The sequence below is a fragment of the Streptomyces neyagawaensis genome, assembly GCF_023516595.1.
GTDB lineage: Bacteria > Actinomycetota > Actinomycetes > Streptomycetales > Streptomycetaceae > Streptomyces > Streptomyces neyagawaensis.
Genome location: NZ_JAMGBG010000025.1, coordinates 172,735 through 229,480 on the forward strand (window position 1 = coordinate 172,735; position 56,746 = coordinate 229,480).

Genomic DNA, 56,746 nt, shown 5'->3' on the forward strand with positions numbered 1-56,746 from the left:
ACGCGGCGCCCGGCACCGAACCAGTCCGCACGGGTCTGCTGAGCTGAGAAGGCACCCACCATGGATCTCCTGAACTACGCCTTCATGCAGCGGGCCCTGCTCGCCGCCGTCCTCGTCGGCATCACCGCCCCCGCGATCGGCGTCTACCTCGTCCAGCGCCGCCAGGCCCTCATGGGCGACGGCATCGGCCATGTCGCGATGACCGGCGTCGGCCTCGGCTTCCTGCTGTCCTGGTCGCCGGTGTGGATGGCGACCCTGGTGTCCGTGCTGGGCGCGGTGCTGATGGAGCTGATCCGCTGGTACGGCAGGACACGCGGCGACATCGCCCTCGCCATGCTCTTCTACGGCGGCATGGCGGGCGGTGTGATGCTCATCAACCTCGCGCCCGGCGGCACCAACGCCAACCTGATGTCGTTCCTGTTCGGCTCGCTGTCGACCGTGTCGCAGGAGGACATCACCGCGATCTGCGTCCTGGCCGCCTTCGTGATCGTGATGACGCTGGCGCTGCGCCGGCAGCTGTTCGCGGTGAGCCAGGACGAGGAGTTCGCGCGGGTCACCGGTCTGCCGGTGCGGGCCCTGAACCTGCTCACGGCGGTCACGGCGGCGGTGACCGTGACGGTCGCCATGCGCGTCGTCGGCCTGCTGCTGGTCTCCGCGCTGATGGTGGTGCCGGTCGCGGCCGCGCAGCAGCTCACCCGCAGCTTCGCGGCGACGTTCGCGCTCGCCGTGGCCCTCGGGGTGACCGTGACGATCGGCGGCACCATCACCTCGTACTACCAGGACGTGCCGCCCGGCGCGACGATCGTGCTGCTCGCCATCGCCGCGTTCATGCTGCTCACGGCGCTGGCGACGCCGCTGGCCCGGCGACGCGCGAAGGCGGCGGTGACGGCCGCGGCCGACCCCGCGGAGTGTGTGATCCCGGGGGCCGCCGAGGCCGCCGGGGCGGGGGTCGCCAGGGACACGGTTCCGGCCAGCCGGGGCTCCGCCGAGGGGTCCGCCGGGTGACCGGCGTCTGACCGGGGTGCCGCCGGGCTGGCACAATGGCCCGGCAAGACCGCGACGTGAGGAGGCAACGGTGACGACCGCTGGACCTGTACGAGGTCGTTCCACCCGGCAGCGGGCCGCCGTGGCCGCGGCACTCGACGAGGTCGACGAGTTCCGCAGCGCGCAGGAACTCCACGACATGCTGAAGCACCGTGGCGACTCGGTGGGGCTCACCACCGTGTACCGCACGCTGCAGTCCCTCGCGGACGCGGGCGAGGTCGACGTCCTGCGGACGTCCGACGGGGAGTCCGTGTACCGGCGGTGCTCCACCGGGGAGCACCATCACCACCTGGTGTGCCGCATGTGCGGCAAGGCCGTCGAGGTCGAGGGGCCCGCGGTGGAGAAGTGGGCGGACGCGATCGCCGCGGAGCACGGGTTCGTGAACGTGGCCCACACGGTGGAGATCTTCGGCACGTGCGCGGAGTGCGCTCGCGCGTCCGCGGGGGCCGAGTAGGCGCTGTTCGCGACTGCCGGTGCCGAATGAGCGCCGTTCGCGTCCGTGGGTGCCCGGTGAGCGCCGTTCGCGGCCGCGGGTTCGTGGGGGCTGGGCGCGCCCACGCGGCGGAGCCGCATGTGTCACAGCCCCGCGCCCCTGGGTGGGCGAGCCGAGCCTCTTGTCGCGAAGTGCTCGGCGCGGCCCCTACGTGGGCGAGCCGAGCCTCTGGTCCAGAAGTGCTCGGAGAGCCTCCACGTCGCTCGTGACCCTCTTCGGGAGCAGGATGGGCGCCGGGGCGTACTCGTGCCCGTCCAGGAGGACGAACGTGCCGCGGGTCTCCGCGTAGCGGGTGATCTCGCTCCAGCGGGACATACGGGGCACGCCCCGGTCCGTGGTGGTCGTCACGCCCCAGCGGTCCAGCACCGTGCGGTGCACGCCCCTGGCCGCCGCCCGGCGGTGCAGACGACGGGCCTGGGCCCGGGGCAGCACGACCAGGCCGACGAGGGCGGCGGCGAGGCCCACGAGGGCCTGGGCGCCCGGGGTGCCGCCGAGCGCCAGGGAGACCGTCGTGACGAGGGCGCCCGCGCCCGCGGCGAAGAACAGCAGGCCCCGCCCCCAGCGGCCGGCGGCCGAGGCGCGCGTGGCGACGCGCAGCGCCTCACGGAAGTCCCCGACCGTCGCGCGGTACACCAGCTCGACGTGCTCCCCACCGGCCTCGGCCACGGGTCAGTCCTCCTGTCGGCCTTCCATCGCCAGCAGTTCCTCGTTCGGGATGGCGCCGCCGAAGCGGCGGTCGCGGGAGGCGAACTCCACGCAGGCGCGCCACAGGTCACGGCGGTCGAAGTCCGGCCAGAGGACGTCCTGGAAGACCATCTCCGCGTACGCGCTCTGCCAGAGCAGGTAGTTGGAGGTGCGCTGCTCGCCGCTGGGCCGCAGGAACAGGTCGACGTCCGGCATGTCGGGGTAGTACAGGTACTTCGCGAAGGTCTTCTCGGTGACCTTGGAGGGGTCGAGGCGCCCCGCGCGGATGTCCTCGGCGAGGGCCTGCGCGGCGTCGGCGATCTCGGCGCGGCCGCCGTAGTTCATGCAGAAGTACAGGGTCAGCAGGTCGTTGTCCTTGGTCTGCTCCTGGGCTACCTGGAGTTCCTTGGCGACGGACTTCCACAGCTTGGGCATCCGGCCCACCCAGCGGACCCGGATGCCCAGTTCGTCGAGCTGGTCGCGGGTCTTGCGGATGAAGTCGCGGTTGAAGTTCATCAGGAAGCGGACCTCGTCGGGCGAGCGCTTCCAGTTCTCGGTGGAGAAGGCGTAGAGGGAGATGTTGCGCACGCCGATCTCGATCGAGCCCTGGAGGACGTCCAGGACGCGCTCGGCGCCGACCTTGTGGCCCTCGGTGCGCGGCAACCCCCGCTCCTTGGCCCAGCGGCCGTTGCCGTCCATGACGATCGCCACGTGCCGGGGGACGAGTTCGCCGGGGAGCTTGGGCGCGCGGGCACCGGACGGGTGCGGCTCGGGCGTCTTGTACTCGCGGCGCTGACGCCCCAGGAACCCGCGTACCACCATGTCTTTCTCGTCTCCTCAGAGGTGCTTGCGGCGCTGTGGCCGCTCAGGACTTTTCCACGTACCGAAGGGAGCGCAGGCCGCGCTCCAGATGCCAGTGCAGATAGGCGGACACCAGTCCGCTCCCCTCCCTGACGTACCGCGGCTCACAGGCGTCCGCGGTCGCCCAGTCCCCCGTCAGCAGCGCGCCGAGGAGTTCCAGGGCCTGCGCAGAGGGTACGACGCTGCCGGGCACCCGGCAGTCCACGCAGACGGAGCCCCCGGCCCCCACCGAGAAGAACCGATTGGGTCCGGGCAGACCGCACTTGGCGCAGTCGCTGAAGGTGGGGGCGTAGCCGTTGACGGCGAGGGAGCGCAGCAGGAAGGCGTCGAGGACGAGATGCGGGGCGTGTTCGCCGCGGGCGAGGGTGCGCAGACCGCCGACGAGCAGCAGATACTGCTGCACGGCGGGCTCGCCCTCGTGGTCGGTGAACCGCTCGGCCGTCTCCAGCATGGCCGTCCCGGCGGTGTAGCGCGCGTAGTCGGTGACGATGCCGCCGCCGTAGGGGGCGATGGTCTCGCTCTGCGTGCACAGGGGCAGCCCGCGGCCGATCAGCTCGCTGCCCCGTGCGAAGAACTGCACGTCCACATGGGAGAACGGCTCCAGCCGCGCCCCGAACTTCGACTTGGTGCGCCGTACTCCCCGGGCCACGGCCCGTACGCGTCCGTGACCGCGGGTGAGCAGCGTGATGATCCGGTCCGCCTCGCCCAGCTTCTGGGTGCGCAGCACGATGCCGTCGTCGCGGAACAGACTCATGGGCCCATTCTCGCCTACGACGGCGCCACGGCGGACCGCTCAGGGGCCGTACTTCAAGGGACCTCCCCCCGGCTGCGGGCGTTCTCGTGGGCGGTCGCGGCACGCAGCCGCTCCACCGTCGTCGCGGCCCGTACGGCCCGGGGCGGGCAGTCCCACTCCCGTCCGCCGCCCACGGGACGCAGCTGGACGTAGGGCCCCTCGTGGCCCATGACATGGCCGACCTGCCCGGTGCGGGTGTCCACCGCGTAGGTGCCGATCGGCGGCTTCTTGCCGTTGCCGTTCACCGCGGGGCCGCCGCCGGGTGCCGGGGCGCCGCCGCCGGGTGCCGGGACGCGGGCCGTGCTCCCGCGGTTCTCGCGGGTCCCCGCCGCAATTCCTCCACCGTGTCCTCCGCCTCACTCGACGCACCGCGCCGGGTCTCGTCCCCCGAGCCCTTCGCCCATTGCCTTCACGGTGCTACCCCCGCCGCATCGAGTTTCACTCTTCGCGTCAACGCGGTGACCTACTGTGTCTAAACTCGGCAGGAGTCTGTGCTCCATGCCCGCGGGAGCCGTCGGCGGGGCATGATCGGCGCCGGGCGTGGCACCTCGTCCTCATGCAGACCTCGCGAGTCCGGTGCGACGAGCCCGTCACCACCGTGTTCACCTGGCAGGTGCGGCCGGGCAAGGAGGACGTCTTCGAGGAGTGGACCAAGGGCGTCACGCGCAGCGCCTCCCGGTTCCCCGGCAACGAGGGCGTCGCCTGGCTGCGGCCCGAGAACGGGCACCGGTTCCACGCGGTGCTGCGCTTCTGCGACCCGGAACGGCTGGCCGCCTGGCTGACATCCGACGAGCGGGCACGCTGGCACGCGCGCATCGACGGCGTGGCCACGGAGGTGAGCAGTGAACGGCAGTCCACCACCGGCATGGAGACCTGGTTCGATCTGCCGGGCACGAACGGGCCGGCCCCGCCACGCTGGAAGATGGCGCTGACGACGTTCCTGGGCGCCTATCCGTTCACGCTGCTCATCCAGTGGCTGGTGGCCCCGCACACCGCCGACTGGCCGCTGCCGCTGCGCGCGGCGGTCTTCCCCCTGGTGCTGCTGCCGACGCTGACGTTCGCGGTCATGCCGTTCCTCAGCAGACTGATGCGGAGATGGCTGTATCCGTCGCCCTCGTCCACGCGATGACGCACACTGGCCCGCGTGACCGCCGCCGATCCGCTGACCGCCGCCGATCCGCTGACCGCCGCCGAGCCTCCTCTGCGCCCCCTGCCCGAGCGGGCCGCCGCCCTGCTGCGCGACCTCGGGGCCTCGCCCCGGCTCGCCGCGCACCTCCGGCTCGTGCACGACGTGGCGGTCGAGCTGGCCGACTGGGTGGAGCGGCGGTACCCGGGGCTGCCGTTCGACCGGGCGGCCGTGCTGTTCGGGGCCGCCACGCACGACATCGGGAAGACGGCGCACGTCGAGGAGTTGTCCGGCCCCGGCTCCGCGCACGAGGAGGCCGGACGCCGGCTGCTGCTGGAGCGCGGGGTCGAACCGGAACTGGCCCGGTTCGCGGGGACCCACGCCGCGTGGGCGGCGGACCCGGACGTGGGCTTCGAGGACCTGCTGGTCGCCCTGGCCGACAAGGTGTGGAAGAACAAACGGGTGTCCGGGCTGGAGGACCTGGTGGTCGGCCGGCTGTCCGGGGCGAGCGGCCGTGCCGTGTGGGAGGAGTTCCTGGCCCTCGACGACCTGCTCTCGGCCCTGGGCGCCGACGCGGAGCGGAGGCTGGCCTTCCAGGCGGCGTATCCCGTACGCCCGTAATCCCCGCCTCCGCCACATCACTCGCACAGCTCGCCCACGAGGGCATGTCGAATCTCCGTGTCGTCCACCTAAGATTCCCTGTGGTTACCCCGTTTTACGACAACTCTCTGGCGCATCATGCGTCCTGGGAAACCACTCGGCGTACATGAGCGTCGAACGTTGCGTGAGCAGCCGCTGTCCCGGCGGTCCGACGGCACGGAAGATGGGGACCCGTGGAGCTGGAATTCCGACTGCTCGGCCCGGTCGAGGCATGGCATGCGGGGAGACCTCTGCGGCTGGGCGGCCCCAAGCCGCGCGCGCTGCTGGCCGTGCTGCTGCTGCGGGCCGGGCAGGTGGTGCCCGCGGACGTGCTGGTGGACGCGGTGTGGGGCGAGGATCCCCCGGACACCGCGCGGGCGTTGGTGCAGACGTATGTGTCGGCGCTGCGGCGGGCGCTGCCGCGGGACGCGGCGGACGCGATCGAGACGCGGCCGCCCGGGTATCTGATGCGGCTCGGGATCGGGCGGGTCGACCTGGCGGAGTTCGAGGCGCTGACGGCGGAGGGCCGGCAGGCCGCCGCCGCGGGTGATCACGAGGGTGCGGCGCTGCTGCTGCGGGCGGCGGAGGCACTGTGGCGGGGTCCGGCGCTCGGCGGGGTCGGGGACGCGTTGCGGGGTGAGGCCGGGCGGCTGGAGGAGGCCCGGCAGGCGGCGCTGGAGGAACGTATCGCCGCGGAGCTGGAGGCCGGGGGCCACGAGGCGGAGCTGGTCACCGAGCTGACCGCGCTGGTCGGGGCGCATCCGACGTGGGAACGGCTGCGCGGGCAGCTGATGCTGGGCCTGTACCGGCTGGGCCGGCAGGCGGACGCGCTCGCCGTCCACGCGGAGGGGCGGGCCGTGCTCGCCGAGGAGCTAGGCCTGGACCCCGGCCCGGAACTGACCGGGCTGTACGAGGCGATCCTGCGGGCCGATCCGGAACTGCTGTCCCCCGGCACCACCGCCGCCGCCTCGCGGGGCGCCGCCGTGCCCCGGACGGTGTCCCTGCTGCCGCCCGCCATCGGGGACTTCACCGGGCGGGAGGAGGAACTGGCGGCGGTCGTCGCGGGGTTGTCCGGGGAGCGGGAGGCGATGCCCGTCGTGGTGGTGTCGGGGGCCGCCGGGGTCGGGAAGTCGGCGCTCGCCGTGCAGGCCGCGCACCGGGTGGCGGGCGCGTACCCCGACGGGCAGCTCTACGCCGAGCTCCACGGTTTCAGCGAGCCCGTGCCGCCCGCCGAGGTGCTGGGCCGGCTGCTGCGGGCCCTCGGCGCCGATCCGCCGGAGGACACCGCGGAGCGCTGCGATCTGTTCCGCTCCCTGGTCGCGGGGCGGCGGATCCTGCTGGTGCTGGACGACGCGGGCGGCGAGGCCCAGGTCCGGCCCCTGCTGCCGGGCAGCGCGACCTGCGGGGTGCTGGTCACCTCGCGGGCCCGGCTCGGCGGCCTCATCGGGGCGCGGCGCACCGACCTCGGCGTCCTGGACGACGTACGCGGCTTGGAGCTGCTGACCCGGGTCACCGGCCCGGAGCGCACCCCGGGCGAGCCCCGCGAGGAGGCCGCCGCCCGGCGCATCGTCGAGCTGTGCGGCGGGCTGCCGCTGGCGCTGCGGATCGCGGGCGCCCGGCTGGCGACGCGGCGGCACTGGACGCCCAGCGTGCTCGCCGAGCGGCTCGCCGACGAGCACCGCAGGCTCGACGAGCTCTCGGTCGGCGACCTGGCGGTACGGGCCAGCCTCGGCCTCAGCTACGAGGCGCTGGACGAGTGCGCGCGCCGGGTGTTGCGGCGCATCGCCACGCTGGGCTCGGCCGATGTCGCCGTGTGGGCGGTGGCCGCGCTCGCCGACACCCCGGAGGACGAGGCGGAGGAGATCCTGGAGCGGCTCCTCGACGCCCAGTTGATCGACTGCCCCGGCACCGACCACGTCGGGCAGCCCCGCTACCGCCTCCACGACCTGGTCCGTGTCTACGCCGCCGAACGCGCCGAGGCGGAGGATCCGCCCGGTGACCGCACGGCGGCGGTGGGCCGGGCGCTGTCCGCGGGGCTGTGGCTGATGGACCGGGTGACGAAGGCGGCGCCCTCGGGTGCGGTGATCCTCCGGCAGAGCATCGCCCTCAAGGGGCGCGGGACCGCCCCGCGCGCGACCCCGTCACGGGAGCGCGCGCACCCCGGGGGCGGCGAGCAGGCCGAGGCGCCACCCCCCGTGGGCGCCCGCACCACCCGCCTCGCCCTGGAGGACCCCTTCTCCTGGTTCGACGCGGAGGCGGACGCCCTGACCTCGGCGGTCGAGCGGGCGGCGGCGATGGGCCTGCACACCCTCGCCTGTGAGGCGGCGGCGGCCCTGTGCTCCTCCTCGTTCGCCATCAAGAACCGCTTCGACGCGTGGTGGCGCAGCCATGACGCCGCGCTCGCCGCGGCCCGCCGCGCCGAGGACCGCTCGGGCGAGGCCCTGCTGATCATCGGACTGGGGCAGCTGCGGTACGAGCAGGACCGGATCGCGGAGGCCCAGGAGTACTTCCGCACCGCCGAGCGGATCTGCACCGAACTCGGCGATGTCCGGGGCCGGTCCGCCGCGCTCGCCGGACTGGGCAGCGCCTGCCGTGAGGTCGGCGAACTCCGCGAGGCGGAACGCGCGTTGACCGACGCCGCCGACGGCTTCCGGCGGGTCGGCGACGACACCGGGGTCGGGGTCGCCTGCCGGTACGGCGGCTCCGTACGGCTCGAACTCGGCGACCAGGAAGGGGCGTTCCCGCTGCTCGACGAGTCGCTGCGGGCCTACCGGCGGCTCGGCAGCCGGCGCGGGGAGGCGCTGGCGCTGCGCACCCTCAGCCTGGTGCACCGCTCGCTCGGCGCGTACGAGGAGGCGGCGCGGGTGGCCGAGCAGGCGCTGGAGATCCTGCGCGCCCTCGGCGACCCGCACATGGCGGCGTACGCCCTGCGGGCCCGTGCCAAGGCCCGGCTGCGGCTGGGGCACACCCGGGAGGCGGAGGCGCAGCTGCGGGAGATCCTGGAGGTCTGCCGGGTCCACGAGGACCGGTTCGGTGAGGCGCTGACTCTGCGCACCCTCGGCGAGTGCGCGTTCGCCGAGGGCCGGGCGGCGGACGCGGACGGTCTACTGGCCGCCTCGGCGGCCCTCTGGGGGGTCCTCGCCCTGCCCCTGCCCCGTGCCCGCGCGCTGCGGAACCTGTCCGCGGTGCGGGCCGCCCTCGGTGACCCGGAGGGCGCCGCCGCGCTGCGCGCGGAGGCCATGGCGGTCTTCGAGGCGTGCGAGGCCCGGGAGCGGTACGAACCGTGGCCGGGGGCGCCGGCCTGAGGAGGCGCCGCCCTGAAGAGGCGTCGGCCCGAGGAGGCGTCGGCGCGGCCCCGTCAGGGCCGGTCACGGCGGTGGCCGTGGGGGCGGGCGGCTGCTTCTGTGCGGCTCGAATTCGCTTGCGGCCGACTTGCAGAGAACTTCCAGCGGAGCCCGGCATTCTCGAGGTTCTCGGGGGAACAACGGATCGGCCGGGCGACCACCGCCCGGCCGGTCGGCCCACCGGAACGCACAGGGGACGGACCGGCGGGATCATGAACACAGTGGGATCAGAACGGCAGAACGGACGGATTGTACCACCGTCGCCGGGCCACAGACCACCACTCAAGGGGGGAAGCCCCCGGGGAGGGACATCAGGGGATCAGGTCCCTCCCCGGGGCGCAGCCTCATCCCCCGCGACACACCTCCGGTACGAGGCCCAGGAAGCACTCGGGACTCGTGGATCCTGTGGAAGACGACGCATGCCTTCGATCATCCTGATGAGCGACCCCGAGGTCGCCCGCGTCCCGGTCCGGGACTGCGGTGAACCCCTCGTCGATCTGAGGGAACTGCCCTTCGTGGTGGTCGACCCGCGCCAGGCCGACCCGGCGGGCGCGTTCGCGCACCTGCGCGAGGGCGTGGCCTGGCGGCTGGCCAGGGCCGCCCGGCTGCTGCCGGACGGGCTGCGGCTGCTGGTGACCGAGGGGTACCGGCCGCTGTCCCTGCAGATCGAGTACTTCGAGGCGTACGCGGCCGAGTTGCGGCTCGCCAACCCGGACTGGCCGGAGGAGTACCTGCGTGAGCAGACCAGCCGTTCCCTCTCCCCGCCGGAGATCGGGCCGCATGTCGCCGGGGCGGCCGTCGATCTGACCCTGTGCACCGCCACCGGCGAGGAGCTCGACATGGGGACGGCGGTCGACGCCAGCCCCGAGGAGAGTGACGACGCCTGTTACACCGACGCGCCGCACATCTCCGAGGCGGCCCGCGGCAACCGCCGTATCCTCTCGGCGGCGCTCACCACGGCCGGACTGGTCAACTACCCCACCGAGTGGTGGCACTGGTCGTACGGCGACCGCTACTGGGCGCTGATGACCGGGGCGCCCGGCGCGCTCTACGGGCCGGCCGAGTTCGGCGGCCCGTAGCCGGGAGGGTCCGGGGACCTGGGGGCCCGGGACCCTTCCCCGCCCCCGCCGTCCCTACCCGTCCCATCCCCGAGGGCTGCACCCCGAACCCCTGTTGTCGCCTCGGCGGCAAACCCCGTAGCGGGGGCTCATGGGCAGCACCCTGTGGATGGGACGGGCAGGGACGGCGGGGGCTTCGTCGTGATCAGGTACACGATGAACGTCGCCGACCCGCCGTGCCTCGTGTGCGTCAGGGTGCGAAGCGGCGTACGTAGCGCCGCTGCCACGGGGTCTCCACGGCGTGCCGGTCGTAGTGCCGGCGCACATACGCGACGGCCTCCTCGGGCGGTACGCCGTCCAGGACCGCAAGGCAGGCCAGCGCGGTGCCGGTCCGGCCCCGGCCGCCGCCGCAGGCGACCTCGACCCGCTCCCCGGCCGCACGCTCCCGGACGTCCCGGAACACCTTCGCGGCCTCCGCCCGGTCCGCGGGCAGCCGGAAGTCGGGCCACCGCAACCAGCGGGCCTCCCAGGGGACTTCGGGCGGCTCCTTGCCGAGCAGATACACCGCGTACGTCGGCGCGGGACCGTCGGGCAGCGGATGCCGCAGCCCCCGCCCGCGCACGAGCCGCCCGGACGGCAGCCGCAGCACGCCGGGGGCGTCCGGGCTCCAGGGTTCGATGGAGTCGGTCATCCGGTCAGCGTCTCGAATCAGTCGCGGGCAGCCGGGGTCAGGCGCCAGTATCCGTACGGGTTGTGGAAGAAGTCGTCGTCCTCGAACCGTTCGCACTCCACACGGTTCATGATCCAGCGCGGGGCGTCCTGGGTGATGCGGAAGCCCTCGCCGTTCTGGATGCCGTGCCCCGGCTGGTCCGTCAGCAGGTAGTACGACGCGATCTGCATGGTGGCCATCCAGTCGAGCAGCAGCTTCGGCTCGGGCACCTCGGTGGTTCCGGGGTCCAGCTCCACGTCGGCCTCGCCCAGGAGGTGCATGCCGCAGCTGTAGTAGACCTCCCCGTCGTAGATCATCGGCGCGACCCAGGCCGGGACGAGGGCGAGGGCCAGGTCGTCCACGGTCTCGGCGGCCGCCGCCTGGCTCGCCAGGGCCAGCCACCGCTCGCGACCGCAGGCCACCCCGCTGGACTCGTTCTTCACCGCGGTGGCCCCGTTGGCCAGCAGGGCCGCGGTGACGGCCAGCGCCCGGCGGGACACGTCGAGGCCGGTGGCCTGGGAGATCGGTGGCGACAGGACGTAGACGACCGAGTCGTGTGCGTCCACCGCGGCCCAGTCGCTCTCGCGGAACTCGTCGTCGCCGGTGGCCTGGCGGGAGTCGAGCGCGGCGTCGAAACACTCCCGCATCCGGGGGTCCGGCTCCCGCTGGAACTCGTCGAGTTCGAAGTCCCCGCCGCCGGCCTCCTCGACCACGCGGCCGAGGACGTCGGGATCCAGGCCCACGCCGACCGCGCACAGCACGTGCCTCGGCATCACACCGGACGCCGGGACCACGAAACGCGTGCCCTCGATGACGTGTCCTTGCCACAGCTTGCTCATCTGCCCAGCATCCCAGATGTGCGTACGACGTTGTGATCTCTTTGGCACCAACAGACGTGGTGGCCAGGCCCGTTCACGCGGTTCGAGCGGTGCCCTAGGACCGCGCGTCGTGGCGCGCGGCGCGCTCCGCGGAAGCCGTCGCCGCACGGGCCTCGATGCCGCGGAAGTGCTCGGACATCGCCCGCTGGGCGCCCTCGACGTCGCGGGCGCGCAGGGCGGCGACGATGTCGCGGTGGCGGCGGACGGTCAGCTCCGGGGTGGGGTCGTCGGTCCAGCCGCGGGCCCCGGCCACCCGTAGGAAGACCGTCCAGAAGGCGCCGAGCAGCTGGGGGACGAGGGCGTTGCCGAGGGAGGCGTAGAGCAGTTCGTGGAAGTCGCGGTCGAGTTCGGCGACGGGCTCGCCCGCCCGGCCGGCCGCCTCCATCCGGTCGACGACGGCCGCGAGGGCGTCCAGCTCCGCCTCGGTGAGCGTGCCCGCGACCCGGCGGACGAGCCCCTCCTCCAGCACCTCGCGGATCTGGAGGACCTCCGCGAGCGCGGCGGTGTCGCCGTCGGGCCCGGCGAGCGCACGGAAGGTCAGGCCGTCGACGAGGGGCGTCAGGGACGCCTCGCCGACATAAGTGCCGTAGCCGTGCCGGATGTCGACTATGTCGAGGGCCTGGAGCGCCTTGAGTGCCTCGCGCACGGAGTTGCGGCTGACCCCGAGGTCCTCCATCAGCTCCGTCTCGGTGGGCAGCGGCGCCCCCGCCCGCAGTTTGCGGTCGAGGATCAGCTGCGTCACCGCCCGCTGGACCTGGCCGCTCACCCGCCGCTCGGGCCGGCGCCGGCCGCCGCTCTGCTCTGACATGCGCCGCATCGTACGCTCGCCGGGCATCCGACGACCCACCTCCGGACGGGAACCACGGAAAGGGACCGGGGGAACACCGGGTGAACACCGGGTGGCCGCCCCGGCGAGTTCTCTCCCAACGGGGCCTCAACCCTCCTTATTTCCTACCGGTGTTGCCCCGTCATTGGTCGAACCTCTGGCGGCTACGCCATTCGTGTGCGAGCCCTTGACCGCCCCCACGGGCGCTCCTAAGGTCACGCTGCCCCCTGTAGGACGTAGGACGTCGTACCTCGTCATCGAGCCCCCCACCGCTTCGCCCCCCGCTGCCTCTTTGGAGGAACCGTGCGCGATGTGACCCATGACGCCCCGGCACCGGCCCGACGGTCGTTCCTGAAGCACTCCGGCGCGCTGGGCGCGGCCGCGGCCCTGTCCCCCGCGCTGGCCGCCTGTTCGGCCGGGCCGGAGTCCACGAACGACACCGGCGGTGGCGGCGGACGGAACGGCACCCTGACCGCCGTCATCGGCTACGGCAACGACGGCAGCTGGGACCCGACCCAGACCGCGTCCGCGTTCTGCATGGCCGCCAACCACCACATCTACGAGGGCCTCCTCGACACCGACCCGCTCTCCCGTGAGCCGTACGCGGCGCTCGCGACGGCCGTGCCCGGCGACCTCGGCGGCACCTCGTGGAGGTTCGAGCTGCGGCCCGGCGCCACGTTCCACGACGGGAAACCGGTCACCGCCGACGACGTGGTCTTCGTCTACGAGCGGATCCTCGACCCCGGCACCCAGACCCTCGCCAAGGGATTCTTCGCGAGCTGGCTGAAGGAGGTCCGGAAGGTCGACGCGCGCACCGTCGAGCTGGTCCTCAAGTTCCCCTTCCCCGACGGCGTCTCGCGGCTGACCCTGGCGAAGATCATGCCCAAGCACGTCTTCTCCCGGCCGGGCGCATGGGAGGAGGCCGTCAAGGGCAAGGCGATCGGGTCGGGGCCGTACCGGCAGACGGCCCACCATCCGAAGTCCAACACGACGTTCGAGGCGTACGCCGACTACAACGGGCCACGTCCGGCCGCGTTCCGGAAGATGAACTGGCTGACCATCGTGGACGCGGCGCCCCGGGTCGCGAAGATCTCCGGGGCGAGCGCGGGGGCGCAGATCGCCGACAACATCCCGTACGCCAACATCGGGCAGCTGGAGAAGGGCGGGATGACCGTCCAGGGCGGCTCCGGCATGAACAACCTCTTCCTGATGTTCAACACCCGGCACAAGCCCTTCGACGACGTCCGCGTCCGGCAGGCCCTGCACTACGCCGTCGACCGCGACAAGATGATCGAGGTCGCCCTCAAGGGGCACGGGAAACCGGCGAGTTCCTTCCTCAACGAGGGGAACCCCAGCTACCGGCCGGCGAGGACGGTGTACGGGTACGACCCGGAGAAGGCGAAGGCGCTGCTGGCCGAGGCGGGCGTGCGCGGGCTCAAGGTCGACATCCTCGCGGTGAACGTGAGCTGGATCGTCGACTGTCTGCCGACCCTCAAGGCGTCCTGGGACGCGATCGGCGTCGAGACGACGCTCTCGCCGCAGGAGACGACCGCCGTGTTCACCAAGATGGACCAGAAGCAGGACTACCAGGTCGTGGCCGCCGCCTCCAACCCCAATCAGTTCGGCCTCGACGCGGACCTGATCATGCGTTACAACTACGGCCCGCAGAACCTGTGGATGCGGTACGCGCGCTGGGCCGACGCCCCGGTGGCCAGGAAACTCTTCGAGGACATGGACCGGGCCACGAAGGAGCCGGACGCCGACCGGAAGAAGGCGATGGTCCAGGACTACATCGACGTCGTCGCCGAACAGGCCGTGCTCTACCCGGTGGTGCACAACGAGCTGATGACGGCGTGGGACCCCAAGCGGCTGTCGGGGATAAGGGCGCAGCCCTATCCGGGGATCAACCTCCTCCAGGCCAAGTGGGTCTAGCGTGATCGCTGTCCTGCGTGTCCTGCTGCGGCGGATCGCCCTGCTGGTCCCCCTGCTGCTGGGGATCGTGCTGTTCGTCTTCGTCGTCATGCGGTTCTCGGACGTCGACCCGGCGTCCGCGTTCTTCCAGGGCGCCAATCCGACCCCGGAGCAGCTGCACGAGTTCCGGGAGGAGAACGGACTCCTCGACCCGCTGCCCGTGCGCTACGTCGGCTTCGTCGGGGATCTGCTCCACGGCGACATGGGCACCAGCGCGCTCACCCGGGCCCCGGTGGTCGAGCAGGTCACCACCGCCCTTCCGCTCACCCTCCAGCTGACCTTCCTGGGGCTGGGGATCGCGGTGGTGCTGGCCCTGCTCGGCGGGATCACCGCGGCGATCCACCGGGACCGGCTGCCGGACCAGATCATCCGGGTGGTGTCGCTGACCGGGGTCGCGGCGCCCGGCTTCTGGCTGGCGCTGCTGATGATCCAGTACCTGGCGGTGGACCTCGGGTGGTTCCCGACCGGCGGTTACGTCAATCCGGCCGACTCCTTCACCGGGTGGCTGCGGACGATGACCCTGCCCGCGTTCGCCCTGTCGCTGCCGGTGGCTGCGCAGCTCACCCGGATCGTGCGGACGGCCGTGGTGGAGGAGCTGGACAAGGACTACGTGCGGACGGCGATCGGGAGCGGGCTGCCGCCGCGGGTCGTCGTGGGCCGCAACGTCCTGCGCAACGCGCTGATCAACCCGCTCACGGTGCTCGGGCTGCGCGTCGGCTATCTGCTGGGCGGCGCCGTCGTCATCGAGACGATCTTCTCGCTGCCCGGCATGGGCAAGTTGATGATCGACGCGGTGAAGAACGGCGACCCGGCGGTCGTCCAGGGCGTCGTCCTCACCACGGCCGCGGGGTTCGTCGTGGTGAACCTCGTCATCGACGTCCTCTATCTGCTGGTCAACCCGCGACTGAGGGATGCGAGCTGATGCGCTGATGTTCGGCCTGATGGTGACCACGCGCAAACGCCTGACGGACGCCCTGGCCCGGCCGGGCCTGCGGTTGCGTGCCTGGCGGGGGCTGCCGGTGCTGTCGCGGATCGCCGTGTGCTTCCTCGCGGTCGTGGTCCTCACCGCCCTGTTCGCCCCGGTGCTCGCCCCGCACGACCCGCTCGACCAGCAGAGCCTCGTCGGCGGCACCGGGGCGCCCTCCGCCGAGCACTGGATGGGCCAGGACAGCCTCGGCCGGGACATCCTCAGCCGGTTGATGCACGGGGCGCGCTGGTCGCTCGCGATCGGGCTCGGGGCCACCGCGCTGGCCCTGCTCGTGGGCGCGTTCGTGGGGGCCGTGGCCGCGACCTCGCGCAAGGCGGTCGACGAGACCCTGATGCGCTGTCTGGACGTCGTCATGGCGTTCCCCGGCATCGCGCTGGCCGCCGTGCTCGTCGCGGTCTTCGGCGGCGGCATCGAGGTGCTGATCTGCGCGATCGCGTTCCTGTTCACACCGCCGGTCGCCCGGGTCGTGCGGGCCAACGTCCTCGACCAGTACGGCGAGGACTACGTGACCGCCGAGCGGGTCATCGGGGCCCGCACCCGGCACATCGTGGTCCGCCATGTGGCCGTCAACTGCGCCGCCCCCGTCCTGGTGTTCTGCACGGTGCAGGTCGCCGAGGCCATCGTGTTCGAGGCGTCCCTGTCGTTCATCGGCGCGGGCGTACGGCCGCCGGACCCGTCGTGGGGCAGCGTCATCGCGGACGGCAAGAACATGGTGCTGACGGGCGGCTGGTGGGCGACCGTGTTCCCCGGTCTGCTGATGCTGGTCACCGTGCTGTCCCTGAACGTCCTCTCCGAGGGCGTCTCCGACGCCTGGGCGGCACCGGCGGGCCGGGACGCGGAGCGCCGGGCGGGGGACGGGACGCCGACCGGCGACGGGACCCCGGCGGCGGAGAAGCGTCCCGCGGCACAGGGGCGTCCGGCGGCAGTCGGGGCCGACCGCCAGGAACCGGCAGCGGACCACCCGGAGGCCGTCGGCGACGAGGCCGCGCTGCCAGGGCTGGCCGAGGCGGCGCGGCGGCTGCGGGCACGGGCGCGGCCCCTGCCCACCGGGCGCCCGGTGCTGGCCGTTGAGGATCTGGCGATCGGCTTCGAGAAGCGGCATCGGGGCGTGGACATCGTCGACGGGATCAGCTTCGAGGTCCGGGCCGGTGAGGTCCTGGGCCTGGTCGGCGAGTCGGGGTGCGGCAAGTCGCTGACCGCGCTGACCGTGATGGGGCTGGAGCCGAAGGGGGCGCGGGTGCGCGGCCGGGTCGTGTTCGGGGAGCGGCAGCTGGTGGGTGTGCCGATGCGGGTGCGGCGCCGGCTGCTCGGCCATGACATGGCGATGGTCTACCAGGACGCCCTGTCGTCGCTGAACCCGGCGATGACGATCCGCGCCCAGCTGCGGCAGGTCGTCCGGCGGGGTGGCGGGCGCACCCCGGCCGCGCTGCTGGAGATGGTCGGCCTCGACCCCGGCCGCACCCTCCGCAGCTATCCGCACGAACTCTCCGGCGGTCAGCGCCAGCGCGTGCTGATCGCGATGGCCCTGTCCCGCGACCCGCGGCTGATCGTCGCCGACGAGCCGACCACGGCCCTGGACGTGACGGTCCAGGCGCAGGTCATCGAGCTGCTGCTGCGGCTGCGCGCGGAACTGGGCTTCGCGCTCGTCCTCGTGTCGCACGACCTGGCGCTGGTCGCGGACGTCACCGACCGGGTGGCGGTGATGTACGGCGGGCGGATCGTCGAGACGGGTGTGACAGCGGACCTCGTGGAGTCACCGGCCCATCCCTACACGCGCGGTCTGCTGGGCAGTGTCCTGTCACTGGAGTCGGCGGCCGAGCGGATGACACAGATCCCGGGGGTCGTCCCCTCCCCCGCCGACTTCCCGGCGGGCTGCCGCTTCGCCGACCGCTGCCCCCGCGCGAGCGAGGTGTGCCGCAGGACCGTCCCGGCGCTGCTGGGCTCCCCCACCCACACGGCGGCCTGCCACCACCCGGCGGTGGACCTGGCCGCGACGGAGAACGAGGTGACCCGGTGAGCGACGCACTCGTGCGGGTCTCCGGCGCCCATGTGGTCCACCGGGCGCGCGGCGGCGGCCTGTTCACCCGGGACCGGGTGTACGCCCTGACCGGCGCCGACCTGACGATCGCGCCCGGCGAGACGGTGGGCGTGGTGGGCGAGTCGGGGTGCGGGAAGTCGACGCTGGCGAAGCTGCTGGTGGGCGTGGAGCGGCCGACGGCCGGGACGGTCTCCTTCCGGGGGCGGGACCTGTGGTCGATGACGCCCGCCGAGCGGCGGGCGACCGTGGGCGGCGGCACCGGCATGATCTTCCAGGACCCGTCGACGGCCCTGAACCGCCGGCTGACCGTCCGCCGGATCCTGCGCGACCCGCTCGATGTGCACCGGCGCGGCACGCCCGCCGAACGCGAGGAACGGGTGCGGGAGTTGATGGCGCTGGTCGGTCTGCCCGCTGTGCTGGCCGACGGGCTGCCGGGCCGGCTGTCGGGCGGGCAGCGGCAGCGGGTCGCGATCGCCCGGGCGCTCGCCCTGGACCCCGGCCTGGTCGTGGCGGACGAGCCGACGAGCGCGCTGGACGTTTCGGTGCGCGCGCAGATCCTGAACCTGCTGCTCGACCTGAAGGAGCGGCTCGGGCTGGCGCTGGTGTTCGTGTCGCACGACATCCAGACGGTGCGGCGGATGAGCGACCGGGTGATCACCATGTATCTGGGGCGGATCGTGGAGGAGGCGCCGGCCGACGCCGTCACCGGACGGTCGCGGCACCCGTACACGCGGGCGCTGTTCTCGGCGACGCCGGGGCTGCTGGACCCGATCGAACCGATCCCGCTGACGGGCCCGGTGCCGTCGGCCACGCGGCCGCCGAGCGGCTGCCCGTTCCGTACCCGCTGCTGGCGGGCGGACGAGGTGTGCGCGGAGGTGATGCCGGACTTCGCGGCCGCGTCGGCCCCCGGACACCGTTTCCGCTGCCACCATCCTGTGCAGGAGACGGAGTGGACGGGGGACCTGGTCGCCGAGGCCGCGTCCCGGTCGGCGTCCGTGTCCCCGGCCACCGCCATGGCCGTGCAGGAACGCGCCGTACGAGACACCTAGGGTCTTTCGTTTGGATCATGCCGACTTCGGGCTACGGTGCCTTGACTCCGCCGGTGAGCGGGGCGTGGTGCGTGCGGCTGCAAGGCGGAGGAGGGCGTCAACGCGATGGGGGTCCTCCGCGCGAGGTTGTTCGAGCGTGGGGGAGTTGGCAACCGACGACAACGCGGCAGACGCGCGTGCCACGCCCCGCGGCCCAGGCGTGATCCATACGACAGGCCCTGAGGGAGCAGCCATGACCGTCCCCGCCCCGCTGACCGGTGTCATCCCGCCTGTCTGCACCCCCCTGACACCGGAGGGCGAGGTGGATGTCCCCTCCCTGGTCCGGCTGGTCGACCATCTGGTGGCGGGCGGGGTGGACGCGCTGTTCGTGCTGGGGTCGTCGTCGGAGGCCGCGTTCCTGACGGACGCGCAGCGGCGGACGGTGGTGGAGACGGTGGTGGGGCATGTCGGCGGTCAGCTGCCGGTGCTCGCCGGGGCGATCGACATGACGACGCCCCGTGTCCTCGACCACGTCCGGGCCGTGACGGCGGCCGGGGCGGAGGCGGTCGTGGCGACCGCGCCCTTCTACACCGCCACCCATCCGGCGGAGATCTCCCGCCACTACCGTCTGCTCGGCTCCCGCTCCCCGGTCCCCGTCCTCGCGTACGACATCCCGTCGGCCGTGCACACCAAGCTGCCCGCCGAGGTGGTGCTGGAGCTGGCCGCGGACGGGGTGATCGCCGGGTTGAAGGACTCCAGCGGGGACCTGGCCGGGTTCCGTACGGTCGTCACGGGCGCCCGCGACGACGCCCGTGTCACCGGCTTCGCCGTCCTCACCGGTTCCGAGCTGCTCGTCGACGCGGCGCTCGCCATGGGCGCGGACGGCGCGGTCCCGGGCCTCGCCAACGTGGACCCCGTCGGCTACGTGCGGCTGCACCGCCTGTGCCGGGCGGGCGACCGGGACCGGGCCCGCGCCGAGCAGGAGCGGCTGTGCGCCCTGTTCGGCATGGTCCGCACCGGCGACCCGCACCGCATGGGCACCGGTTCCGCCGCCCTCGGCGCCTTCAAGGCGGCCCTGCATCTGCGGGGCGTCATCGCGTGCCCGGTGACGGCGGAGCCGCAGGTGCCGCTGTCGGACGACGAGGTAGAGCGGGTCCGCAAGTTCCTGGCGGCGGCGGGCCTGCTGTAGAGCGCGGCGGGTGGGTGTCAGGACGGGGTGCGGGCCGCCGCGAGCAGCCGGGTCACCTCGTCCGCGCAGATGGTGAGCGCCGCGCCGACCGTGGACAGGACGTCGCGTTCGGCGGGGGTGTAGGGCCCGTCGGCCAGGGCGATCCGGGCGCCTTGGAGGAGGATCGCCTCGCGGCCCGCGGGGGCGAGGTGCGGGGCGAGCGGGTCGAGGGCCTCGTGCAGCTCTATCGACAGCCCGGCGGCCCCGCAGGGTTCCCCGAAGAGGCGGCCCGTGTCGGCGGCGAGGGCCTCGACGAGGGCGTCGAGCTGGTCCTCGGTGCAGTCGTCGAAGCCGGCGGAGCGCACGGCGCCCGCGGCGACGCTCAGGGACGTCCGGGTGCGGGTGCCGCCGGCCGCGAGGACGGCCAGGGCGACGGTGTGGACGGCGTCGCGGAGCATCGCCGAGAGGCGGACGGTGGTGGGGTGGTCCAGGACCTCCGTGCCGTAGTGGTGGCGGCAGGCCGCGCACTCCACGACGGGGCCGGTCTCGCCGCGCGGCAGCACGGGGACGCCGAGGAGGGTGAAGCGGCGGCGTCCGGTGAGGCGCTGGTAGTTGCGGTCGCCTCCGCAGCCGGGGCAGAAGAACTCGCCGTCGCCGACGCCGGTCCACGCGATCCGGGTGCCCATGAGACGCGTGAGCCGCGCGGCGCCTCCGGTCGGTCCGGCGCTCCCGGCCTCCCCGCCGCGCGCGAGCCCGGCGGCACGGCCGATTGGTCCCCGTCCTGGCAGCACGTCGCACCTCCGTAACCCCACGGCAACATCGCCGCGCTTGCGTGATGTTAGCCACATCGGTGAGGCCCAGTCAGTACCCCGGACGATGCCTTCCCGTGACCTCCACAGGGTTTGGCCGGTAAACGACGGGCCCCGCCCGCCGGAATTCGGCGAACGGGGCTTTCAAACCGCCGGTGAGGCTGGTCAGCGCGCCGCGCGGTTGACGGCGGAGACGACGGCCTTCAGGGACGCGCGGGTCGTGTTCGCGTCGATTCCGATGCCCCACATGACCTTGCCGTCGATGGCGACCTCGATGTAGGAGGCGGCCTGCGCGGAGGCGCCCTCGCTCATCGTGTGCTCCTGGTAGTCCAGCAGCCGCGCGTCGACGCCGATGCCCTGCAGCGCGTCGAAGAACGCGGAGATCGGGCCGTTGCCGGTGCCGACCAGGGTGGTCTGCGCGCCGTCGACCTCGGCCTCCACGGTCAGCGTGTCCACGCCGTCCTTGTCGGTGGTCGACTGGTTGTTGCGGACCTGGATCCGGCCCCACGGGTTGTCCGGGTTCGGCAGGTACTCGTCCTGGAAGACGGCCCAGATGTCGGAGCCGGTGACCTCGCCGCCCTCGGCGTCCGTCTTCGCCTGGATGATCTTCGAGAACTCGATCTGCATACGGCGCGGCAGGTCCAGCTTGTGGTCGTTCTTCAGGACGTACGCGATACCGCCCTTGCCGGACTGGGAGTTGACGCGGATGACGGCCTCGTAGGAGCGGCCGACGTCCTTGGGGTCGATCGGCAGGTACGGCACCGCCCACTCGATGTCGTCGACGGTGACGCCCTTCGCGGCCGCGTCGGCCTCCATGGCGTCGAAGCCCTTCTTGATGGCGTCCTGGTGGGAGCCGGAGAAGGACGTGTAGACCAGGTCGCCCACGTACGGGTGGCGCGGGTGGACCTCCATCTGGTTGCAGTACTCCCACACGCGGCGGATCTCGTCGATGTCGGAGAAGTCGATCTGCGGGTCGACGCCCTGGGAGAACAGGTTCATGCCCAGGGTGACCAGGTCGACGTTGCCGGTGCGCTCGCCCTGCCCGAACAGGCAGCCCTCGACGCGGTCGGCGCCGGCCATCAGCGCCAGCTCGGCGGCGGCGACGGCCGTGCCGCGGTCGTTGTGCGGGTGGATCGACAGGCAGACGTGCTCGCGGCGGGACAGGTTGCGGCCCATCCACTCGAAGCGGTCGGCGTGCGTGGACGGCGTCGAACGCTCCACGGTGGCGGGCAGGTTGAGGATGATCTCGCGGCCGGGGCCGGGCTGCCAGACGTCCATGACCGCCTCGCAGACCTCCAGCGCGAAGTCCAGCTCGGTGTCGGTGAAGATCTCGGGGCTGTACTGGTAGCCGAACTCGGTCTCGGGGCCCAGCAGCTTCTCGGCGTATTCCATGACCAGCCGCGTGCCGTCGACGGCGATCTGCTTGATGTCGTCCTTGGAGCCGCGGAACACCACGCGGCGGAAGACGGGGGCGGTGGCGTTGTACAGGTGCACGGTGGCCCGCTTGGCGCCCTTCAGCGACTCCACGGTCCGCTCGATCAGGTCCTCACGGGCCTGGGTCAGTACGGAGATCGTGACGTCGTCCGGGATGGCGCCCGGCTCCTCGATGATCGACCGTACGAAGTCGAAGTCGGTCTGCCCCGACGCCGGGAAACCGACCTCGATCTCCTTGTAGCCCATCTTGACCAGCTGGTCGAACATCCGGCGCTTGCGCTCGGGCGACATCGGGTCGATCAGGGACTGGTTGCCGTCGCGCAGGTCCGTGGAGAGCCAGCGGGGGGCGGCGGTGATCCGCTTGTTCGGCCAGGTGCGGTCGGCGATGTCGACCTGCTCGTACTGCCCGTACTTGTGGATCGGCATGGACGTGGGCTGCTGGCGGTTCGCCATGATGCGTGGGCTCCTCGATGGTCCGAAAGGACGGCCGACAACGCAACGCCAGAGCACCGCGGGGAGGGGGTCGGCCTCGACTACAGGCCCTCGCCGCGGCAGCTAAGGAGAAGCAGCCCGAAACGCATGATGCGGAGCAGCCTAGCCGAGTCTCTTCTGTCGCGCGGGGTCGTATCAGTATGCGGGACCCAGGAACCAATAGGTACAAAAAGGTGCGCAATGCCACACCGGGCACGCGGAGCACCGCTCAAGGGGCGCGGGGAACTGTGCGATCACCCCCCACCCTCCCACACCCCGAAAACCACCCTCAGTAACACGGTAGTGACGATTCGCAACCCATACGGCGACATTTCACCAATCAAGGTCGCCCCTAGTGACACGCCCCTAACGGAGTGCGATCGTGCGACTCATGACGACAAACGGGGGCCAAGAGCCCGTCTTCTGCACAGTCGTACCGCCCCACGTCCTCGACAAGCTCGCCCAGGCCGAGGACTCCGCGCTCTCCGGCGCCGCCCGCCGCACCCTGGAGCGCGACGCACTCGAACGCACCCGCCGCCGGCTGACCACCGTCATCGGCGCACCGGCGATCACCGCGCCCGTCGGCGCCGAGCCCGGCACACCCCACCGCACCATCTACGACGCCCGGCACGGCACCACCCTGCCCGGCCACCAGGTGCGCGGCGAGGGCGAGGACCCCGGCAAGGACGCCACGGTCAACCGCGCCTACGCGGGCCTGGGCGCGACGTTCGAGCTGCTGCTCAAGGCGTACGGGCACGACTCGATCGACGGCAACGGGCTGCCGCTGGACGCGACCGTGCACTACGACCGCGACTACAACAACGCCTTCTGGAACGGCGAGCAGATGGTGTTCGGCGACGGTGACGGCGAGATCTTCCTCGACTTCACCATCCCGATCGACGTGATCGGCCACGAACTCAGCCACGGCCTCACCCAGTACTCCGCGAACCTCACGTACTTCGGCCAGCCGGGCGCGCTCAACGAGTCCATGTCGGACGTCTTCGGCGCCCTCATCAAGCAGTACACGCTGGGTCAGACCGCCGCCGAGGCGGACTGGCTGATCGGGGCGGGGCTGCTCGCGCCGCGCGTCACGGGGGTCGCCCTGCGCTCGATGAAGGCCCCGGGCACCGCGTACGACGACGACGTGCTCGGCAAGGACCCGCAGCCGGCGACGATGGACGGCTATGTCCGCACGGGCCGCGACAACGGCGGCGTGCACATCAACTCCGGTATCCCCAACCACGCGTTCTACCTGGTGGCGACCGCGCTCGGCGGCTACGCCTGGGAGCGGGCCGGGCAGATCTGGTACGACGTGCTGACCGGCGGCGAACTCAAGCAGCAGGCGCTGTTCGTGGACTTCGCGACGCTCACGGTGAAGGCGACGAAGGACCGGTACGGGCAGGGCGACGAGCTGACGGCCGTGCTCAAGGCCTGGGAACAGGTGGGCGTGCGCACGCTGTAGTTCCGTACTAGACATGACGCATGCGTATTGAAGTGCGGCGCACAGGTGGATTCGCGGGCATCGAGCGGCACGCGGTGGTGAACACCAGTGGGCGCCCCGATGCCCCGGAGTGGCGTGCTCTGGCCGAGCGGGTGCTGGCCGCCGGTCGGGGCACGCCGCCGCTGGGGGTGCCGGACGGGTTCTCGTACGAGATCACGGTCGACGGCAGGACGGTGTACTGCGCGGATCCCGGGCTCACGGAGGAGCAGCGGGAGCTGATCAGAAGGGTGCTCAAGGAAGGGGCGTGAGGGGCGGCCCTCTGCTGATACCTGACGGTAACAGGGCAATCGTTCGCGGCCGTTGACTTCCGTTACTCGTGGTACGGATGATCCGCGCATGGCGACGAACCCGATACCTCAGTTCCCGGCCGGCTTCCTGTGGGGCGTCTCGACCTCCGCACACCAGATCGAGGGTGCCGCGGACCAGCGCGAGCCCTCCGTGTGGGACGCCTTCACGGCCGAGGAGGGCCGCGTCAAGGACGGCTCGAACGCGGCGGTGGCCTGCGACCACTTCCACCGCTACCCGCAGGACGTGGCGCTCCTGCGCGAGCTGGGCGTGGACGCGTACCGCTTCTCGGTCTCCTGGCCCCGGGTGAACGCCCCCGGCGGACTCGACTTCTACGACCGGCTGGTGGACGAGCTGGCGGGCGCGGGCGTACGCCCCGTGCCGACCCTCTTCCACTGGGACCTGCCGCTGTCGCTCCAGGAGGCGGGCGGCTGGCTGAACCGGGACACCGCCGAGCGGTTCGCCGAGTACGTGGCCGTCGTGGCCGCCCGCCTCGGTGACCGGGTCACCAAGTGGATCACCCTCAACGAGCCCGCCGAGCACACCCTGCTGGGCCACGCGCTGGGCACCCACGCGCCGGGCAAGCAGCTGATGTTCGACGCCCTCCCCGCCGCCCACCACCAGCTGCTGGGCCACGGTCTGGCCGTACGGGCGCTGCGCGAGGCCGGGGCCTCGGACATCGGCATCGCCAACTCGCACGGGCCGACGTGGGCCGCGTCCGCGGAGCAGCCGGACGTGGAGGCCGCGGCCTTCTACGACCTGCTGCTGAACCGGCTGTTCGCGGAGCCGGTCCTGCTCGGCGAGTACCCGGACGGGATCGGCGAGCTGATGCCGGGCGACGACGTCTCGGCGGACCTGAAGGTGATCTCCGAGCCGATCGACTGGTACGGCGTCAACTACTACGCGCCGACCCGGGTGGGCGCCCCCGAGGGCACCGACATCGAGTTCGGCGGTGTGACGATCCCCGCCGAACTGCCCTTCACCGTCAAGGAGATCGAGGGCGTCCCGACGACGGACTTCGGCTGGCCGGTGGTGCCGTCGGGCCTGACGGACCTGCTCACCGCCTTCCGGGACCGCTACGGCGACCGGCTGCCGCCCGTGGTCATCACCGAGAACGGCTGCTCGTACGAGGGCATCGACGACCAGGAGCGCATCGCCTACCTGGACGGCCATGTCCGGGCCCTCCACCGGGCCGTGGAGGCGGGCGTCGACGTCCGCGGGTACTTCGTGTGGTCGCTGCTCGACAACTTCGAGTGGGCGGAGGGCTACGCCCGCCGCTTCGGGCTCGTCCACGTCGACTACGCGACGCTGGAGCGGACACCCAAGGCGTCGTACGGGTGGTACCGGGACCTGCTCAGAGCGCAGCGCCGGGCATGACGACGACGCAGCCGGTCGACGCCCTCGCCGAACCCGTCGCCCGGGTCGGCGGGGGCTGGACCGCCACACTGGCACTGGCCAACGCGGCCATCTGGGTGGGCTGGTACGGCCCGCTGCAGATCCTGCTGGCCTCCCAGGCGGAGCGCTTCGCGCCGGGTGCCGGGATGTCGAAGGAGACGACGCTGGCCTGGGTGACGGGCGCCGGCGCGGTCGTCTCCCTGGTCGCCACACCGCTGTGCGGCGCGCTGTCGGACCGTACGACGTCCCGGTGGGGGCGCCGTACGCCGTGGATCGTGGCGGGCGCGGCGGGCGGCGCGATGGCGCTGCTGCTTCTCGCGGGCGCGGGCGGGCTGTGGACGATGGCGGCCGGATGGTGTCTGGTCCAGCTGACCCTCAACGCGTCCTGGGCGGCGGTCACCGCGGCGGTGCCGGACCGGGTGCCGAGGCTCCAACGGGGCGCTGTGGGCGGCTGGTTGGGCGCCGCGCAGATCCTGGGCGTGGTCGGCGGCACTGGGCTCGCGACACTCGGCGGGGGTGTGGGCGCCGGGTACGCGGCGTGCGCGGTGTTCACGCTGGCGGGCGTGCTGCCGTACGTCCTGCGCCACCCCGATCCGCGGCTGCCGGTGGCGCACCGACCGGTGTGGTCGTGGCGGGGCTTCCTCGCCGGGTTCTGGCTGAGCCCGCGCCGGTACCCGGACTTCGCGTGGGCATGGCTGACGCGTTTCCTGGTGAACCTGAGCAACGGCATCGGCCTGCTCTACCTGCTCTTCTACCTGCGGGACCGCGTCCGGTACCACGACCCCGAGCAGGGGGTGCTGATCCTCACGGCGGTGAACGCGGTGATGCTGCTGGCGACGGTGGTGGTCGCCGGGGTGTGGTCGGACCGGGTGGGGCGCCGCAAGCCGTTCGTGTACTGGTCGGGGCTGCTGATGGCGGTCGCGACGGCGCTGATCGCGCTCTGGCCGACCTGGCCCGGCGCGCTCGTCGCCTCGGCGCTCCTCGGCCTCGGCTTCGGTGTGTTCGCCTCCGTCGACTTCGCCCTCATGACCGACGTACTGCCCGAGGCACGCGACCGGGGCAAGGACCTCGGCGTCATCAACATCGCCAACTCCCTTCCCCAGGTGGTCGCGCCGGTGATCGCCGCACCGATCGTGACGTACCTCGGCGGCTACCGGACGCTGTACCTCGTGGCAGCGGTGATCGGGCTGGCGGGGGCGGTGTTCGTGGGGCGGATCCGGGGAGTGGACTAGATCACTCTGCGCACAGACGGCGCACAGGGAACTGATTCGGCGGTTCGGCCCTCTTCCGTGACGACCACCCACGTTGTTGAAGGGACGCCCTGTGCCCACGCGTTCACCGAGATCCGCCCTCACCCGCCCCGCACGCCGTGCGATAGCCGTCCTCGCCGTCTCCGGCACCCTGCTCGCCATGCCCTCGCTCGCGGCGCCCGTCGCCTTCGCGGACGGGGCGCCGCCGACCGATCTGCGGGTGGACGCGAACCGGGACGGCCAGGTCGACGTCACCGGCACGACGGACAACGCCGGTGAGAACGGCTGGACGGTCGGCCGCGGCGCGCTGATGCTGCCCAACATCGACGACGACACCAAGCGCTGCCCCACCAAGACGTCCAACGGCAAGCCGCTGTCCGACGCGAAGCTGGCCGCCTGCAACGACGCCTCCGACACCAAGGTGAACGGCACCGCCGACGCCGCCGACCTGGCGCGGATCCGCTCCGTGCCGATGACGAGCCTGCCGGCCGGCGCGCAGGGCACGGTGAAGGTGACCGCCGGCGCCGACAAGGCGCGCGTCTTCCTGAAGCGCGCCGACAAGTGGGTGCCGGTCACCGCGAAGACCCGGCTGACGCGTGCCGAGCTGCGGGCGGGCGTGGAGTTCGGCGTCGAGGCGCGGGACGTCATCCGGGACACCGCCAAGTGGGACGGCACCGCCCGGATCCGGCTGACCGTGAAGTCCTCCGCGGGCACGTCCTCCGACACGGTGACCCTGCGGGTGGCGCCGGTCCTCACCCACCACCACCTGCAGAACACCCAGCAGCTGATGGTCACCAAGATCGCCGGCACCGAGGGCTACGCGAAGCGCAACCGCATCTTCCGCGAGGGTCTGGACAAGGAGGCGCGGGCCGCCGGCATCACCAAGCCGACGATCAACTTCACCAAGTACGAGGACATCTGGGCGCAGGACTTCGTGGAGCCCGGCTACGTCAGCATGACCGGCACGGACGGGCGGCGGCAGGTCATGCGCGTGATGCTGCGCTCGGCGCAGATGGACCGCGAGGCGGGCCGGGAGCTGTTCGAGAAGCTGCGCGGCCCGAACGTCGGCGCCGTCCAGGTGACCGGCGCCCGCCCCTCCGAGGAGTGGACGCTCAACTCCATGGGCAACGTGGAGACCATCCCGCCCTACGCCCACGGCGACCGTTCCTTCCCGGCGGGCCGGATCATCATGGGGCACCGCCCCGACAGCGGCTCCAAGCCGGCCAAGGTGATGCGGACGTTCCTGAAGTCGCAGGGCCTTCAGGACCCGCTGTTCCTGGACACCTCCTGGCTGCACGTGGGCCACGTCGACGAGTTCGTGCAGTTCCTGCCCGCCGACACCCCGCGCGGCTGGAAGCTCGCCGTCGCGGACCCCGAGGCGGGCCTGAAGCTGCTGCGCGACGCCAAGGCCGCCGGGCACGGCTCGAAGCGGATGTTCTCGCTGCCGGTCGGCCCGACCGAGACGATCAACCAGGCCCTCGCCTCCAAGACGCTGGTCTCCGACAACAACCTCGCCACGCGCCGCATCGAGGCCAACCTCGCGATCCTGAAGCGCGAGACGGGCGTGACGGACGCCGAGGTCGTGCGTGTCCCGGCGCTGTTCACCCAGGGTCGGGAGCAGCAGGGCGAGTCGGGTGACGAGAAGCTCCGCCTGCCCCGGCTGAGCCGCCTCGGCGCGGGCGCCGAACTCCCCGACGTGGCCCGCGACCACGGCCAGCAGCGGATGCTCGACCGGGCCGTGCCGGGCAGCGCCGCCCCGTCCGCGAACGGCGCCGTGGGCAGCCCCGCCGCCCCCGCGCCCTCGGTCATGACCAGTGCGTACGTCCCCGGTGCCGTCAACGGCATCGTCCTCAGCCGCACCCACTATCTGGCGCCGCGCCAGTGGGGCCCCGTCATCGGCGGCAAGGACATCTTCACGGAGGCGGTGACGGCCGCGTACACCGCCGCCGGCATGAAGGTGTCGTACATCGACGACTGGGAGACGTACCACCAGGGCATGGGCGAGATCCACTGCGGTACGAACACCCTGCGCGACGCGTCGGCCGCCTGGTGGACGCGCTAGCGGACCCCGCGCATCCGGTCTGAACGTGCCGTCACCCCCCGGCCGCCGGGGGGTGACGGCACGTTCGTGTTCCGGCCCCGGCCGGTGAAGTGGGTTGCCGACGGGGGCTCCTGATGCGGGGTCACTAGGATGGGCGCGCACGGTGACGGGGTGACGGAGGGCGGGTCATGGCGAGCGGTGGTCGGGACGAGGACTGGCTGGACCTGGCCGATGCCGTCGAGGTGCTGCGGACGCAGCTGGCGGAGGCGCAGCGGCGCGGGCAGGGGTCCCCGCTGCGGTTCGTGGTGGGAGAGATCACCGCGGAGTTCGAGGTGGAGCTGGTGCGGACCCGTAACGGCGGCGGGGCGCTGCGGTTCGGTGTCGTGGAGGCCGACGCCCGCAGGGAGCGCTCGTCCCGGTCGGTGCAGCGGGTGACCCTGACGTTGAAGCCCGAGCAGCACGGCGGCGACGTCGCCGTGGGCGACGTCGAGTAGGCCGGGGCGCGCGGGGGCTGAACGGTGGAGGAGACGCAGGTCGTCCAGGTCCGCTCCGGCGCGGGCTTCGGCAGCGGCTATCTCGTCGCGCCCCGGCTGGTGCTGACCGCCGCGCACCTGGTGCCCCCGGAGGCGGACGGCGCCATCACGGTGTCCCTGCCCGGTGGGACGGAGCGCCCGGTGGTGGTGCGGTGGCGGCGGGACGACGGGGAGACCGTGGACGCCGCGCTGCTGGAGATCCCCGCCGACGACGGGCGGTGGTCGCCGCCGAGCACGCTGCGCGGGGCCTTCGGCCGCCGCCCGCAGCGCTGGGGCCGGTGCGTCACCGTCGGCACGGAGATCCCGGTCGCCGCCCTGGGCTTCCCCCGCCAGCAGCGGACCGCGGCCGGCCGCCGGGACCGGGAGGTGCTGATCGGCCGGGTACGCCCGCACGCCGGCCCGCCCCACGAGATCATCGACGACGCGGGCACCCTCCGGGCGGACCTGTCGGGCCTCGACGGTACGACCGCCGCGCGCACCACCTCGTGGTCCGGGATGTCGGGCGCGGCCGTCTTCGCCGACGGCGGGGCCCTGCTGCTCGGGGTGGTGCAGCACGACCGCCGGCCCGGCCAGGGCACCCGGCTGACGTACACGCGCAGCGAGGATTTGCTGGCCTTCGACGGGTTCCGGGCGGTGGTGCGGCAGGCGACCTCCGTCGACCCGCAGGCCGAACCCGCCGAGCTGGCCCGGCTGTTGGAGCAGGCGCCGCCCAAGCGGGAGATCGGCTCGCCCAGCATGCTGCTGCGGGCCGACGCCGAGGTCGTGTCGTTCCACGGCAGGGAGGACACCCTCGAACAGCTGGAGCGGTGGTGTCTTACGGACTCGGGCGGTTTCCCCGCCGTCCGTGTGATCACCGCCCCCGGCGGTCAGGGCAAGACCCGGCTGGCCCGGCGGCTGACGGCCCGTATGCGGGACCTGGGCTGGGTGGCGGGGCAGGTGGTCCACGACCCGCCCGACCTCGATGTGCTGCGCGGTGTCCGGCATCCGCTGCTGCTGGTCGTCGACTACGCCGAGACCCGGCCCGAGCTGGTCAGGCAGCTGCGGCAGCGCACCGAGCAGGCCCGGCACCCGGTGCGGCTGCTGCTGCTCGCCCGTTCCCTGGGCACCTGGCAGACCCGGGCCGCCCGCGGTCTGCGCGAGATCCGGCTGCACGCGCTCAGCCCCGCCGCCCCCGACCGCGAACACGCCTTCCGTACGGCGGCCCGTGACCTGTCCCGCCGGCTGGCCGAGGCCACCGGCGACCCGGACGTCGACTGGGCCGGGCTCGCCGAGACCCTCCCGGCCCGCCGCGCCACGGCGGCCCCGGGCGCCGAGACGGCGCTGACCGTGCAGATGGCGGCCCTCGCGGCGCTGCTGCGCCGGGTCCGGCTCCCCTCGCAGGACGGGGAGGGCCTGGAGGCGGAGCTGCTGGAGCACGAGACGAAGTACTGGCACGAGAGTGCCGACCGCCGGGGGCTCGGCCGGCTCGGCGACGGGCTGCTCGCCCGGGCGGTGGCGGCGGCCGTCCTGTGCCCCGCGCTCGGGGAGGCGGAGGCGCACGCGACCGTGGCGCGGCTGCTGCCCGCAGAGTCGCCGCTGCTGATCGCCGAGGTCGCCGCCTGGCTGCGCGATCTGTACCCGTCGGCCGACGACCGCTACTGGGGCCAGCTGGAGCCCGACCGGCTGGCGGAGACGCACGCGTGCGAGCAGATCCTCCTCGACCCCCGGCTGCTCGGGCTGCTGTTCGACCGGGCGCCGGACCACCAGCGGGCGCAGACCCTCACCGTGCTGGCCCGTGCGGCCGTGGCCCACGCCAACGCGGGCCGCGCCGAGGAGGCGTACACCGTCATCGGCCGGCTGCGGGAGACGTTGCGCTCGGTGCCCGCCGACGCGCCGCTGACCGCGGCCGTGCTGCGCGCGCACTCGGACACCCTGCCCGAACAGTCCCATGTGCTGCGGGAGTACGCCCTCGACGTCGCTCGCGCGCTGAGCGGGCTGTGCGGGGCCGCCGGGGACGATCCGCGGGCCCTGCGCGACCGGGCGTGGGCGCTGCACAACCTGGCGGAACGACAGTCGGCCGTCGGCGGCTGGGGCGAGGCCCGGGAGGCGGCCGCCGCGGCGGCGGAGCTGCGGGAGCGGCTCGCGGCCGACGGGACGGCGACCCACCGCACGGAGTGGGCCGACTCGCTGCTGATGCTCTCCCAGGCCCTGCGGATGACGGGGAGCCCCGCGCGGGCGCACGACGTCGGCGGCCGGGCACTGGACCTGTTCCGCACGCTCGCGCAGGAGGCGGAGGAGGCGGACAAAGCCGATGAAGCGGGCGGCCAGGAGGGCGGTGAGGAGGTCGAGCGACGCGGGAGCGGACTCGTGCGGGCCCTCATCCACCAGTCCCAGGTGGTCTGGCGGCTCGACCCGAGCGCGCTCGGCTTCGACCAGGTCGCCCGGTCCGACGACCACAGCGCCGAGGCCGTCCGCCGGGCCCGGGACCTGGTGGCGCGGCGGCCCGATCTCGACCCGCTGCTGCTCACCCGGGCGCTGACGGAGCGGGGCGCGAGCCTGTGGCGCTTCCAGCGGCATCCGGAGGCGGTGTCGCTCAGCGAGGAGGCGGTCGAGGCGTCCCGCCGGCTGGCGGACGAGAACCCCGACGCGTACACCGCCGACCTCGCGCGCGCCCTGATGAGCCTCGCCGTCGACCTGGACTCCGCCGGACGCCCGCACACCGAGTGCATGGCGCTGCTGCGCGAGGCCATCGGTCTGATGCGTCCTCTGGCCGAGGAGCTTCCCGCCGTCCACCGGGCCACCCTGGCGCAGATGCTGCACAACCTGGCCTGGGAACACCACCTGGTGGGTGACGACACCGCCGCGCGGGCCTGTGTCGACGAGGCGATCGAGCACCGCCGGGCGCTGGTGCGGGAGCCGTACGGGACGGCGATGCCGGCCCTCGCCCAGTCGCTCGGCACCCTCGCCACGTTTCTCTCCCGCGCCGGCGACCACGGGGCGGCGGCGGAGTGCGCGCGGGAGGCCCTGGAGGTCTACGCGCGCGCCGAACCGCTCAGCGCCGGCGACCTGAACTCGCGGTCCGGCACGGCTCTGGGGCTGGCCCGTTCCTACGACGTCCTGGGCCGCCCCGCCGACGCGCTCGACGCGCTGAACGAGGGGCTCGCCGTCCGGCGGCGGCTGAGCGAGTACGCTCCGGGCCTCTATACCGAGGGCTACGCCAACGCGCTCCACGACCTGTCCGACCTGTACTGGCGCCACGACCGGCAGATCGCCGTACGGATCGTGCTGCGCCAGGCGCTGCCGCACTACCGGCGGCTGGCCCGGGTCGACGAGGGCGCGCGCCGGGGGCTGGCGGAGTGTCTGCACGACCTCGGCTCCAGCTACGGGACGTCCTGGGCGCTGGCCGACCGGGCGGTGACCGCGCTGCGCGAGGCGTACCGGCTGCGGGTGGAGCTGGCGGCCGCCGATCCGGCCCAGGAGGAGCAACTGGCCATGACGTGCGCGGCGTTGTGCCGGGCCCTGCTGAAGGCGTGCGTCTTCCCCGAGGCCGTGCGGGTCGCGGAGCACGAGGTGCGGCTGCGGCGCGGGTTCCTCGCCGCGGACCCGGACGGCCAGGAGTGGCCCCACTGCTTCGCCCTGCTGCGGCTGGCCAACAGCCGGGCGAGGGCGGGCGAGGACGCGGCGGCCTGGCGGACCGCGCGGGAGGCGGAGGAGGCGTGCGCGGCGCTGCTCGCGCGCTCCGATCAGCCGCCGGAGGACGCCGCGTGGCTGCTGCACGGGCTGGGCGAGACGCTGAGCCTGTGCGGGCGTCACGACGTACGGCGGGCCGCCCGGGCGCTGCGGCCGGCCCGGCGGGCCCTGCGCCTCTACCGGGGCGTGGTGGCGGGGGACCCGAGCAAGCAGAACGGGCTCAGGTGGATCGTCGAGGGGCTGGTCAGGGCCCTGGAGCGGGTCGGCCACCATGCGGAGGCCGTCGACGTACGGCTGCGAAGAGGAGTGTGACGCGATGACATCACCGTCGGCCGACACCGGGCGGGAGGAGTTCCAGGAGGAGTTCCCGGAGGAGTCCGTCGAGGACATCCGGCGGGACGAGGAGAGCGCCGCCCGGCCGGCGGAGCTGTTCTACGGCAATGTCGGCGAGTTCGTCACGGACCGCTTCGTGTACTTCGTCTCCCGGCCGGCTCCGGGCTCCGGTCGGGTGTGGTGTCCCGAGTGGTACCGGCACCCCGAGGCGCTGTCCCGGCTGGACGCGCTGTGGCGGGCCTGGGAGGCGCTGCGCTGGGACGCCGGACTTGGTCTGTCCAACTGGTGGGTCCACCACTTCGACCCGACGGTACGGGCCCTGCTCGACCCCGTGACCGGCCCCTTCGCCCAGTGCGCGGACGGCCACAGCGCCCCGGAGCCGCTCCTCGTGGAGACGCCCCCGGCCACGCTGTTCGACGACCAGCGTCTGCCGACGTCGAGGAACCCGTTCGCCCTGGACTGACGGGCGGGTGGGTCAGAAGCCGAGGCGGCGCAGCTGCTTGGGGTCCCGCTGCCAGTCCTTGGCGACCTTCACATGGAGGTCCAGGAAGACCGGGGTGCCGAGCAGCGCCTCGATCTGCTTGCGCGACTTGATGCCGACGTCCTTCAGGCGCTTGCCCTTGGGGCCGATGATGATGCCCTTCTGGCTGGGGCGCTCGATGTAGACGAAGGCGTGGATGTCGAGGAGGGGCTTGTCGGCGGGGCGGCCCTCGCGGGGCAGCATCTCCTCGACGACGACGGCGATGGAGTGCGGCAGCTCGTCGCGGACGCCCTCCAGCGCGGCCTCCCGGATGAGCTCGGCGATCATGACCTGCTCGGGCTCGTCGGTGAGGTCGCCCTCGGGGTAGAGGGCCGGGCCCTCCGGCAGGAGGGGGACGATCAGGTCGGCCAGCAGGTCCACCTGCTTGTCGCCGACGGCCGACACCGGGACGATCTCGGCCCACTCGAAGCCCAGCTCCTTGCCGAGCTGGTCGATCGCGATGAGCTGCTCGGCGAGCGTCTTGCTGTCCACGAGGTCGGTCTTGGTGACGATCGCGATCTTCGGCGTCTTCTTGATGGACGCCAGCTCCTTCGCGATGAACCGGTCACCGGGGCCGAGCTTCTCGTTCGCCGGGAGGCAGAAGCCGATCACGTCGACCTCGGCCCACGTGGTGCGGACGACGTCGTTGAGGCGCTCCCCCAGCAGCGTGCGCGGCTTGTGGAGGCCCGGGGTGTCGACGAGGATCAGCTGGGCGTCCGGCCGGTGCACGATGCCGCGGACGGTGTGCCGCGTCGTCTGCGGCTGGTTCGCCGTGATCGCCACCTTCTGGCCGACCAGAGCGTTCGTGAGGGTGGACTTGCCCGCGTTGGGGCGGCCCACGAAGCAGGCGAAACCGGCACGGTGGGCGGCCTCGGCCGGCTGCTCGGATGACTGGGTACGAACGCTCATGGCGCCCATTCTCCCTGATCCCCGGAGCCGCCCCGTACCGGACGTGTCCGGTGAGCTTTCCGAAACCCTCACGCAACGAAACGTCACGGAAACACACCCGTACGCGACCGGAAACGAGGGGCGGTGAATCTCTGACGAGCCCCGCACCCGTATCCGCTGGAGAAAGGCCGTGACGACCGTGACCCTGGCCGCGCCCCTCGCCGCGCCCCTGGCCGCGAAAGGCATCGACACCGGCGACACCGCCTGGCTGCTCGCCGCCACCGCGCTCGTACTGCTGATGACCCCGGGCCTGGCCCTCTTCTACGGCGGCATGGTCAGGACGAAGAGCGTCCTCAACATGCTGATGATGAGCTTCGTGTCGATCGCCCTGGTCACCGTGGTGTGGCTGGCGGCCGGGTACACGCTCGCGTTCGGCGACGACGCCTTCGGCGGCCTCATCGGGAACCTCGACCACCTCGGCATGGCGGGCATCGGGCCGGACAGCGTCCAGGGCACCGTGCCCACCGTGCTGTTCGCCACCTTCCAGCTGACCTTCGCGATCATCACGGCCGCCCTGATCAGCGGCGCCGTCGCGGACCGGGCGAAGTTCGGGGCGTGGCTGGTCTTCGTACCGGTGTGGGCGCTGCTCGTATACGTTCCGGTCACCCACTGGGTGTGGGGTCCCGGCGGCTGGATCGTGAGCGACCTCGGCGCCCTGGACTATGCGGGCGGTCTGCCGGTGGAGATCACCTCCGGCGCCTCGGGCCTCGCCCTGTGCCTGGTCCTCGGTCCCCGCCTGGGCTTCAAGAAGGACGCCATGCGCCCGCACAACCTGCCGATGGTCGTGCTGGGCGCGGGTCTGCTGTGGTTCGGCTGGTTCGGCTTCAACGCCGGCTCCGCCCTCGGCGCGAACGGTATGGCCGCCGCCGTGTTCCTCAACACCCTCGCCGCCGGCTGCACCGGCCTGCTGGGCTGGCTGTTCGTGGAGCAGCGACGCGACGGCCACCCGACGACGCTGGGCGCGGCCTCCGGCGCCGTCGCGGGTCTCGTCGCGATCACCCCGTCCTGCGGCTCGGTGTCGCTGCTCGGCGCGCTGGTCATCGGCCTCGCCGCCGGTGTCGTGTGCAGTTACGCGGTGAGCTGGAAGTTCAGGCTGAACTACGACGACTCCCTCGACGTCGTCGGCGTCCACCTGGTCGGCGGGATCATCGGCACGGTGCTCATCGGTGTCTTCGCCGTCGAGTCGATGACCGGCGGCCCCGAGGGCCTGCTGCACGGCGGCGGGCTCGGCCAGCTGGGCAGGCAGCTGGTGGCCGTGGTCGCCGTCGGGGCGTACGCGTTCCTCGTGACGTACGGCGTCGGCAGGCTGATCGACAGGCTGCTGGGCTTCCGCGCGGACGAGGAGCACGAGCACACCGGCCTCGACCTTACGGTCCACGCCGAGACGGCATACGATCACGGCGTCCTGGGCCACGGCGCCCCGGTCACCGCGTCCGTCCCGTCCATTTCCTCCACGCAGAAGGCCAAGGCTTAAGGCATGAAGCTCATCACCGCGATCGTCAAGCCGTACCGCCTCGACGAGGTCAAGACCGCCCTCCAGGAGATGGGCGTGAACGGTCTGACCGTCAGCGAGGCCAGCGGCTACGGGCGCCAGCGCGGCCACACCGAGGTCTACCGCGGCGCCGAGTACCAGGTCGACCTGGTCCCCAAGGTGCGGATCGAGGTCGTCGTCGACGACGCGGACTCCGAGGCCGTGATCGAGGCGATCGTGAAGGCCGCGCAGACCGGCAAGATCGGCGACGGCAAGGTGTGGGCGCTGCCCGTCGAGACGGTGGTGCGGGTCCGCACGGGCGAGCGGGGCCCGGACGCGCTCTGACGCGCGGGGCCGAGAGCGAGGCCGAGGGGTGGTGCCGCCGGACGGGCGGCACCACCCCTCGGCCGTTCACGTTCCGCGGATCAGTCGAACACGAACGGGCCGGGCGACTGCGGTCCGCTCGCCGTGCAGCTCACGGGGAAGCCGAAGACGACCATCCGCAGGGAGCCGCCGTACGCCTCCAGGCTGTCGCCGGGGGCGACGGTGCCGGTGAGCGGGCCGACGACCATGCCGTCGCCGGCGGCCATCGCCGGGTTCTCGGTGCCGGTGAAGGAGGTGGTGCCGCCGCCCGCCTTCACGAAGGTGAGCGTGGACTGGATGGAGTCCTCGGCGAAGGCGATCGGTGCGGTGATCCCCGAGGAGGAGAGGGTCACGGTGGCGGACGTGCCGTTCTGGGTGGCCGTGAGGGTGGCCGCGCCGGAGCCGCCGATCGCGCAGCTGGCATTGATCGTCGCGGACTGCGGGGTGACGGCCGCGGCGCTGGGGGCGAGAGCGAGGCCGGTGACGGCGAGCGTCCCCGCGGCGAACGCCGCGCCGACTCCGAGTCGTATGCGTCTCATCGAGCGATTTCCCTTCCCTTGCACGGGAGTTGCACGGGGCTTGGGGACAGCCCCGTACGGCCCGGTACGGGCATTGCCATGTGGGGGCGGAACAACGCGCGGCCGCGCGGCGGAATCTGACGGTCCGCCAGAGGAACGGCTCCATTGAGACGCGCGGCGCCCGAGATTGCAAGAGAAGCTCTGCCGGTCGCGCCCGGGGTCGACGAAAGTGGCCGAAGCCCTACGTCGGTTGCATGCTCAACCACTGCGGGAGGGACGCACACGCGGGCGTTTGGTCCCGTCCCGCGTGGGATGTCGACGGCCGGAACCGGATGTCCACTCGCCCACGCGTGGAACTCACGCCGACCCGGACGACTGTTACCGGCCGTAACGCTTGAGTGGGAGCGGCCCCGGCGGGGCTCAGCCCGCCGTCACCGTCGCCCGTACCGTGCCGTCCGGACCAGCCAGCAGCACCGGGGTTCCCGCGCCGCCGAGGTCGCGCACGGCGGCACGGTCCTCGTCGGAGACGGCGTCGGAGTCGCTCACCACGGCCGCCGCCTCCAGGGACTTCGCGCCGGAGGCCACCGCCATGGCGACGGCGGTGCGCAGCGCGCTGAGCCGCAGGGAGTCCAGGGCGACGGTTCCGGCGACGTACGTCCGGCCCGTCTCGTCGCGTACGGCCGCGCCCTCGGGCACGCCGTTGCGGGCCCGCGCGGAACGGGCCAGGGTGACGATCTTGCGGTCCTCGGGGTCGAGCGCGCTGCTGTCGGTCATGATCCGAGCATACGTAGCCGCGCGGCCGGCACCCACGCTCACCCCGCCACCGGGTACAGGGCCCCGCGCCTGCCCTCCGGCGAGACCAGCCGCTCCAGCTTGGCCGCGGTGTCCGCCTCGTCCAGCGGGGTGTGGAGCACGATGGTCAGATCGGGCCGGGCCGGCATCTTCATCACACTGGACTCCAGGCAGAGCAGCCCGAGCACCGGATGGTCCAGCTCCTTGCGGATCTGCCCGGCGTCCTCGATGTCCCGCCGCTCCCACAGGGCCGCGAACTCGGGGCTCACCGCCATGACCCGGGCCAGCAGCTCCCGCAGCCCCTCGTCGTCGGGCGTCGCCGAGCACGCCGCCCGGAACTGGGCGACGACCGAGCAGGCGTTCGCCTCCCAACTCCGGGAGCGGGAGCGGTACATCGGGTCGGTGAAGAAGTCCATCAGGCAGTTCTGGGTGACACCGGGGCGCACCCCGAGGACGAGGGCGGCCGCGTCGTTGTGGAGGACGCTGTTGTAGTACCGGTCCATGATGTGCGCCGGGTACGGCATCCACGCGTCCAGCATGCGCCGCAGCCCGTCGCACATGTCGCGGCGCTCGGGCTCCGGTTCGGGGACGGGCGGGTTGAGCCCGGCGAGGAGGTACAGGTGCCGCCGTTCGGCGCCGCTGAGCCGCAGCACCCGGGCGACGGCGTCGAGGACCTGCGGGGAGACGGAGATGTCCCGTCCCTGCTCCAGCCACTGGTACCAGGAGGCGCCCACGCCCGCGAGGACGGCGACCTCCTCACGGCGCAGACCGGGCGTACGACGCCGGGCCCCGCCGTCGGGCAGCCCGGCGTCGGCCGGGGAGACCCGGGCCCGCCTGCTCATCAGGAACTCACGCAGTTCGGTGCGGCGGTGCGTCCTGCCCGCCGCGGTCCCCGCGACCGCTGCCACGTGTCCGACTCCCCCGGTTCGACGGCATGCCGGCGGCCACCCCGCCGCCGGCCGACGGGTGGTGGTGCCACCACCAGGACAACTGCCCGCTCCCCATGGCTATTCCGGCCGCCGCACTGTCTTCCCATGGCAATCGACACCAAGTCCCCGGCCGCCGCCCCCGGCGGACGCACCGCCCTGTCCCCACGCGACCGTCTCGTCCTGTTCGTCCTGTGCGCCGCCCAGTTCATGGTCGCGCTCGACTTCTCCGTCCTGAACGTGGCGCTGCCCGTCCTCGGCCCCGACCTCGGCATGAGCCCGTCGGCGCTCCAGTGGGCGGTGACGGCGTTCGCGCTGCCCTCCGGCGGTTTCCTGCTCCTCTTCGGCCGGGTCGGCGACCTGTACGGCCGACGCCGGCTGTTCCTCGCCGGGCTGGCCCTGTTCGGCGCGGCCTCGGTGCTGGCGACGTTCGCCTGGGACCCGGCGTCGTTCCTGGCGGGCCGCGCGCTCCAGGGCCTCGGCGCCGCGGCGATCGTGCCGACGGGCATGTCGCTGCTGACGACCACGTTCCCGGAGGGGCCGGCCCGTGACCGCGCCCTCGGTGTCTCGGGCACCGTGCTGTCGCTGGGCTTCACCTTCGGGATGGTGGCCGGCGGGGTGATGACCGACGCGCTCGGCTGGCGCTCCACGATGGGTCTGCTCGCCGTCTTCGCACTGCTGGTGCTGCCGCTGGCCCCCGGTCTGCTGCCCGAGTCCCGCACCCCGGAGCGCCCGCGGCTGGACGTGCCCGGCGCGATCACGGTCACCGGTGGTCTGCTCGCCGTCATCTACGCCCTGTCCACCGCGGCGGAGCGCGGCTTCGGCGGCGCCGACGTGATCGGCACACTCGTCGTGGGTCTCGCCCTGCTGGTGGCCTTCGTCCGCGTCGAGTCCCGTGCGAAGGAGCCGCTGGTGTCCCTGCCGATGCTGCGGCGCCGGACGGTGGCGTGGGGCAACCTGGGCGGTCTCGTCACCTTCTCGATGATGTCGACGGTGGTCTTCGTCCTGACGCTCTACCTCCAGGAGACCCTGCGGCTGTCGGCGTTCGAGACGGGCCTGGTCTTCGGCACCCAGGGGCTGCTGTCGGCGGTGGCCGGCACCTACGCCCCCCGCGTCATCGGCCGCTTCGGCGCCCGCCGCACCCTGGTCGCCTCCCTGGCCGGCCAGGGCGTGCTGACCGCCGCCCTGCTGGGGATCGGCGAGGCCGGCTGGTCGGTGTGGCTCGCGGTGGCCGCGGTCTCCCTGGCGAGCATGTGCCACCTGGGCGCGATCATCTCCTACGGCCTGACCGTGACCTCCGGTGTCCCCGACCACGAACAGGGCCTCGCCACCGGCCTGGTGACCTCCACCCAGCAGGTCGGTATCACCGTCGGCATCCCGCTCCTCGGTGTCCTCGCCACCACCTCGGGCGATCTGCTCGCCGGGGTCCACCTGGTGCTCGCCCTGGACACGGCGATCGTCCTGGCGGCGGCGGTCCTGGTCGCGGTGGGTCTGCGCGTGGGGCGCGGCGCGTCAGGGGCGGTCGAGGCGCAGCCGCTCGGCTCGCGGTAGCCCGGCCACGACCAGGTCGTACGAGTCCTCGATGAGCTCCCGGACAACGGCGTCCGGGAGATCGCCGTCGACCGTCACCGTGTTCCAGTGGCGCTTGTTCATGTGGTAGCCGGGGGCGATCAGACCGGGGTGCTCGCCGCGCAGCCGGACCGCGTCCTCGGGGTCGCACTTGAGGTTGACCTTCAGGGGCCGCTGCTCCGTCCAGCTCAGCGCGAACATCTTGCCGAGGACCTTGAAGACGGAGATCTCCGGACGGAACGGGAAGTCCTCGACGGCCTCGTCGAAGGACAGGCAGAAGGCGCGCAGCTCGTCGGGGGTCATTCCGCCTTGGCCTCCTCCTCCGCCGGCTCGACCGGGCCGATCGGCTCCACCAGCACCGTGACGATCTTGTTCCGGCGGCCGGCCGCGGCCTCCGCGGTGAGCCGCAGTTCCCGCCCGTCGGGCAGTTCCACGACCGAGGAGGCGCCGGCGATGGGCACCCGCCCCAGCGCCTTGGCGAGGAGACCACCGACGGTCTCCACGTCCTCGTCGTCGTAGGCGTCGAGGCCGTACAGCTCACCGAGGTCGGTGATGTCGAGGCGGGCGGTGACCCGGTGGCGGTCGTCGCCGAGCTCCTCCACCGGGGGCAGCTCCCGGTCGTACTCGTCGGTGATCTCGCCGACGATCTCCTCCAGGATGTCCTCGATGGTGACGATGCCGGCGGTGCCGCCGTACTCGTCGATGACGACGGCGACGTGATTGCGTTCCTGCTGCATCTCGCGGAGCAGGTCGCCGGCGTTCTTGGTGTCGGGGACGAAGACCGCGGGGCGCATGGCGGTGGAGACCAGTTCGTTCTCGGCGTCGCGGTTGATGTGCGTCCTACGGGCCATGTCCTTGAGGTAGACCACGCCGACGATGTCGTCCTCGCTCTCCCCGGTGACGGGGATGCGGGAGAAACCGGACCGCAGGGCGAGGGTGAGCGCCTGGCGGATCGTCTTGTACCGCTCGATGACGACGAGGTCGGTGCGCGGGACCATCACCTCGCGGACGAGGGTGTCGCCGAGTTCGAACACCGAGTGCACCATGCGGCGCTCCTCGGCCTCGATCAGTGACTCCTGCTCGGCGAGGTCGACCATTGCGCGCAGCTCCGCCTCGGAGGCGAAGGGGCCGCGGCGGAAGCCCTTGCCGGGGGTGAGCGCGTTGCCGATGAGGATCAGCAGGGCCGGGACGGGGCCCATGATCCGGGCCAGCGGCAGCAGCACGTACGCCGCGGCCGTGGCCGTGTTCAGGGGGTGCTGGCGGCCGATGGTGCGCGGGGAGACGCCGACGGCGACATAGGAGACGAGGACCATGACGCCGATGGCGACGGCCAGCGCCTGCCAGGTCTCGTCGAACTCCTTCAAGCACGCGTACGTGACGAGGGCCGCGGCGGCCATCTCGCACGCCACGCGCACCAGGAGCGCGACGTTCAGATAGCGGGTCGGGTCGGCCGTGACCTGGGCGAGCTTGGCGCTGCCGCGCCGCCCGGACCGTACGGCCTCCTCGGCCCGGAAGCTGGAGACCCGGGCGAGGCCCGCCTCCGCGCAGGCGGCGAGCCAGGCGACGACGACCAGGGCGACGGCACCGCTGACGAGGGATGCGCTCATGACACGGTCGGGGCCGGGGACGGGCCGGTGAGGCCCTTCTCCGCGCGCCAGCCGTCCACGATGGCCGCCTGGAGACCGAACATCTCGGCCTTCTCGTCGGGCTCCTCGTGGTCGTAGCCGAGGAGGTGCAGCACTCCGTGGACGGTCAGGAGCTGGAGCTCCTCGTCCATGGAGTGCTGTGTGGCCGCTTCCTTGCCCTGTTTCTCGGCGACCTCGGGGCACAGCACGATGTCCCCGAGGAGGCCCTGCGGCGGCTCGTCGTCGTCCTTCGACGGCGGACGCAGCTCGTCCATGGGAAAGGACATGACATCCGTGGGGCCGGGCAGGTCCATCCACTGGATGTGCAGCTGCTCCATGGCGTCGGCGTCCACGACGATCACCGACAGTTCGGAGAGCGGGTGGATGCGCATCCGCGCGAGTGCGTAGCGGGCGATGTCGAGGATCGCCTGCTCGTCGACCTCGGTTCCGGACTCGTTGTTGACGTCGATCGACATGGCGCTGTGCTTGTCTACTTCCCCTTGTGCCCGGCCCTGCCGCGGCTCTTGTGGGAGCCGTTCTGGGTGCCGTGCTGGCTGTCGTACTGCTCGTACGCGTCGACGATACGGCCGACGAGCTTGTGCCGGACGACATCCTGCGACGACAGCCGGGAGAAGTGCACGTCCTCGACGCCGTCCAGGATGTCCTGGACCTGGCGCAGACCGGACTTCGTGCCGTCCGGCAGGTCGACCTGCGTCACGTCACCCGTGATCACGATCTTCGAGTCGAAGCCGAGGCGGGTGAGGAACATCTTCATCTGCTCGGGCGAGGTGTTCTGGGCCTCGTCGAGGATGATGAAGGCGTCGTTGAGCGTACGGCCGCGCATGTACGCCAGGGGCGCGACCTCGATGGTCCCGGCGGCCATGAGCCTCGGGATCGAGTCGGGGTCGAGCATGTCGTGCAGCGCGTCGTACAGCGGGCGCAGGTAGGGGTCGATCTTCTCGTAGAGGGTGCCCGGCAGGAAGCCGAGCCGCTCGCCGGCCTCGACGGCGGGGCGGGTCAGGATGATGCGGTTGACCTGCTTGGACTGCAGGGCCTGTACGGCCTTGGCCATCGCCAGGTAGGTCTTGCCGGTGCCGGCGGGGCCGATGCCGAAGACGATGGTGTGCTTGTCGATCGCGTCGACGTACCGCTTCTGGTTGAGCGTCTTGGGGCGGATGGTGCGGCCGCGCGAGGACAGGATGTTCTGCGTGAGCACCTCGGCCGGGGTCTCCTGGCCGTCGCCCTTGCCGTTCTCACTCGCCCTCAGCATGGCGATCGAGCGTTCCACTGCGTCCTCCGTCATCGGCTGTCCGGTGCGGAGCACCAGCATCATCTCGTCGAACAGGCGCTGGACGAGAGCGACTTCCGGGGCGTCGCCGACCGCGCTGATCTCATTGCCCCGGACGTGGATGTCGACCGCCGGGAAGGCCTTCTCGATCACGCGCAGGAGGGAGTCGCCGGAACCCAGCACGGTCACCATGGGGTGCGCCGCGGGGACGGTGAACTGCGCTCTCGCCTTGTCCTGCGCGGGGGTGTGAGCTGTGGGTGTCTGCGTCATGGGCCGGCTCTGGGGCCGCACGTCCTCCTTGTAACGGCTCGCAGGCCCTGTACGGGGGCTGCGCTTGCGATTCAAGGGTACGCCGGGGCACCGACAACACCGTAGGAGTTTTCGACGGCGCGGATGAGCTTCGGGGGCTCGATGGCTCAGCGCCAGAGCGGGGCGCCCGCCGTGCCCCCGGTCGCGGCCTCGATCTTGGCTCTGGTCTCCGTCATCACCCGCACGATGCGGTCCTCGTGGGCCGGGGTCAGGCGGGTGGTCGGCACCGAGCAGCTGATGGCGTCGCGGGCCGGGGTGTCGTAGCGCAGGGTGAAGCCGAACCCGACGATGCCGGGGACGCCCTCCTCGCGGTCGACGGAGTGGCCGCGGGCGCGGGTGGCGGCAAGGTCGGCGACAAGGGAGGCGCGGGTGGTGCGGGTGCGGGGGGTGAGCGCCTCGTACGGGCCCTCGGGCAGCTCCTCGTCGGGGCGCTCGGCGAGGAGGGCCTTGCCGAGGGCACCGGCGTGGGCGGGGAGGCGGCGGCCGACGCGGCTGATCGTGCGCAGGTACTCGTGGGACTCGCGGGTGGCCAGGTAGGCCACGTCCATGCCGTCGAGGCGGGCCAGGTGGATGGTCTCGCCGAGCGCCTCGGACGCCTCGTCGAGGTACGGCCGTACGGCGCGCACACGCGGGTCGGAGTCGAGATAGCCGGTGCCGGTGAGCAGGGCGCGGATGCCGATGCCGTAGAGGGAGCCGGTGGTGTCGGTGCGGACCCAGCCCCGGCCGATCAGCGTCTGGAGCAGCGCGTACATCGAGCTGCGCGGGACCCCCAGCGCGTCCGCCAGTTCCTGGAGCCGGGCCGGTCGGTCGCCGCGCGCGGCCAGCAGTTCCAGCAGGTCGAGGGTGCGCGCGGCCGATTTCACCTCACGGACGCCCCCCGCGCCCTCTGTCTCCGCCATGCGCCGATCGTATGCGGCACGCCCTGCCCATTGACGCCCGTCATTCATATATCTAACCTCCATCCCCATACATGGAGAGCGTCTACATAGGGAGATGACGTTCAGTGGGCCTCGACTCGGACCTCCGCGCGGCCACGGTCCGGCGGCTGCGCGACGGCATGGCGAACGGCGTCCTGTCGTTCCCGCTCACCAGCTTCCGCGCCGACGGCTCCCTCGACCTCGACGGCTTCGCCACGTACCTCGACGGGCAGGTCGCGACCGGCCCCGGCGCGGTCTTCCCCGCCTGCGGCACGGGCGAGTTCTTCTCCCTGGACGAGGACGAGTACCGGCAGGCCGTGACCGCCGCCGTGGAGGTGACGGCCGGGCGGGTGCCGGTGGTGGCCGGGATCGGCTACGGGTGGGCGCAGGCCGTGCGGTTCGCGCGGATCGCCGAGGAGGCCGGCGCCGACGCGCTGCTGGTGCTGCCGCATTACCTGGTGGCCGCCCCGCAGGACGGGCTGGTCGGGCAGGTGGAGGAGATCGCCGCGCGGACCCGGCTGCCGCTCGTCGTCTACCAGCGCGACCAGGTCTCCTTCACCGCGGAGTCGCTCCGCCGGATCGCCCGCGTCCCGAACGTCGTCGGCCTGAAGGACGGGCACAGCGACCTCGACCGGCTCCAGCGCCTCACTCTCGCCGCCCCCGAGGGCTTCCTCTTCTTCAACGGCGCCGCGACCGCCGAGGTGCAGGCCCGCGCGTACGCCACGGTCGGTGTCCCGGCGTACTCCTCCGCCGTCCACGCCTTCGCGCCCGAGATCGCCGGGGCGTTCTTCGGCGCGTTGCGGCGCGGCGACGACCCGGCGGTGGAGAGGCTGCTGCGTGCGTTCTACGTCCCCCTCGTCGAGCTGCGGGACCGGTGTCCCGGGTACGCGGTGTCGCTGGTGAAGGCGGCCGCCCGGCTGCGCGGCCGTCCCGTCGGCCCGGTCCGCGCCCCGCTCACCGACCCCTCGGCCGCCGATCTCGCCGACCTGGAACGGCTGCTGGCCACCGGCCTCGCCCTCGCCGCGGACCTCGCCACCACGACACCCGCCGCCCCCACCGACGCGGTGCCCGGCGGCACCGCGCCCGCCGCCCCCACCGTAGGAGCCGCTCTGTGACCGCCGTCCGCGATCTGACCGTCGCCGAGGTCCGGCTGACCCCGATCCTGGTCGCCGACCCCCCGCTGCTGAACACCCAGGGCGTGCACCAGCCGTACACGCCCCGGCTGATCGTGGAGGTCGTGACCGCCGACGGGACCACGGGCGTCGGCGAGACGTACGGCGACACGAAGTACCTGGAGCTGGCGCGGCCGTTCGCGACGCGGCTTGTGGGCCGCTCGGTCGACGATCTGAACGGCCTGTTCGGCGTCGCCGACGAGGTCGCGGTCGACGCCTCACGGACCTCCGGTCAGGTGGACGTGGGTGGCCTGCGCGGGGTGCAGACCGCCGACAAGCTGCGGCTCTCGGTCGTCTCCGCGTTCGAGGTGGCCTGCCTGGACGCCCTCGGCAAGGCGCTGGGCCTGCCGGTGCACGCCCTGCTCGGCGGCAAGGTCCGGGACACGGTGGAGTACAGCGCGTACCTGTTCTACAAGTGGGCCGACCATCCCGAGGGCGTCCCCTGCGAGAAGGACGACTGGGGCGCGGCCCTCGACCCGGCCGGGGTGGTGGAGCAGGCCCGGAGGTTCACCGAGCGCTACGGCTTCACGTCCTTCAAGCTCAAGGGCGGTGTCTTCCCGCCGGACGAGGAGATCGCCGCGGTCCGCGCCCTCGCGGAGGCGTTCCCCGGCCGACCGCTGCGGCTCGACCCCAACGGGGCCTGGTCCGTGGAGACCTCCGTGCGGGTCGCGGACGCCCTGGCCGACGTCCTCGAATACCTGGAGGACCCGGCGCTGGGCACGCCCGCCATGGCCGAGGTCGCGGCGCACACGCCGGTGCCGCTCGCCACCAACATGTGCGTGACGACGTTCGCCGAGATCAAGGAGGCGTTCACGAAGGACGCCGTCCAGGTCGTCCTGTCGGACCACCACTACTGGGGCGGTCTGCGCAACACCCGTGAGCTGGCCGCGATCTGCCGTGCCTTCGGCGTCGGCGTCTCCATGCACTCCAACACCCACCTCGGCATCAGTCTCGCCGCGATGACCCATGTGGCGTCCACGGTGCCGAACCTCCACCACGCCTGCGACTCCCACTACCCCTGGCAGTCCGAGGACGTCCTCACCGAGCGCCTCACCTTCCAGAACGGCACCGTACGGGTGTCCGACGCGCCGGGCCTGGGCGTCGAACTGGACCGCGCCCGGCTGGCCCTCCTCCACGAGCGGTGGCTGGCCGACGACGGCTCCCTCCACGACCGTGACGACGAGGCGGCGATGCGGGTGGCGGACCCGGCCTGGAGCACACCGTCGGTGCCGCGCTGGTGAACGGCCCCACCGCCCGCCGACGGGCGCCGGAGGACCGCGTGTCCCCGGTCCGCGTCGGCCCGGCGGGGCCATCGTGGAGGCATGGACGACAAGCGTGGCGACGTGTGGGCGGCCGGTGACGCCTACGAGCGGTACATGGGCCGGTGGAGCCGTCCGGTCGCGGAGCGGTTCACGACGTGGCTCGGCCTCCCGGACGGCGCGCGGTGGCTGGACGTGGGGTGCGGCACCGGAGCGCTGACCGCGACGGTGGCGGCCCGCTGCCGACCGCGCACCGTGGTGGGGCTGGACCGGTCCGCCGGGTTCGTGGCCTCGGCCCGTGCCGCGGTACCCGCGCCCGCGCACTTCGTGGTGGCCGACGCGGTGGCGCCGCCGGTGCGCGACGGGGTGTTCGACGCGGTGGTCAGCGGGCTGGCGCTCAACTTCCTCCCCGCGCCGGGCGCGGCGGTCGCCGCGTGGGCCCGGCTGGTGCGGCCCGGAGGCCTGATCGCGGCGTACGTGTGGGACTACGCGGAGGGCATGGAGTTCCTACGACGGTTCTGGGACACCGCGGTCACGCTGGACCCGTCGGCAGCCCCGCTGGACGAGGGCCGCCGCTTCCCGGTCTGCCGCCCGGAACCCCTGCGCGCGCTGTGGACGGAGGCGGGGCTGACCGAGGTGGCGGTCACCCCGATCGAGGTCCCCACGGTCTTCACCGGCTTCGCGGACTTCTGGCAGCCGTTCCTGGCCGGCCAGGGCCCCGCCCCCGGCTACGTCACAGCCCTCACCCCACCCGCCCGCGACCGCCTGCACGACACGCTCACCAGAGCCGTCCCCGCCCACCCGGACGGCTCGATCACCCTGACCGCCCGGGCCTGGGCGATCAAAGGCCGACGGTGAAACCCCCGCCCGCCAAGGGGCGCGGGGAACTGCGCGACAAGCCACACACCACCCGCACCCGCCGACGAAGGGCGCACCCCCGCTCGGTAAAGGGGCGCGGGGAACTGCGCGACAAGCCACACACCACCCGCACCCGCCCAGAAAGCGCGCCCCCACCCCCTCACAGCGCCTGGGCAGTGAAAGACCGACACGAAACCCCCGCCCCGCAAGGGGCGCGAGGAACTGCGCGACCAACCCCCACCACCCGCACCCGCCAACGAAGCACACCCCCCGCCCCCTCACGCGCCCCACCCCACCCAGCGGAGCGTTTTGGTGCAGACTGGCCAGATCCACGCACCACCGCCAGGGAGCACACCGTGACCGCGTTCAAAGGGGAGCGTCCACACCACCGGCCCCAGACCGACCCGCTGTCGGCCATGAGGACCCCGGACGACCCGCCCTGGGACGTGTATCTGACCGGCACCGTCTTCCTCGACATCATCTTCACCGGCCTCGACTCCGCCCCGGTCCGCGGCACCGAGTCCTGGGCCCGCGGCATGGGCTCCAGCCCCGGCGGCGTGGCGAACATGGCCACGGCGCTGGCCCGGCTCGGCCTGCGGACCTCCCTCGCCGCGGCCTTCGGCGACGACCACTACGGCGAGTACTGCTGGGACGCCCTGGAGCAGGGCGAGGGCATCGACCTGTCCGCCTCCCGCACCGTCCCAGGCTGGCACTCCCCGGTCACCGTCTCCATGGCGTACGAGGGCGAACGCACGATGGTCTCGCACGGCCACGCCGCCCCCGCGGAGGAGTCCGCGCCGGAGTGCCCGCCGTTCGCGCGCGCCGCCGTCGCCTCCCTCGCGCCCGGCGTGCGTGCCCCCTGGATCGCGCAGGCCTCGCGCAAGGGCACCCGGATCTTCGCGGACGTCGGTTGGGACGAGACCGGCGCCTGGGATCTGGCGGGGCTGCCCGACCTCGCCCACTGCGAGGCGTTCCTGCCGAACGCGGAGGAGGCCATGCGGTACACCCGCGCCGACTGCCCCCGCGCCGCCGCCCGCGCCCTCACGGAGCACGTCCCGGTGGCGGTGGTGACGCTCGGCGCGGAGGGCGCGTACGCGGTGGACGGCCGTACCGGCGAGACCGCGGAGGTGCCGGCGATCGCGGTGGAGGCCCTCGACCCCACGGGCGCCGGCGATGTGTTCGTGGCCGGTTTCGTCACCGGCACCCTCGCGGACTGGCCCCTGGCGGACCGGCTGGCCTTCGCCGGGCTGACCGCCGCCCTGTCGGTCCAGGAGTTCGGCGGGTCACTGTCGGCGCCCGGCTGGTCCGAGATCGCCGCGTGGTGGCGCCGGGTGCGGTCCCTCGACGTCCAGGACCCCGCCGCCCTGCGCCGCTACGCCTTCCTGGAGGACTTCCTCCCCGAGGGGCCCGTGGCCCCCTGGCCGCTGCGCCGCGCGGTCCCCACCATCGGCTTCCGCCGCTCGGCCTGAAGTGAACTTCCCTGCGGCCTGAAGTGAACTCCCCTGCGCGGAAGGGCGGTTGAGAACCCCTCCGCGCAGCCGGGGCGTCTGTGACTACCCCGCCGCACACGCCCCAAACACAACGTGATTCACATCACACGCTTTGCGTTTCTTCCGTGCTCCGCGACCTTGATACAAATTCTCCGCGCGTCCCTGTCCGTCGACAGCCGCCCAATTCCCTTGCCGGGCCGCGGTCGTCGGGGTCCGGAGCCGCACCCTCGCACGTCCAGGAACGCCCGTGTCCCCCCGCACCCCCACCCTGCCCTGGCCCCTCGTCGCCCTTTTCACGGCCGGGTACCTCGCCGCGTACCTCCTGCCGACCACCGTCGGCCGGCTCGACGCGGGCCTCCCCCTCACCGCCACCGAGGCCGGCGCCGTCGGCAGCGCCCTGCTCCTGGGTTCGGCCACGGCCGGCTTCACGCTCGCCGCGCAGGTGGAGCGGTTCGGCCCCCGCCGCCTCGCCCGCGTCGGCCTGCTGCTCGCGGCCGCCGGCTACGGCACCGCCGCCCTCACCACCAGCCTCCCCGCGGTCGTCGCGGGAGCGGTCCTCGGCGGCTTCGGCTCGGGCACGGCGACCGCCGTGGCCGCCGCCGGCATCGCCGCGCAGCGGGACCCCCACCGGGTGTCCACGACGGGTCTGCTGGGTGTCTCGGCGCTGGCCGGCGCCCTCTATCTGACGATCCCCCAGCTGGGCCCCGGCCATGGCGTGCCGCTCGCCGCCCTCGCCGTCACGGCCCTGCTCACCCTGCCGGTGACCGGCCGTCTCACCACCGCCGTGGCCGCCGCCCCCACCGGCGGGGAACGCGGCCCGCTCCCCCACCGCCGCTCGGGGCTGGTCCTCGCCGCGACCCTCCTGATGTGGTCCCTCGCGCAGAACTCCCTGTGGGGCGTGAGCGGCCGCATCGGCACCACCCAGGCCGGGCTCACCGAGGTCACCGTCGGCGCGGTCTTCGCGGCGGCCCTCGGCGCGGGCCTGCTCGGGGTGATCGGCGCGGGTGCGCTGGGCGCGCGGCTGGGCCGGGCGCTGCCCATCGGCGGCGGCACCGCGCTCATCGCGGGCTGTATCGCGCTGAGCGCCTCGGCGACCGACCTGACCAGCTTCGCCACGGGCGAGATCGCCTGGAACGTGCTCTACCCGGTCGTGCTGTCGTATCTGATCGGTCTCGCCGCCTCGCTCGACCCGCGCGGCCGCTGGGCCGTCCTCGTCGGCTCCGCGTCCTCGCTCGGCACGGCCGCCGGCCCCCTCACCGGCAGTCTGCTCTCCGCGCACGCCGGTTTCCCGGCGATGGGCGCGATCCTGGCCGTGGGCCTGCTCCTGATCGCCGCCCCCATGACGGCCGTGGCCCTGCGCACCACGACCGCCACGACCGAGCACGCCCGCTACCGGGACCGGTCGGCCACCGAGCAGCCGGAGTACCGCCCGGCGGCCTGACCGCGGTCGGGTTCGGCGCCCGTCGCCCGTCACCCGTCGCCCCGTCAGAACTGGCAGGCGTCAGAACTCGTACGCGTCGACCTCGGCGAGATACCGGGCCCGCCGCTCCTCGTCGTCCTCCAGGAAGGAGGCGGTGAAGGAGTTGCGGGCCAGCTCGCGCAGCCGCTCCTCGCTCAGGCCGAGGGTGCGGTGGACGGCGTCGAAGTTGTCGCCGACGTAGCCGCCGAAGTAGGCGGGGTCGTCGGAGTTGACCGTGCAGAGCAGTCCCGCGTCGAGCATGGCGGGCAGGGGGTGGTCGGCGAGGGTGTCGACGGTCCGCAGCCGGACGTTGGACAGCGGACACAGCGTCAGCGGGATCCGCTCGCGCACGAGCCGCTCGACGAGCGCCGGGTCCTCCATGCAGCGCAGCCCGTGGTCGACCCGCTCGACACCGAGCACGTCCAGGGCCTCGGCGATGTACTCCGGCGGCCCCTCCTCACCCGCGTGCGCGACCCGCCGCAGCCCGAGCCGGGCAGCGGCCTCGTACACCTCGCGGAACTTGACCGGCGGGTGTCCGACCTCGGCGGAGTCGAGTCCGATGCCGGTGATCCGGTCGAGGTACGGGTGGGCGGCCTGAAGGGTCTCCATGGCGGAGGCGGCGGACTCGTCGCGCAGGAAGCACATGATGAGCCGGGTGGAGATCCCGTGGGTCTCCTCGCTCTTCTCCAGCGCCCGCCACAGCCCCTCGACGACGGTGCCCATGGCCACCCCGCGGGCGGTGTGCGCCTGCGGATCGAAGAACATCTCCACGTGCCGTACGCCCTGCGCCGCGGCCCGGGTGAGATAGGCGTCGGCGAGGTCCGCGAAGTCCCGCTCGGTGCGGAGCACGGCCATCAGCTCGTAGTACAGGTTCAGGAACGACTGGAGGTCCTCGAACCGGTACGCCTCGCGGAGCGCGTCCGTGTCGGCGTACGGCAGGGTCACCCCGTTCCGCGCGGCCAGCTCGAACGCCAGCTCCGGCTCCAGGGTTCCTTCGATGTGCAGGTGCAGTTCAGCTTTGGGGAGGGACATCAAAGCATGATACGTCCGGCATGCCGCGATTTCGCATCCGCACGGCCGTCACCGCCGTTTCGGCAGCGCCACCCTCATCAGGTCGTGCGCCACGCTCAGCTCCCCCTCGAACCCGGCGGCCCGCGCCTGCCGTTCGAACTCGTCCGGCTCCGTGTAGCGCTGGCTGAAGTGGGTCAGCACGAGGTGCCGTACGCCGCAGTCGCGGGCCACGGAGGCGGCCTGACCGGCGGTCAGATGGCCGTGGTCCACGGCGAGTTCGATGTCCTCGTTGAGGAACGTGGACTCGATGACGAGCATGTCGGCGCTGTCCGCGAGGGCGTACACCCCGTCGCACAGCCGGGTGTCCATGATGAACGCGAACCGCTGTCCGCGCCGCAGCTCGCTCACGTCGTCCAGCGACACGCCGCCAAGGCTGCCCTCCCGCTGGATCCGCCCGATGTCCGGCCCCTTGATGCCGTGCTCGGCGAGCCGCTCGGGCAGCATGCGGCGCCCGTCGGGTTCGACGAGCCGGTAGCCGTAGGACTCCACGGGGTGGGAGAGCTTGCGCGCGTCGAGGGTGTACGCGGGGGTGGTGGCCAGCACGGCGCCCTCCCCGTCGACGGGGACCTCCGTGATCGGCACGGTCTCCCGGTATGCCGTCGCGTACCGCAGCCGGTCGAAGAACCGTTTGCCGGAGCGCGGGTAGTGCGCGGTGATCTCGTGCGGGACGCGGTCGAGATTGATGCGCTGGATGACCCCGGCGAGCCCGAGCGAGTGGTCACCGTGGAAGTGGGTGACGCACAGGCGGTTCAGGTCGTGTGCGGCGACACCGGCGCGCAGCATCTGGCGCTGGGTGCCCTCGCCGGGGTCGAACAGCAGGCCCTGACCGTCCCACCGCAGGAGGTAGCCGTTGTGGTTGCGGTGCCGGGTCGGGACCTGGCTGGCGGTGCCGAGGACCACCAGTTCACGTGAGGACACGGCTCGTCACCCGGGGGGCCACTGGAGGCCGCGGCCGCCGATGACGTGCGCGTGGGCGTGCCAGACGGTCTGACCGGCGCCGCTGCCGGTGTTGAAGACGATGCGGTAGCTCTCCAGCTTGTCCTCGTCCGCGACGGCCTGGGTCTCGCGCAGGACGTCCGCGGCGAGCGCGGGGGCCGCGGTGGCGAGCGAGGCGGCGTCCGGATAGTGCGCCTTCGGGATCACCAGGACGTGGGTCGGCGCCTGCGGGTTGATGTCCCGGAACGCGACGGTCGTCTCCGACTCCCTCACGATCGTCGCCGGTACGTGCCCCGCCGCGATCTTGCAGAACAGACAGTCGTCCTGCGGCTCCCCTGCCATACGTCGCCTCCGCTCCGCCACTGTGATCACTACGCGCGCCATCGTATCGACCGGGGTGCGCCGTCGCTGCGCGAATTGGGGGGCCGGGGGGTTCGTGGGTCGATGCGGGTGGATGGGGGCTGGTCGCGCCCACGCGGCGGAGCCGCATGTGTCACCGCCCCGCGCCCCTGGAGGGATGGCCCTGCGGCCCACCCTTCCCTGAAAAGCACGGGGCGTAGCCCCGGTCGCTGTTCAGGGGCGCGGGGAACTGCGCGAACGGCCCCCACCGACCCGCACCCGCCCAACAAACAGCGCGCCCCGAGCTACTAGGCGCCCTCACCCGGCAGCCCCGGTGCCGTCTTCGCCGGCGTCTCCTCCAGCCCCGCCAACGCGATCCGGATCGCCTCGTCCAGCTGCGGATCACGCCCGGCCGCATGGTCCTGCGGCGCCTGCACGACCTCGACGTCCGGATCGACGCCGTGGTTCTCGACGCCCCACCCGTACCCCTCCAGCCAGAACGCGTACTTCGGCTGGGTCACCAGCGTCCCGTCGACGAGCCGGTACCGGCTGTCGATCCCGACGACCCCGCCCCACGTCCGCGTCCCGACGACCGGCCCGATCCCGAGCGCCTTGATCGCCGCGTTCACGATGTCCCCGTCGGACCCGGAGAACTCGTTGGCGACGGCGACGACGGGCCCCCGGGGCGCGTCGTCGGGGTAGCTGGTCGGCCGCATCCCGCGCGGCAGGTCCCAGCCGACGATCCGCCGCGCCAGTTTCTCCACGACGAGCTGCGAGGTGTGTCCGCCCCGGTTCTCCCGGACGTCCACGACGAGGCCCTCCCGCGCGACCTCGACCCGCAGGTCCCGGTGGAGTTGTGCCCAGCCGGAGCCGACCATGTCGGGCACATGCAGATAGCCGAGACGGCCGCCGGACTTCTCGTGGACGTACGCCCGCCGGTCCGCCACCCACGCGTGGTACCGCAGGGGTTCCTCGTCCGCGATGGGCACGACGACGGCGTGGCGCGGGTCGCCGCCCCCGGAGGGCAGGACGGTCAGTTCGACCGCCTTGCCCGCGGTGCCGACGAGCAGCGGTCCGGGCCCGGCCACGGGGTCGACCGGCTGTCCGCCGACGGCGACGATCGCGTCCCCGGCCCGGACGGCCACGCCGGGCGCGGCGAGCGGCGCGTGCGCGTCGGGGTCGGACGTCTCGGAGGGCAGGACGCGGTCGATGCGCCAGGTCCCGTCCTCGTGCCGGGAGATGTCCGCGCCGAGGAGCCCCTGCCGCCGGTCGCCGAAGCCTCCGCCGCCGCGCGGGGTGACGTAGGCGTGTGAGGTGCCCAGTTCGCCCTGCACCTCCCACAGCAGGTCGACGAGGTCGTCGTGGGTGGCGACCCGGTCGAGGACGGGCCGGTAGCGGTCGAGGACGGCCTGCCAGTCGACGCCGCCGAGGTCGGGGCGCCAGAAGTTGTCCCGCATGAGGCGGCCGGTCTCGTCGAACATCTGCCGCCATTCGGCGGCCGGGTCGACGGTCTGGCGTACGCGGCTGAGGTCGACGGTGATGTTGCTGTCGCTGTCGTCGTCGCCCGAGGCCCGCCGGTCGCTGGGGACGACCTTGAGTTTGCCGTCGGTCCACAGCAGCACCCGTTTGCCGTCGCCGCTGACGGCGTAGTGCTCGGCGTCGGAGGCGAGGTACTCCAGGCGCCGCTGGGCGAGGTCGTACCGCTCCAGGGACGTCTTCGGGACGGGGTCGTCGGGGGTGGCCCGGGAGTGGCCGAGGACGCCGGTGACGGGGTGGCGCAGCCACAGCACACCGTCCTTGGCGGCGCGGAGCGTGGAGTAGCGGGCGGCCTCGACGGGGAAGGGCACGATCCGGTCGGCGAGCCCTTCGAGGTCGATACGGGTGGCGGGGGCGCCCTCGCTGTCCGGGGTCTCCTCCTTGTCGGGCGCCTCGAACGGCCGGCCGTGGCGCTGCGGCCCGAACGGTGACGGGGTGGTCGCGGCGAGCGTGATGAGGTGCGGGCGGGCCCCGCTGACGAAGTGCAGGTCGAAGACGTGTTCGTCGTAGACGGGGTCGAAGGCGCGCGCGGAGAGGAAGGCCAGGTGCTTGCCGTCGAGGGTGAACGCCGGGGAGAAGTCCTGGAAGCGCAGCGGGGTGGCCTCGGTGACGGACAGGTCGGCGGTGTTGGCGAGCTTGAGCTGGCGCAGGGGGCGCGCGCCGGGGTGCGACCAGGCGAGCCAGCCGGAGTCGGGTGAGAAGACGAGTCCGGTCACCTCCCCGTCCTCGCTGCGGTCGACCTCCCGGACCTCGCCCGTCTCCCGCTCGACGAGCAGGACCCGTCCGTCGTGCGCGGCGACGGCGATCCGGCTGCCGTCGGGGGCGACGGCGAGCCCGAGGACGCGGCCCAGCCGGCCGGCGGCGAGCCGGCGCGGTGTGGTGCCGGGTCCGGCTCCCGTCGCGGGGGCGAACTCCAGCGCGTCGTCGCCCTCCGCGTCGGTCACCCAGACCACCCATTCCTCGCCCTCCACCCGGAAGGCGCGGGGCAGCCGGGCCCGCACCCCCTGCTCGGCGGCGAGCGCGCGGGCGGGGCCGGAGCGGTGGGTGACCCAGTGGACGGAGCCGCGGACGGCGACCGCGCTGCCCCGGGCGGTGTGGTCGGGTGAGGCGGAGCCGAACCAGCGGGAGGCGTTCACCGGGAACGGCTGGAGGTCGACGCGCTGCCCGCCCAGCCGGACGTCGATCCTGCGCGGCTCGGCCCCGTCGAGGTCGTCGAGCAGCCACAGTTCACCGGCGGAGGAGTACACGACGCGGGTTCCGTCGGTGGCCGCGTGCCGGGCGTAGAAGCCGTCGGTGGGCGTATGGCGCCGCAGGTCGGAGCCGTCCGCGAGCGACGAGTACAGCGCGCCGACGCCCTCGTGGTCGGAGAGGAACGCGATCCGGTCGCCCACCCACAGCGGGTACTCCAGGTTCCCGTCGAGGTCGGCGTGGAGGCGGACGAACTCGCCGTCGCCGTCGCGGTCGATCCACAGCTTGCCCGCCGTGCCGCCCCGGTACCGCTTCCACCAGGCGGCCTCGCGGCCCATCGGCGCGGACAGCAGCACGGTGGCCGGGCCGTACGCGACATGGCCGACCGGCCCGTACGGCAGCGTCGTGGCGGGTCCGCCGTCCAGCGGGACGGCCCGCGCCCAGCTCTGCCGCAGGCTGGCCTGTCCCTGGGTGCTGAGGGCGAGGACCTGCCCGTCGGGGGTCCAGCCGCGCACCTGGGTGCGCCAACTGCCCCAGTGGGTGAGTCGCTTGGCGGGGCCTCCGTCGACGGGTGCGACATGGACCTCGGGGGCGCCGTCCCGGGTGGAGGTCCACGCGACGAGCGTGCCGTCCGGGGAGATGCGCGGGTGGTTGACGGGCATGTTGTCCGCGCTGACGCGCCACGCGCGACCGCCGTCGAGAGGGGCGACCCAGACGTCGTCCTCGGCGGTGAAGGCGAGCAAGTCGCCGTGCAGGTGCGGGAATCGGAGATACGCGGACTGAACGGACTGGACGGCCTGAACGGACCGGACAGACTGTGCGG

Annotated in this window: 50 protein-coding genes (2 of these 50 running past the window's edge); 28 read left to right on the forward strand and 22 right to left on the reverse strand. The window is 72.8% G+C overall.

Going from position 1 to position 56,746, the window contains the following annotated elements; all coding sequences use genetic code 11:
- The 3 genes from M8J73_RS13435 to M8J73_RS13445 form a co-directional block, all read left to right on the forward strand.
- Positions 1–47 carry the 3' end of a metal ABC transporter ATP-binding protein gene (locus M8J73_RS13435; protein ID WP_055541294.1) on the forward strand. 721 nt of this gene lie to the left of the window's left edge, so 47 of the gene's 768 nt are visible here — the last part of the coding sequence; its start codon lies off the left edge, out of view; its stop codon occupies positions 45–47.
- A gap of 13 nt (positions 48–60) precedes the next feature.
- Positions 61–1,005: a metal ABC transporter permease gene (locus tag M8J73_RS13440; protein ID WP_055541293.1), complete on the forward strand. Its 945-nt coding sequence runs from the start codon at positions 61–63 to the stop codon at positions 1,003–1,005.
- A gap of 70 nt (positions 1,006–1,075) precedes the next feature.
- Complete coding sequence (locus M8J73_RS13445) at positions 1,076–1,498, forward strand: Fur family transcriptional regulator (RefSeq protein WP_055516229.1); 423 nt, start codon at positions 1,076–1,078, stop codon at positions 1,496–1,498.
- A 186-nt stretch (positions 1,499–1,684) separates the two neighbouring features.
- Here the strand turns inward: M8J73_RS13445 and M8J73_RS13450 are convergent, their stop codons facing one another.
- From M8J73_RS13450 to M8J73_RS13465, 4 genes are read right to left on the reverse strand one after another with little or no spacing between them, the layout of a single operon-like run.
- Positions 1,685–2,203: a YcxB family protein gene (locus M8J73_RS13450; protein ID WP_055540199.1), complete on the reverse strand. Its 519-nt coding sequence runs from the start codon at positions 2,201–2,203 to the stop codon at positions 1,685–1,687.
- Between the two features lie 3 nt (positions 2,204–2,206).
- Positions 2,207–3,043: an isoprenyl transferase gene (locus M8J73_RS13455; RefSeq protein ID WP_055540198.1), complete on the reverse strand. Its 837-nt coding sequence runs from the start codon at positions 3,041–3,043 to the stop codon at positions 2,207–2,209.
- Positions 3,044–3,086: 43 nt separating this feature from the next.
- Positions 3,087–3,836, reverse strand: a complete 750-nt coding sequence (recO, locus tag M8J73_RS13460) for a DNA repair protein RecO (protein WP_055540197.1) — start codon at positions 3,834–3,836, stop codon at positions 3,087–3,089.
- 53 nt (positions 3,837–3,889) lie between these two features.
- Positions 3,890–4,120: a hypothetical protein gene (locus M8J73_RS13465; RefSeq protein ID WP_055540196.1), complete on the reverse strand. Its 231-nt coding sequence runs from the start codon at positions 4,118–4,120 to the stop codon at positions 3,890–3,892.
- 311 nt (positions 4,121–4,431) lie between these two features.
- On the opposite strand from M8J73_RS13465, the gene M8J73_RS13470 reads away from it, so the two are divergent.
- The 4 genes from M8J73_RS13470 (at position 4,432) to M8J73_RS13485 (ending at position 10,063) form a co-directional block, all read left to right on the forward strand.
- Entirely contained in the window at positions 4,432–5,004 is a 573-nt protein-coding gene (locus M8J73_RS13470; RefSeq protein WP_055540195.1) for an antibiotic biosynthesis monooxygenase, read from the forward strand.
- Positions 5,005–5,019: 15 nt separating this feature from the next.
- A complete protein-coding gene (locus tag M8J73_RS13475; RefSeq protein WP_055540194.1) occupies positions 5,020–5,622 on the forward strand; it encodes an HD domain-containing protein in 603 nt (200 codons plus the stop codon).
- Between the two features lie 212 nt (positions 5,623–5,834).
- The gene (locus tag M8J73_RS13480; RefSeq protein ID WP_055540193.1) at positions 5,835–8,945 is read left to right on the forward strand and encodes an AfsR/SARP family transcriptional regulator; all 3,111 of its coding nucleotides are present in this window, start codon (positions 5,835–5,837) and stop codon (positions 8,943–8,945) included.
- 458 nt (positions 8,946–9,403) lie between these two features.
- Complete coding sequence (locus M8J73_RS13485; protein WP_249828646.1) at positions 9,404–10,063, forward strand: M15 family metallopeptidase; 660 nt, start codon at positions 9,404–9,406, stop codon at positions 10,061–10,063.
- 229 nt (positions 10,064–10,292) lie between these two features.
- Here M8J73_RS13485 and M8J73_RS13490 read toward each other — a convergent pair whose 3' ends face one another.
- From M8J73_RS13490 to M8J73_RS13500, 3 genes are all read right to left on the reverse strand, one after another.
- Positions 10,293–10,733, reverse strand: a complete 441-nt coding sequence (locus M8J73_RS13490; RefSeq protein ID WP_249828647.1) for a protein-tyrosine phosphatase family protein — start codon at positions 10,731–10,733, stop codon at positions 10,293–10,295.
- A gap of 17 nt (positions 10,734–10,750) precedes the next feature.
- Positions 10,751–11,590 (reverse strand): hypothetical protein, encoded by an 840-nt coding sequence (locus M8J73_RS13495; RefSeq protein WP_249828648.1) that lies wholly within the window; start codon positions 11,588–11,590, stop codon positions 10,751–10,753.
- A 94-nt stretch (positions 11,591–11,684) separates the two neighbouring features.
- Positions 11,685–12,437 carry a FadR/GntR family transcriptional regulator gene (locus M8J73_RS13500; protein ID WP_249828649.1) on the reverse strand — a complete coding sequence of 251 codons (753 nt, stop codon included), beginning with the start codon at positions 12,435–12,437 and terminating at the stop codon, positions 11,685–11,687.
- A 321-nt stretch (positions 12,438–12,758) separates the two neighbouring features.
- On the opposite strand from M8J73_RS13500, the gene M8J73_RS13505 reads away from it, so the two are divergent.
- The 5 genes from M8J73_RS13505 (at position 12,759) to M8J73_RS13525 (ending at position 19,669) form a co-directional block, all read left to right on the forward strand.
- The gene (locus M8J73_RS13505; RefSeq protein WP_249828650.1) at positions 12,759–14,387 is read left to right on the forward strand and encodes an ABC transporter substrate-binding protein; all 1,629 of its coding nucleotides are present in this window, start codon (positions 12,759–12,761) and stop codon (positions 14,385–14,387) included.
- A gap of 1 nt (position 14,388) precedes the next feature.
- Entirely contained in the window at positions 14,389–15,348 is a 960-nt protein-coding gene (locus tag M8J73_RS13510) for an ABC transporter permease (RefSeq protein ID WP_249828651.1), read from the forward strand.
- Between the two features lie 19 nt (positions 15,349–15,367).
- The gene (locus tag M8J73_RS13515) at positions 15,368–17,431 is read left to right on the forward strand and encodes a dipeptide/oligopeptide/nickel ABC transporter permease/ATP-binding protein (protein WP_249828652.1); all 2,064 of its coding nucleotides are present in this window, start codon (positions 15,368–15,370) and stop codon (positions 17,429–17,431) included.
- Positions 17,428–18,501: an oligopeptide/dipeptide ABC transporter ATP-binding protein gene (locus M8J73_RS13520; RefSeq protein ID WP_055538889.1), complete on the forward strand. Its 1,074-nt coding sequence runs from the start codon at positions 17,428–17,430 to the stop codon at positions 18,499–18,501. Before M8J73_RS13515 ends, M8J73_RS13520 begins: the two co-directional genes overlap by 4 nt.
- Positions 18,502–18,733: 232 nt before the next feature.
- Positions 18,734–19,669 (forward strand): dihydrodipicolinate synthase family protein, encoded by a 936-nt coding sequence (locus M8J73_RS13525; protein WP_055538890.1) that lies wholly within the window; start codon positions 18,734–18,736, stop codon positions 19,667–19,669.
- Positions 19,670–19,686: 17 nt separating this feature from the next.
- On the opposite strand, the gene M8J73_RS13530 is transcribed toward M8J73_RS13525, so the two are convergent.
- Both M8J73_RS13530 and leuA read right to left on the reverse strand, forming a co-directional pair.
- The gene (locus M8J73_RS13530) at positions 19,687–20,439 is read right to left on the reverse strand and encodes a tellurite resistance TerB family protein (protein ID WP_372503937.1); all 753 of its coding nucleotides are present in this window, start codon (positions 20,437–20,439) and stop codon (positions 19,687–19,689) included.
- 183 nt (positions 20,440–20,622) lie between these two features.
- Positions 20,623–22,344: a 2-isopropylmalate synthase gene (gene leuA, locus M8J73_RS13535; RefSeq protein ID WP_055538891.1), complete on the reverse strand. Its 1,722-nt coding sequence runs from the start codon at positions 22,342–22,344 to the stop codon at positions 20,623–20,625.
- A gap of 409 nt (positions 22,345–22,753) precedes the next feature.
- Between leuA and M8J73_RS13540 the strand changes: the two genes are divergently transcribed.
- The 8 genes from M8J73_RS13540 to M8J73_RS13575 all read left to right on the forward strand — a co-directional run bounded on the left by M8J73_RS13540 (position 22,754) and on the right by M8J73_RS13575 (position 33,832).
- The gene (locus M8J73_RS13540; RefSeq protein ID WP_055538892.1) at positions 22,754–23,824 is read left to right on the forward strand and encodes a M4 family metallopeptidase; all 1,071 of its coding nucleotides are present in this window, start codon (positions 22,754–22,756) and stop codon (positions 23,822–23,824) included.
- Between the two features lie 20 nt (positions 23,825–23,844).
- The gene (locus M8J73_RS13545; protein ID WP_055538893.1) at positions 23,845–24,111 is read left to right on the forward strand and encodes a protealysin inhibitor emfourin; all 267 of its coding nucleotides are present in this window, start codon (positions 23,845–23,847) and stop codon (positions 24,109–24,111) included.
- An 88-nt stretch (positions 24,112–24,199) separates the two neighbouring features.
- Positions 24,200–25,525: a GH1 family beta-glucosidase gene (locus M8J73_RS13550; RefSeq protein ID WP_055538894.1), complete on the forward strand. Its 1,326-nt coding sequence runs from the start codon at positions 24,200–24,202 to the stop codon at positions 25,523–25,525.
- Positions 25,522–26,775: an MFS transporter gene (locus M8J73_RS13555; protein WP_055538895.1), complete on the forward strand. Its 1,254-nt coding sequence runs from the start codon at positions 25,522–25,524 to the stop codon at positions 26,773–26,775. Before M8J73_RS13550 ends, M8J73_RS13555 begins: the two co-directional genes overlap by 4 nt.
- Before the next feature lie 178 nt (positions 26,776–26,953).
- Complete coding sequence (locus tag M8J73_RS13560) at positions 26,954–28,855, forward strand: protein-arginine deiminase domain-containing protein (RefSeq protein WP_055538896.1); 1,902 nt, start codon at positions 26,954–26,956, stop codon at positions 28,853–28,855.
- A 167-nt stretch (positions 28,856–29,022) separates the two neighbouring features.
- Entirely contained in the window at positions 29,023–29,328 is a 306-nt protein-coding gene (locus M8J73_RS13565; RefSeq protein ID WP_055539458.1) for a trypco2 family protein, read from the forward strand.
- Positions 29,329–29,352: 24 nt separating this feature from the next.
- Positions 29,353–33,348 (forward strand): tetratricopeptide repeat-containing serine protease family protein, encoded by a 3,996-nt coding sequence (locus tag M8J73_RS13570; RefSeq protein ID WP_055539459.1) that lies wholly within the window; start codon positions 29,353–29,355, stop codon positions 33,346–33,348.
- A 4-nt stretch (positions 33,349–33,352) separates the two neighbouring features.
- Entirely contained in the window at positions 33,353–33,832 is a 480-nt protein-coding gene (locus tag M8J73_RS13575) for a DUF4913 domain-containing protein (RefSeq protein WP_079054913.1), read from the forward strand.
- 12 nt (positions 33,833–33,844) lie between these two features.
- On the opposite strand, the gene era is transcribed toward M8J73_RS13575, so the two are convergent.
- Positions 33,845–34,807 (reverse strand): GTPase Era, encoded by a 963-nt coding sequence (gene era / locus M8J73_RS13580; RefSeq protein WP_107423994.1) that lies wholly within the window; start codon positions 34,805–34,807, stop codon positions 33,845–33,847.
- A gap of 169 nt (positions 34,808–34,976) precedes the next feature.
- On the opposite strand from era, the gene M8J73_RS13585 reads away from it, so the two are divergent.
- Positions 34,977–36,311 (forward strand): ammonium transporter, encoded by a 1,335-nt coding sequence (locus M8J73_RS13585; RefSeq protein ID WP_372503939.1) that lies wholly within the window; start codon positions 34,977–34,979, stop codon positions 36,309–36,311.
- 3 nt (positions 36,312–36,314) lie between these two features.
- The gene (locus tag M8J73_RS13590; protein ID WP_055539461.1) at positions 36,315–36,653 is read left to right on the forward strand and encodes a P-II family nitrogen regulator; all 339 of its coding nucleotides are present in this window, start codon (positions 36,315–36,317) and stop codon (positions 36,651–36,653) included.
- 80 nt (positions 36,654–36,733) lie between these two features.
- Here M8J73_RS13590 and M8J73_RS13595 read toward each other — a convergent pair whose 3' ends face one another.
- The 3 genes from M8J73_RS13595 to M8J73_RS13605 form a co-directional block, all read right to left on the reverse strand.
- On the reverse strand, positions 36,734–37,210 hold the full coding sequence (locus tag M8J73_RS13595; protein WP_055539462.1) for a hypothetical protein: 477 nt from the start codon (positions 37,208–37,210) through the stop codon (positions 36,734–36,736).
- Between the two features lie 399 nt (positions 37,211–37,609).
- Positions 37,610–37,963 (reverse strand): cytidine deaminase-like protein, encoded by a 354-nt coding sequence (locus M8J73_RS13600; protein WP_055539463.1) that lies wholly within the window; start codon positions 37,961–37,963, stop codon positions 37,610–37,612.
- A gap of 38 nt (positions 37,964–38,001) precedes the next feature.
- Positions 38,002–38,823, reverse strand: a complete 822-nt coding sequence (locus tag M8J73_RS13605; protein ID WP_055539471.1) for a helix-turn-helix transcriptional regulator — start codon at positions 38,821–38,823, stop codon at positions 38,002–38,004.
- A gap of 192 nt (positions 38,824–39,015) precedes the next feature.
- Here M8J73_RS13605 and M8J73_RS13610 point away from each other — a divergent pair, with 192 nt between their 5' ends.
- Positions 39,016–40,458, forward strand: coding sequence for an MFS transporter (locus M8J73_RS13610; protein ID WP_055539464.1), 1,443 nt, complete (start codon positions 39,016–39,018; stop codon positions 40,456–40,458).
- Here the strand turns inward: M8J73_RS13610 and M8J73_RS13615 are convergent.
- From M8J73_RS13615 to M8J73_RS13635, 5 genes are all read right to left on the reverse strand, one after another.
- The gene (locus M8J73_RS13615) at positions 40,420–40,779 is read right to left on the reverse strand and encodes an MmcQ/YjbR family DNA-binding protein (RefSeq protein WP_055539465.1); all 360 of its coding nucleotides are present in this window, start codon (positions 40,777–40,779) and stop codon (positions 40,420–40,422) included. The two genes, M8J73_RS13610 and M8J73_RS13615, sit on opposite strands and share 39 nt — an antisense overlap.
- Positions 40,776–42,083, reverse strand: coding sequence for a hemolysin family protein (locus tag M8J73_RS13620; protein ID WP_055539466.1), 1,308 nt, complete (start codon positions 42,081–42,083; stop codon positions 40,776–40,778). The genes M8J73_RS13615 and M8J73_RS13620 overlap by 4 nt, the downstream gene beginning before the upstream one ends.
- Positions 42,080–42,577: an rRNA maturation RNase YbeY gene (ybeY, locus tag M8J73_RS13625; RefSeq protein WP_055516287.1), complete on the reverse strand. Its 498-nt coding sequence runs from the start codon at positions 42,575–42,577 to the stop codon at positions 42,080–42,082. Before ybeY ends, M8J73_RS13620 begins: the two co-directional genes overlap by 4 nt.
- Before the next feature lie 14 nt (positions 42,578–42,591).
- Complete coding sequence (locus tag M8J73_RS13630; protein WP_055539467.1) at positions 42,592–43,659, reverse strand: PhoH family protein; 1,068 nt, start codon at positions 43,657–43,659, stop codon at positions 42,592–42,594.
- Between the two features lie 146 nt (positions 43,660–43,805).
- On the reverse strand, positions 43,806–44,597 hold the full coding sequence (locus M8J73_RS13635; protein WP_055539468.1) for an IclR family transcriptional regulator: 792 nt from the start codon (positions 44,595–44,597) through the stop codon (positions 43,806–43,808).
- A gap of 104 nt (positions 44,598–44,701) precedes the next feature.
- Between M8J73_RS13635 and M8J73_RS13640 the strand changes: the two genes are divergently transcribed.
- From M8J73_RS13640 to M8J73_RS13660, 5 genes are all read left to right on the forward strand, one after another.
- Positions 44,702–45,730 (forward strand): 5-dehydro-4-deoxyglucarate dehydratase, encoded by a 1,029-nt coding sequence (locus M8J73_RS13640; RefSeq protein WP_274757643.1) that lies wholly within the window; start codon positions 44,702–44,704, stop codon positions 45,728–45,730.
- Positions 45,727–47,028, forward strand: a complete 1,302-nt coding sequence (locus M8J73_RS13645) for a glucarate dehydratase family protein (protein ID WP_055542608.1) — start codon at positions 45,727–45,729, stop codon at positions 47,026–47,028. The genes M8J73_RS13640 and M8J73_RS13645 overlap by 4 nt, the downstream gene beginning before the upstream one ends.
- Before the next feature lie 81 nt (positions 47,029–47,109).
- Complete coding sequence (locus M8J73_RS13650) at positions 47,110–47,904, forward strand: class I SAM-dependent methyltransferase (protein ID WP_249828653.1); 795 nt, start codon at positions 47,110–47,112, stop codon at positions 47,902–47,904.
- Positions 47,905–48,320: 416 nt separating this feature from the next.
- Positions 48,321–49,373 carry a carbohydrate kinase family protein gene (locus M8J73_RS13655; RefSeq protein ID WP_240501714.1) on the forward strand — a complete coding sequence of 351 codons (1,053 nt, stop codon included), beginning with the start codon at positions 48,321–48,323 and terminating at the stop codon, positions 49,371–49,373.
- A gap of 268 nt (positions 49,374–49,641) precedes the next feature.
- Positions 49,642–50,835, forward strand: a complete 1,194-nt coding sequence (locus M8J73_RS13660) for an MFS transporter (RefSeq protein WP_249828654.1) — start codon at positions 49,642–49,644, stop codon at positions 50,833–50,835.
- A 60-nt stretch (positions 50,836–50,895) separates the two neighbouring features.
- Here the strand turns inward: M8J73_RS13660 and M8J73_RS13665 are convergent, their stop codons facing one another.
- The 4 genes from M8J73_RS13665 to M8J73_RS13680 form a co-directional block, all read right to left on the reverse strand.
- On the reverse strand, positions 50,896–51,885 hold the full coding sequence (locus tag M8J73_RS13665; RefSeq protein ID WP_055543375.1) for an adenosine deaminase: 990 nt from the start codon (positions 51,883–51,885) through the stop codon (positions 50,896–50,898).
- Between the two features lie 48 nt (positions 51,886–51,933).
- Positions 51,934–52,842: a ribonuclease Z gene (locus M8J73_RS13670; RefSeq protein ID WP_249828655.1), complete on the reverse strand. Its 909-nt coding sequence runs from the start codon at positions 52,840–52,842 to the stop codon at positions 51,934–51,936.
- 6 nt (positions 52,843–52,848) lie between these two features.
- On the reverse strand, positions 52,849–53,202 hold the full coding sequence (locus M8J73_RS13675) for an HIT domain-containing protein (RefSeq protein ID WP_249828656.1): 354 nt from the start codon (positions 53,200–53,202) through the stop codon (positions 52,849–52,851).
- Positions 53,203–53,507: 305 nt separating this feature from the next.
- Positions 53,508–56,746: the 3' portion of a S41 family peptidase gene (locus tag M8J73_RS13680; RefSeq protein WP_476718390.1), read on the reverse strand. The gene runs 37 nt beyond the window's last position; the window shows 3,239 of its 3,276 coding nt (coding positions 38–3,276); its start codon lies beyond the right edge, outside the window — the gene reads right to left on this strand; its stop codon occupies positions 53,508–53,510.

What these genes read in the sequence shown, in the direction of transcription:
- M8J73_RS13555 (WP_055538895.1), top strand. Translation starts at nt 25,522, where the DNA reads ATGACGACGACGCAGCCGGTCGACGCCCTCGCCGAACCCGTCGCCCGG.
- M8J73_RS13515 (WP_249828652.1), top strand. Translation starts at nt 15,368, where the DNA reads ATGGTGACCACGCGCAAACGCCTGACGGACGCCCTGGCCCGGCCGGGC.
- M8J73_RS13440 (WP_055541293.1), top strand. Translation starts at nt 61, where the DNA reads ATGGATCTCCTGAACTACGCCTTCATGCAGCGGGCCCTGCTCGCCGCC.
- M8J73_RS13600 (WP_055539463.1), bottom strand. Translation starts at nt 37,963, where the DNA reads ATGACCGACAGCAGCGCGCTCGACCCCGAGGACCGCAAGATCGTCACC.
- M8J73_RS13665 (WP_055543375.1), bottom strand. Translation starts at nt 51,885, where the DNA reads ATGTCCCTCCCCAAAGCTGAACTGCACCTGCACATCGAAGGAACCCTG.
- ybeY (WP_055516287.1), bottom strand. Translation starts at nt 42,577, where the DNA reads ATGTCGATCGACGTCAACAACGAGTCCGGAACCGAGGTCGACGAGCAG.
- M8J73_RS13595 (WP_055539462.1), bottom strand. Translation starts at nt 37,210, where the DNA reads ATGAGACGCATACGACTCGGAGTCGGCGCGGCGTTCGCCGCGGGGACG.
- M8J73_RS13455 (WP_055540198.1), bottom strand. Translation starts at nt 3,043, where the DNA reads ATGGTGGTACGCGGGTTCCTGGGGCGTCAGCGCCGCGAGTACAAGACG.
- leuA (WP_055538891.1), bottom strand. Translation starts at nt 22,344, where the DNA reads ATGGCGAACCGCCAGCAGCCCACGTCCATGCCGATCCACAAGTACGGG.
- M8J73_RS13650 (WP_249828653.1), top strand. Translation starts at nt 47,110, where the DNA reads ATGGACGACAAGCGTGGCGACGTGTGGGCGGCCGGTGACGCCTACGAG.
- M8J73_RS13500 (WP_249828649.1), bottom strand. Translation starts at nt 12,437, where the DNA reads ATGTCAGAGCAGAGCGGCGGCCGGCGCCGGCCCGAGCGGCGGGTGAGC.
- M8J73_RS13605 (WP_055539471.1), bottom strand. Translation starts at nt 38,823, where the DNA reads ATGAGCAGGCGGGCCCGGGTCTCCCCGGCCGACGCCGGGCTGCCCGAC.
- M8J73_RS13590 (WP_055539461.1), top strand. Translation starts at nt 36,315, where the DNA reads ATGAAGCTCATCACCGCGATCGTCAAGCCGTACCGCCTCGACGAGGTC.
- M8J73_RS13610 (WP_055539464.1), top strand. Translation starts at nt 39,016, where the DNA reads ATGGCAATCGACACCAAGTCCCCGGCCGCCGCCCCCGGCGGACGCACC.
- recO (WP_055540197.1), bottom strand. Translation starts at nt 3,836, where the DNA reads ATGAGTCTGTTCCGCGACGACGGCATCGTGCTGCGCACCCAGAAGCTG.
- M8J73_RS13675 (WP_249828656.1), bottom strand. Translation starts at nt 53,202, where the DNA reads ATGGCAGGGGAGCCGCAGGACGACTGTCTGTTCTGCAAGATCGCGGCG.
- M8J73_RS13525 (WP_055538890.1), top strand. Translation starts at nt 18,734, where the DNA reads ATGACCGTCCCCGCCCCGCTGACCGGTGTCATCCCGCCTGTCTGCACC.
- M8J73_RS13470 (WP_055540195.1), top strand. Translation starts at nt 4,432, where the DNA reads ATGCAGACCTCGCGAGTCCGGTGCGACGAGCCCGTCACCACCGTGTTC.
- M8J73_RS13560 (WP_055538896.1), top strand. Translation starts at nt 26,954, where the DNA reads ATGCCCTCGCTCGCGGCGCCCGTCGCCTTCGCGGACGGGGCGCCGCCG.
- M8J73_RS13575 (WP_079054913.1), top strand. Translation starts at nt 33,353, where the DNA reads ATGACATCACCGTCGGCCGACACCGGGCGGGAGGAGTTCCAGGAGGAG.
- era (WP_107423994.1), bottom strand. Translation starts at nt 34,807, where the DNA reads ATGGGCGCCATGAGCGTTCGTACCCAGTCATCCGAGCAGCCGGCCGAG.
- M8J73_RS13495 (WP_249828648.1), bottom strand. Translation starts at nt 11,590, where the DNA reads ATGAGCAAGCTGTGGCAAGGACACGTCATCGAGGGCACGCGTTTCGTG.
- M8J73_RS13630 (WP_055539467.1), bottom strand. Translation starts at nt 43,659, where the DNA reads ATGACGCAGACACCCACAGCTCACACCCCCGCGCAGGACAAGGCGAGA.
- M8J73_RS13545 (WP_055538893.1), top strand. Translation starts at nt 23,845, where the DNA reads ATGCGTATTGAAGTGCGGCGCACAGGTGGATTCGCGGGCATCGAGCGG.
- M8J73_RS13485 (WP_249828646.1), top strand. Translation starts at nt 9,404, where the DNA reads ATGCCTTCGATCATCCTGATGAGCGACCCCGAGGTCGCCCGCGTCCCG.
- M8J73_RS13615 (WP_055539465.1), bottom strand. Translation starts at nt 40,779, where the DNA reads ATGACCCCCGACGAGCTGCGCGCCTTCTGCCTGTCCTTCGACGAGGCC.
- M8J73_RS13540 (WP_055538892.1), top strand. Translation starts at nt 22,754, where the DNA reads ATGACGACAAACGGGGGCCAAGAGCCCGTCTTCTGCACAGTCGTACCG.
- M8J73_RS13490 (WP_249828647.1), bottom strand. Translation starts at nt 10,733, where the DNA reads ATGACCGACTCCATCGAACCCTGGAGCCCGGACGCCCCCGGCGTGCTG.
- M8J73_RS13565 (WP_055539458.1), top strand. Translation starts at nt 29,023, where the DNA reads ATGGCGAGCGGTGGTCGGGACGAGGACTGGCTGGACCTGGCCGATGCC.
- M8J73_RS13655 (WP_240501714.1), top strand. Translation starts at nt 48,321, where the DNA reads ATGAGGACCCCGGACGACCCGCCCTGGGACGTGTATCTGACCGGCACC.
- M8J73_RS13550 (WP_055538894.1), top strand. Translation starts at nt 24,200, where the DNA reads ATGGCGACGAACCCGATACCTCAGTTCCCGGCCGGCTTCCTGTGGGGC.
- M8J73_RS13620 (WP_055539466.1), bottom strand. Translation starts at nt 42,083, where the DNA reads ATGAGCGCATCCCTCGTCAGCGGTGCCGTCGCCCTGGTCGTCGTCGCC.
- M8J73_RS13635 (WP_055539468.1), bottom strand. Translation starts at nt 44,597, where the DNA reads ATGGCGGAGACAGAGGGCGCGGGGGGCGTCCGTGAGGTGAAATCGGCC.